The 44,382-nt window shown below is 69.2% G+C and carries 41 protein-coding genes and 7 pseudogenes; 33 read left to right on the top strand and 15 right to left on the bottom strand.

The features are described 5' to 3' along the window. Nucleotides 1–923 precede the first annotated feature (923 nt). Nucleotides 924–1,955, bottom strand: a complete 1,032-nt coding sequence (locus ACIBK6_RS39030) for an XRE family transcriptional regulator (RefSeq protein WP_399057724.1) — start codon at nt 1,953–1,955, stop codon at nt 924–926. 138 nt (nt 1,956–2,093) lie between these two features. Beyond that, nucleotides 2,094–2,306 (bottom strand): annotated as a pseudogene (locus ACIBK6_RS39025) (helix-turn-helix domain-containing protein); the annotation flags it as partial. A 205-nt stretch (nt 2,307–2,511) separates the two neighbouring features. Between ACIBK6_RS39025 and ACIBK6_RS39020 the strand changes: the two are divergent. From ACIBK6_RS39020 to ACIBK6_RS39005, 4 genes are all read left to right on the top strand, one after another. Further along, nucleotides 2,512–3,513, top strand: a complete 1,002-nt coding sequence (locus tag ACIBK6_RS39020; RefSeq protein WP_399057716.1) for a Gfo/Idh/MocA family protein — start codon at nt 2,512–2,514, stop codon at nt 3,511–3,513. Further along, nucleotides 3,510–4,769: a DegT/DnrJ/EryC1/StrS family aminotransferase gene (locus ACIBK6_RS39015; protein ID WP_399057714.1), complete on the top strand. Its 1,260-nt coding sequence runs from the start codon at nt 3,510–3,512 to the stop codon at nt 4,767–4,769. The genes ACIBK6_RS39020 and ACIBK6_RS39015 overlap by 4 nt, the downstream gene beginning before the upstream one ends. Next, entirely contained in the window at nt 4,766–5,227 is a 462-nt protein-coding gene (locus ACIBK6_RS39010) for an NUDIX hydrolase (protein WP_399057712.1), read from the top strand. Before ACIBK6_RS39015 ends, ACIBK6_RS39010 begins: the two co-directional genes overlap by 4 nt. A gap of 232 nt (nt 5,228–5,459) precedes the next feature. Continuing rightward, entirely contained in the window at nt 5,460–5,753 is a 294-nt protein-coding gene (locus ACIBK6_RS39005; RefSeq protein WP_399057710.1) for a hypothetical protein, read from the top strand. On the opposite strand, the gene ACIBK6_RS39000 is transcribed toward ACIBK6_RS39005, so the two are convergent. Next, entirely contained in the window at nt 5,725–6,027 is a 303-nt protein-coding gene (locus ACIBK6_RS39000; protein ID WP_399057708.1) for a hypothetical protein, read from the bottom strand. The two genes, ACIBK6_RS39005 and ACIBK6_RS39000, sit on opposite strands and share 29 nt — an antisense overlap. Before the next feature lie 193 nt (nt 6,028–6,220). On the opposite strand from ACIBK6_RS39000, the gene ssb reads away from it, so the two are divergent. Further along, entirely contained in the window at nt 6,221–6,691 is a 471-nt protein-coding gene (gene ssb / locus ACIBK6_RS38995; protein ID WP_399057706.1) for a single-stranded DNA-binding protein, read from the top strand. Between the two features lie 1,309 nt (nt 6,692–8,000). Here the strand turns inward: ssb and ACIBK6_RS38990 are convergent. Beyond that, nucleotides 8,001–8,535: pseudogene (locus ACIBK6_RS38990) on the bottom strand (hypothetical protein); the annotation flags it as partial. A gap of 29 nt (nt 8,536–8,564) precedes the next feature. Beyond that, nucleotides 8,565–9,656 carry an integrase core domain-containing protein gene (locus tag ACIBK6_RS38985; protein ID WP_399057704.1) on the bottom strand — a complete coding sequence of 364 codons (1,092 nt, stop codon included), beginning with the start codon at nt 9,654–9,656 and terminating at the stop codon, nt 8,565–8,567. Nucleotides 9,657–10,110: 454 nt separating this feature from the next. Between ACIBK6_RS38985 and ACIBK6_RS38980 the strand changes: the two genes are divergently transcribed. The 13 genes and pseudogenes from ACIBK6_RS38980 to ACIBK6_RS38920 all read left to right on the top strand — a co-directional run bounded on the left by ACIBK6_RS38980 (nt 10,111) and on the right by ACIBK6_RS38920 (nt 21,186). Next, on the top strand, nt 10,111–11,379 hold the full coding sequence (locus tag ACIBK6_RS38980; RefSeq protein ID WP_399057702.1) for a hypothetical protein: 1,269 nt from the start codon (nt 10,111–10,113) through the stop codon (nt 11,377–11,379). Between the two features lie 162 nt (nt 11,380–11,541). Continuing rightward, complete coding sequence (locus ACIBK6_RS38975) at nt 11,542–11,961, top strand: hypothetical protein (protein WP_399057700.1); 420 nt, start codon at nt 11,542–11,544, stop codon at nt 11,959–11,961. Then, nucleotides 11,937–13,034, top strand: a pseudogene (locus tag ACIBK6_RS38970) (integrase core domain-containing protein). Before ACIBK6_RS38975 ends, ACIBK6_RS38970 begins: the two are co-directional and overlap by 25 nt. A 315-nt stretch (nt 13,035–13,349) precedes the next feature. Continuing rightward, nucleotides 13,350–13,661, top strand: a pseudogene (locus ACIBK6_RS38965) (pyridoxal-phosphate dependent enzyme); the annotation flags it as partial. A gap of 44 nt (nt 13,662–13,705) precedes the next feature. Beyond that, the gene (locus ACIBK6_RS38960) at nt 13,706–14,044 is read left to right on the top strand and encodes a hypothetical protein (protein WP_399057698.1); all 339 of its coding nucleotides are present in this window, start codon (nt 13,706–13,708) and stop codon (nt 14,042–14,044) included. 9 nt (nt 14,045–14,053) lie between these two features. Beyond that, nucleotides 14,054–14,320: a LysE family translocator gene (locus ACIBK6_RS38955; protein WP_399057722.1), complete on the top strand. Its 267-nt coding sequence runs from the start codon at nt 14,054–14,056 to the stop codon at nt 14,318–14,320. Nucleotides 14,321–14,556: 236 nt separating this feature from the next. Beyond that, nucleotides 14,557–15,768 carry an ROK family protein gene (locus tag ACIBK6_RS38950; RefSeq protein WP_399057696.1) on the top strand — a complete coding sequence of 404 codons (1,212 nt, stop codon included), beginning with the start codon at nt 14,557–14,559 and terminating at the stop codon, nt 15,766–15,768. 54 nt (nt 15,769–15,822) lie between these two features. Continuing rightward, nucleotides 15,823–15,975 carry a hypothetical protein gene (locus ACIBK6_RS38945; protein WP_399057694.1) on the top strand — a complete coding sequence of 51 codons (153 nt, stop codon included), beginning with the start codon at nt 15,823–15,825 and terminating at the stop codon, nt 15,973–15,975. 243 nt (nt 15,976–16,218) lie between these two features. Next, a complete protein-coding gene (locus ACIBK6_RS38940; RefSeq protein WP_399057692.1) occupies nt 16,219–17,292 on the top strand; it encodes an ABC transporter substrate-binding protein in 1,074 nt (357 codons plus the stop codon). A 5-nt stretch (nt 17,293–17,297) separates the two neighbouring features. Further along, nucleotides 17,298–18,146 carry an ABC transporter permease gene (locus tag ACIBK6_RS38935; protein ID WP_399057690.1) on the top strand — a complete coding sequence of 283 codons (849 nt, stop codon included), beginning with the start codon at nt 17,298–17,300 and terminating at the stop codon, nt 18,144–18,146. Further along, the gene (locus ACIBK6_RS38930) at nt 18,122–18,928 is read left to right on the top strand and encodes an ABC transporter ATP-binding protein (RefSeq protein WP_399057688.1); all 807 of its coding nucleotides are present in this window, start codon (nt 18,122–18,124) and stop codon (nt 18,926–18,928) included. The genes ACIBK6_RS38935 and ACIBK6_RS38930 overlap by 25 nt, the downstream gene beginning before the upstream one ends. Nucleotides 18,929–18,960: 32 nt before the next feature. Continuing rightward, entirely contained in the window at nt 18,961–20,271 is a 1,311-nt protein-coding gene (locus ACIBK6_RS38925) for an LLM class flavin-dependent oxidoreductase (RefSeq protein WP_399057720.1), read from the top strand. A 12-nt stretch (nt 20,272–20,283) separates the two neighbouring features. Then, complete coding sequence (locus ACIBK6_RS38920; protein WP_399057686.1) at nt 20,284–21,186, top strand: TauD/TfdA dioxygenase family protein; 903 nt, start codon at nt 20,284–20,286, stop codon at nt 21,184–21,186. On the opposite strand, the gene ACIBK6_RS38915 is transcribed toward ACIBK6_RS38920, so the two are convergent. Together ACIBK6_RS38915 and ACIBK6_RS38910 are read right to left on the bottom strand one after the other, a co-directional pair. Beyond that, a complete protein-coding gene (locus ACIBK6_RS38915) occupies nt 21,156–21,620 on the bottom strand; it encodes an acyl-CoA thioesterase (protein WP_399057684.1) in 465 nt (154 codons plus the stop codon). The genes ACIBK6_RS38920 and ACIBK6_RS38915 overlap by 31 nt on opposite strands. A gap of 40 nt (nt 21,621–21,660) precedes the next feature. Next, on the bottom strand, nt 21,661–21,867 hold the full coding sequence (locus ACIBK6_RS38910) for an IS3 family transposase (RefSeq protein ID WP_399057682.1): 207 nt from the start codon (nt 21,865–21,867) through the stop codon (nt 21,661–21,663). 314 nt (nt 21,868–22,181) lie between these two features. On the opposite strand from ACIBK6_RS38910, the gene ACIBK6_RS38905 reads away from it, so the two are divergent. Then, entirely contained in the window at nt 22,182–22,352 is a 171-nt protein-coding gene (locus ACIBK6_RS38905) for a hypothetical protein (protein WP_399057718.1), read from the top strand. Between the two features lie 375 nt (nt 22,353–22,727). On the opposite strand, the pseudogene ACIBK6_RS38900 reads toward ACIBK6_RS38905, so the two are convergent. Then, a pseudogene (locus ACIBK6_RS38900) lies at nt 22,728–23,686 on the bottom strand (helix-turn-helix transcriptional regulator). Nucleotides 23,687–23,779: 93 nt separating this feature from the next. Here ACIBK6_RS38900 and ACIBK6_RS38895 point away from each other — a divergent pair. The 6 genes from ACIBK6_RS38895 (at nt 23,780) to ACIBK6_RS38870 (ending at nt 28,336) form a co-directional block, all read left to right on the top strand. Then, the gene (locus tag ACIBK6_RS38895; RefSeq protein ID WP_399057680.1) at nt 23,780–24,499 is read left to right on the top strand and encodes an NADPH-dependent F420 reductase; all 720 of its coding nucleotides are present in this window, start codon (nt 23,780–23,782) and stop codon (nt 24,497–24,499) included. Between the two features lie 31 nt (nt 24,500–24,530). Continuing rightward, nucleotides 24,531–24,935 (top strand): VOC family protein, encoded by a 405-nt coding sequence (locus ACIBK6_RS38890; protein ID WP_399057678.1) that lies wholly within the window; start codon nt 24,531–24,533, stop codon nt 24,933–24,935. Nucleotides 24,936–24,949: 14 nt separating this feature from the next. Continuing rightward, the gene (locus ACIBK6_RS38885; protein ID WP_399057676.1) at nt 24,950–26,128 is read left to right on the top strand and encodes a winged helix DNA-binding domain-containing protein; all 1,179 of its coding nucleotides are present in this window, start codon (nt 24,950–24,952) and stop codon (nt 26,126–26,128) included. 167 nt (nt 26,129–26,295) lie between these two features. After that, nucleotides 26,296–26,622, top strand: coding sequence for a TfoX/Sxy family protein (locus tag ACIBK6_RS38880; protein WP_399057674.1), 327 nt, complete (start codon nt 26,296–26,298; stop codon nt 26,620–26,622). Nucleotides 26,623–27,620: 998 nt separating this feature from the next. Then, nucleotides 27,621–27,926 carry a hypothetical protein gene (locus ACIBK6_RS38875; protein WP_399057672.1) on the top strand — a complete coding sequence of 102 codons (306 nt, stop codon included), beginning with the start codon at nt 27,621–27,623 and terminating at the stop codon, nt 27,924–27,926. Between the two features lie 107 nt (nt 27,927–28,033). Next, nucleotides 28,034–28,336, top strand: a complete 303-nt coding sequence (locus ACIBK6_RS38870) for a helicase associated domain-containing protein (RefSeq protein ID WP_399057670.1) — start codon at nt 28,034–28,036, stop codon at nt 28,334–28,336. Nucleotides 28,337–28,498: 162 nt separating this feature from the next. Here the strand turns inward: ACIBK6_RS38870 and ACIBK6_RS38865 are convergent. Together ACIBK6_RS38865 and ACIBK6_RS38860 are read right to left on the bottom strand one after the other, a co-directional pair. Next, a pseudogene (locus ACIBK6_RS38865) lies at nt 28,499–29,705 on the bottom strand (IS3 family transposase). A gap of 63 nt (nt 29,706–29,768) precedes the next feature. Further along, a complete protein-coding gene (locus ACIBK6_RS38860) occupies nt 29,769–29,900 on the bottom strand; it encodes a hypothetical protein (protein WP_399057668.1) in 132 nt (43 codons plus the stop codon). Between the two features lie 116 nt (nt 29,901–30,016). Here ACIBK6_RS38860 and ACIBK6_RS38855 point away from each other — a divergent pair, with 116 nt between their 5' ends. Then, a complete protein-coding gene (locus ACIBK6_RS38855; RefSeq protein ID WP_399057666.1) occupies nt 30,017–30,232 on the top strand; it encodes a hypothetical protein in 216 nt (71 codons plus the stop codon). A gap of 459 nt (nt 30,233–30,691) precedes the next feature. Here the strand turns inward: ACIBK6_RS38855 and ACIBK6_RS38850 are convergent, their stop codons facing one another. The 5 genes from ACIBK6_RS38850 to ACIBK6_RS38830 all read right to left on the bottom strand — a co-directional run bounded on the left by ACIBK6_RS38850 (nt 30,692) and on the right by ACIBK6_RS38830 (nt 36,342). After that, on the bottom strand, nt 30,692–31,753 hold the full coding sequence (locus ACIBK6_RS38850) for an alpha/beta hydrolase (RefSeq protein WP_399057665.1): 1,062 nt from the start codon (nt 31,751–31,753) through the stop codon (nt 30,692–30,694). Between the two features lie 296 nt (nt 31,754–32,049). After that, entirely contained in the window at nt 32,050–32,715 is a 666-nt protein-coding gene (locus ACIBK6_RS38845) for a hypothetical protein (protein WP_399057663.1), read from the bottom strand. Between the two features lie 110 nt (nt 32,716–32,825). Next, nucleotides 32,826–34,124, bottom strand: a complete 1,299-nt coding sequence (locus tag ACIBK6_RS38840) for an ABC transporter permease (protein WP_399057661.1) — start codon at nt 34,122–34,124, stop codon at nt 32,826–32,828. Continuing rightward, entirely contained in the window at nt 34,121–34,873 is a 753-nt protein-coding gene (locus ACIBK6_RS38835) for an ABC transporter ATP-binding protein (protein ID WP_399057659.1), read from the bottom strand. The genes ACIBK6_RS38840 and ACIBK6_RS38835 overlap by 4 nt, the downstream gene beginning before the upstream one ends. Then, entirely contained in the window at nt 34,870–36,342 is a 1,473-nt protein-coding gene (locus tag ACIBK6_RS38830) for a peptidoglycan-binding protein (RefSeq protein WP_399057657.1), read from the bottom strand. The genes ACIBK6_RS38835 and ACIBK6_RS38830 overlap by 4 nt, the downstream gene beginning before the upstream one ends. A 496-nt stretch (nt 36,343–36,838) precedes the next feature. Here ACIBK6_RS38830 and ACIBK6_RS38825 point away from each other — a divergent pair, with 496 nt between their 5' ends. The 7 genes and pseudogenes from ACIBK6_RS38825 to ACIBK6_RS38795 form a co-directional block, all read left to right on the top strand. Beyond that, on the top strand, nt 36,839–37,531 hold the full coding sequence (locus tag ACIBK6_RS38825; protein WP_399057655.1) for a response regulator transcription factor: 693 nt from the start codon (nt 36,839–36,841) through the stop codon (nt 37,529–37,531). After that, nucleotides 37,524–38,984, top strand: a complete 1,461-nt coding sequence (locus ACIBK6_RS38820; protein ID WP_399057653.1) for a sensor histidine kinase — start codon at nt 37,524–37,526, stop codon at nt 38,982–38,984. Before ACIBK6_RS38825 ends, ACIBK6_RS38820 begins: the two co-directional genes overlap by 8 nt. A gap of 484 nt (nt 38,985–39,468) precedes the next feature. Further along, entirely contained in the window at nt 39,469–39,666 is a 198-nt protein-coding gene (locus ACIBK6_RS38815; RefSeq protein ID WP_399057651.1) for a hypothetical protein, read from the top strand. 155 nt (nt 39,667–39,821) lie between these two features. After that, entirely contained in the window at nt 39,822–41,711 is a 1,890-nt protein-coding gene (locus ACIBK6_RS38810) for a TIR-like protein FxsC (protein WP_399057649.1), read from the top strand. 4 nt (nt 41,712–41,715) lie between these two features. Beyond that, nucleotides 41,716–42,999, top strand: coding sequence for a hypothetical protein (locus ACIBK6_RS38805; protein WP_399057647.1), 1,284 nt, complete (start codon nt 41,716–41,718; stop codon nt 42,997–42,999). Continuing rightward, nucleotides 42,996–44,024, top strand: a complete 1,029-nt coding sequence (locus tag ACIBK6_RS38800) for a hypothetical protein (protein ID WP_399057645.1) — start codon at nt 42,996–42,998, stop codon at nt 44,022–44,024. Before ACIBK6_RS38805 ends, ACIBK6_RS38800 begins: the two co-directional genes overlap by 4 nt. Nucleotides 44,025–44,252: 228 nt before the next feature. Next, nucleotides 44,253–44,382 (top strand): annotated as a pseudogene (locus ACIBK6_RS38795) (IS701 family transposase); the annotation flags it as partial.

The following is a 44,382-nucleotide window of genomic DNA, read 5'->3' as shown; positions in this document are numbered from 1 at the left end:
TCGCACAACTCCTCGTCATAGGCATCTCGATGCGCCTGTGCCGGAAACCTGGCGATCACCGGGTGCGCACGCCTGACCAACGCGTCGGCCGCGCGCAACGACACGCTGGAGGAGCTGGGGATCCGAGCTCGGTATCGACTGGATGTAGAGCGCGGTGACCCGGGCTCCGGACGGTCGTTGAACCAGGGCCAGGGTTGAAGTGCCCGAAGGGTCCCGGGGTCCAACGACACAGCCCCAGGACCCTCGCGCATTCGAGTACCGGACTGGACCGACACGCGCCGGCTTCCGGGAGTGCCAGAAATCCGGCACTCCCGGAGTTGTCCCCCAATCTGGCCACGTCAGCAGCGGCATCCGTACTGGAGACGTTCGGCGTCGTCGCAGGCACACCCCGCAGGCCGAGGACACCAGCGACCGCAGACGTGCTCCTCGGCAGTATCGGACGGGCACCGGCACACGCACTGCGGCTCGCAACGCCGCTGCGCTTCCTCAACCATCAGATCATTCATGACCTGGGCAACGAGTAACTTGGCAGGCGATCAAGGGCCCGGGCGGCCCGGGAAACAGGAACTGCCCGGCGTGCCGAACCGGCCCGTCCGACTCAGTGCCCGTGTCAGAACCTTCGGTAATACAGAATGGCCCCCACCAACGTGATGTCGGCAGGGGCCGTTCTGTACCGCGGATATTGATGACCCTCCGCGCGGCGTTGGGGTGGCACGGACAACGATCCCGGGATGGCTGCTTCGGCTCCTGCTCCGTACCGTACTGGTGACTTGGTCTCGCCATCGGCCCAACTCGGGACATTGTCACTCGCAGGGGTGCTGGTCTCTGGCATGTTAGGCACGTGATCCGACGAGCTTGACTCAGTCGGTGGATGCGGTGATGCAGACGGATCGGCCCCAGCGGGAGCGGCACCCGCAGCCCGGTTACGGGAGGGCGCCGGCGCGGGCGGCGAGGGCGCGGAGTTCGGGTGTGGTGCGGCCGGACAGCAGCAGTCCCGAGATAAGGGACCTCACTGCTGGGCGCGAGTGCGTCTCCTGGGGTGCCTGGTGTTCGGCGGCCAGGAGCGCGCGCACGCATTCGTCCCGGCGTCCGCGTTGGGCCAGGGCGGCTGCCACGTCGGTGTAGTACCGCGCCCGGCGTTCCACGCTGGGCAGGCTCTGCGGCGGCAGTGCACGGGCTGCGGCCAGGGCCGCGGAGGGGTCGCCGGTGGAGAACTCAGCGGAGATGCGGTGCAGTTGGACGGTTGCCGGACTGAATCCGCCGCCGTGATCACGCAGCGCGGTGGTGCCGCCGAAGCCGGCGGCGATGGCGGCGGCCTCGTCTGTCAGCTCCCGCATCCCCTCCCGGTCGCCGCCCCTTGCGGCACTGTACGCAGCTGACTGGATCAACAAGCCGCGTTCGGCGGCGCCGCTGCGGGATGCGCGGAGGCCGGGGGCGTCGGCGGCGTTGAGCGCGATCGACAGTGCTTGTTCCTCCCAGCCTGCGCGGCGGGCGAGCACGGCCAGGTTCCGGGCGGCTTCTGCCACGGCGAGGGGGTGCCCGGCCGCTTCGGCGACTTGCCGCGCGCGGTCGGCTGCCATCCAGCCGAGCTGCTGCTCGTCGAGCTTGACGAGCATGCGGGTCGCGAGCAGGTAGCTCTGCCCGAGCAGGTCGAGGCGATCTCCCTCGTCTCCGGTGCCGAGTGCGTGTCCGGCACGGATCAGGCGGGGCAGACGGACGGCGAGGTCGGCATAGTGGCAGGTGTGGAAGTCGGCGTGCACGCGGGCGAGTTCGACGGGCAACTGCTCGGGGGCCGGCAGTTCGTGGTCCTGGCCGATGCCGAGCATCGCGTCCCGCAGACGGCCGACGAGGAGCTGTCCCACCGGTACGTCCTGGGCCGCTGCTGCCACCGTTGCCGGGAGCGAGACGCCGGCTGTTGCCGCGGCCGAGAGAGCCAGGAACTTCCGTCGCCGCACTGGGTCGTCACCCTCCTCCCGCTGAGTTCGTCCTACCCTAGGCCCGGGAAGGCGGGGGTATGCGAGACCAGGGGCGACAGGGTATCCGTGTCGGGTCTGCGCGGGGGGCGAAGTCGGGGTGAGCCCGAACTCCTTGGGCGGAATGTCGAGCACATCAGCGAAGCGTCTGAGGACGTCGACGTCGGACAGCGGCGAGAGGCCCCGCTCGTACCGGGAGACCTGGGATGCGGAGTAACCGGTTCGGTCACCGAGGTCAGCGAGCGTCCAGCCCCGGGCTTGGCGCCTGCTGCGGATCAACTCGCCAGGTGTTCTGGGCCGTTCGCATCGGGCTTGCGCCGTGCTGACTGGCATCCACGCCCCCGTCGATAGCCGAGGTGGCCCCCGCCCACCGTAGACCGGGCCGCTGGGCAGCAACAGCAGTTTTGCACCAGATGCAAACGGCCTTGCAGCCCACGGCAGCGCCCCTGCCGCAGCAGGACCGGGTGCGGTGCTCTGGAGCATGCCAAGGCCCGCAGCAGGCGGGCCGACGTGCTTTCACCAAGGGGCGTGAACGCGAATGAGCGTACGCAAGAAAGCAGTTGTCATCGGGCTTGGCCACCAGGCCCTGGAGGACCACCTGCCGGGGCTGGCCGACTCCCAGTTCGCCCGCCTTGCCGCGGTCTGCGACATCGACCCCGGCAGGGTCGCCGCCCAGGCCCAGCAGCACAACGTGCCCGGCTTCACCGACATCCGCGCCCTGCTGGAGGACGTGCGCCCGGACTTCGCCATCGTGGCGGTTCCCCACCATGCCGGCCGTGAGGTCATCGAGACCTGCGCGGCGGCCGGGGTACACGTGATGAAGGAGAAGCCCTTCGCGACCGGCCCGGCCGAGGCCGCCGAGCTGGTGGCGCTGTGCGACAAGGCCGGCATCGAGCTGATGGTCACCGTCCAGCGCCGCTTCCACCCGGTCTACACCGCGGCGGTGCAACTGCTGGAGCAGATCGGACAGCCGTACCTGGTCGAGGGCCGCTACACCTTCCACTGCCCCGACCCGGCCGCCGGCTGGCGCGGCCGGGCATCCCTGGCCGGCGGCGGAGCCCTGATGGATATGGGCTACCACCTCATCGACCTGCTCATCTGGTACCTCGGCCTGCCCGACCGCGTCCTGGCCGACACCTCCACCGCCGCACATCCCGACGCCGACTACGACGCCGAGGACACCGCGCTGGTCCACCTCGCCTACGACTCCGGCCTGTACGGCTCCCTGCTCATCTCCCGCTCCGCCGGCCCGAAGACCGAACAGCTGACCGTGACCGGCCCCCGCGGCGCCGTCGTGATCGAGCGAGGACGGGTGCGGCGCCTCGCCCCGGACGGGCAGCTGATCGAGTCCCTGACCCGCGTACCGGCCTGGCCCTCCGCCGCGACCGCGCAGATCGACTGCTTCTGCCGCGTACTCGACGGCGAGCGGACCAATCCCTGCGGCCCCAGCACCCACGTGGCGCACGCCGCGTTCCTGGCCGCCGCCTACACCTCCCAGACCTCCCTCACGCCCGCCGATCCGAAGGAGTACCTGCTGTGACCGCCACCTCGCCCCTCGCCCTCCTCGGCGGCCCGCCCGTCATCGGCGCCCCTGGCCCCCACTTCTCCTGGCCCCCGATCGAGGACAGCGACGTATCGGCGGTCACCGGCCAACTGATGTCTGCGGTGTCCATCCCGGACCGCTCCGGCATCGTCGCCGAACTGGAGGACGCCTTGGCGTCCTTCCTCGGCGTCCGCCACGTCGTCACCACCTGCACGGGAACAGCCGCACTGCACTCGATGTACGCCGCCGCCGGCATCGGCCCGGGCGACGAGGTGATCGTGCCTGCACTGACGTTCCACGCCACGGCCACTCCCCTCTTCCATCTCGGAGCCCGCCCCGTGCTCGCCGATGTCGATGAGAACGGGCAGCTCGATCTCGACGACGCCGCGCGCCGCATCACGGCGAGGACGAAGGCCGTCGTCGCCGTCCACCTGTGGGGCCTGCCCGAGAACATGGACGCCCTGGCCGCCTTCAGCGCCCGGCACGACCTGATGCTGCTGGAGGACGGCTCCCACGCCCACGGCGCCACCTGGCGCGGCCAGCCGGTCGGCTCCTTCGGCCGCGCCGCGGCCTTCAGCTTGAACGGACCCAAGCCGCTGTCCGCCGGGGAGGGCGGATTCGTCGCCACCGACTACACCGAGCTGTACTACCGCGTGCTGCTGCACGGCCAGTACAACAAGCGATGCCGTCGCGAAATCCCCGCCGACCACGCCCTCGCCCCGTACGCGGTGACCGGCATGGGGCTCAAGCTGCGCATCCACCCCCTGGCTGCCGCGCTGGCACACGCCCAACTTCCCCGGCTGAAGGGCTATCTGGCCGGACGAGAAGCTGTTGCCGCCCGGATGCGGCGGGCTCTGCGCGACGTGCCGGGCATCGACGTGCCTCACCCGCCGTCCCATGCCCGTCCGGCCTGGTACGCACTGCCGCTGCGCTACCGCCCGGACCAGCTGGCCGGCCTGCCCGTCGAGCGATTCCTCGAAGCCGTCCACGCCGAGGGCGCCGGCGAGGTCGACCTGCCCGGCTCCACCCGCCCTCTCAGTGATCACCAGCTGTTCCGCACCCCCGGGGCCCTCCTGCCCGGCTACGCTGACCATCAAGGCCCCGCCGCCAACAGCTTCACCACCGCCCGGCGTGTGCACGGCAGCACGGTGAAACTTCCGGTGTGGCACCGCGACCAGGACCTCCACCTCGCCGAGGCGTACACCGCTGCCATCATCAAGGTCGCCGACCACCACAAGGAACTCGTGAAGTGAACACACCCGTCGACGCCGCCCTGCTGGGCGACCTCATCCACGCCGCCGACGCCGACGGCATCACCAAGCACGTCGTCGGCGCCGTCATCCCCAACACGGAAGGCAAGGTACTGCTGCTGCACCGCGCCGCCGACGACTACCTCGGCGGCCTGTGGGAGCTCCCTTCCGGCGGCGTCGACGCGGACGAGACCCTGACCGAGGCCCTGCACCGGGAAGTCGCCGAGGAAACCGGCCTCACGGTCACCGCGATCGGGACCTACCTGGGACACTTCGACTACCTCTCCAAGAGCGGCAAGAAGACCCGCCAGTTCAACTTCACCGCCCGGGCCGCCCACGAGAGCGACACGGTCAAGCTCACCGAACACGACGCCCACCTTTGGGCCGACCGCACGGAGCAAGAGCAGGTCTCCAGCGCCGTGCGGTCCGTCCTGGCGACCTGGCGAGAGGAAGCCGCGTGACAGGTCCGTCCGCCCGCACGAGTGCTCGCCGAACGCCCGGAACCCAGGCTCACCTCCCTCGACCCGCTCGCGACGAGGCATCGGTCCTCGGCTCCCTACTACCGGTTCGGGCCCGCGTCACCGGGCCGGACACCGGCATCGACCTCGATCTGGTGCAACGGCTCACCCGGCAGGCACTCGGAGACGCCAACAACAGGGTGGAGGAACGGGGCCCGAGGGGCGGCAGGCGGCCGTGACCAGGGCCTCGCTCCAAGCCAACCTGGCCAACGCGCTCGCGCGCAACACGCGCCTGTCAGCGCGTGTCCGGCAGTTGGAGGGCCGTCTTTCCGAAGCCCTCGGCGAGCGCGTCTGGTCCGAATCCGGCCTTGGCGCACCGGCTGACATCAATCACCTTCAGCAACGCATCGCCATGCTCGAACAGCACCTCGTGGACAAGCAACGCGAGTTGGATGACCGGACCGCGGAACTCGCCGCCGCCCGTGCTGCCAACCGGGAGCTCACACGGTCCCGCAATCAAGCCAGCTGAAGCTCAGCCCCTCAACGAAAGATCTGCAGTTGCTAAAGACTGAGTCGCCACCGCCGTTTTCGATGGCCGCGTTGACGCAGTCACTCGTCTTGCTGCTCTGATCCTCGGTTGGGTCCGGAAGCCCGAAGCACTTAGCAAGACAGGTGACGTCGCCCTTGGGGCAACCACAGTTGTTCGCCAGCAGCAGCTGATCGGCAGCTTGCGCTCCGCTGACTGATGCAGCAGAGACAACGCCCGCCAATACAAGGGCCGCAGCAATCGATCGGATACGCATGCGTACTCCTCCATCACTCACCCCACGAGAACATTCATCCGATGAACGACCCACCTCCCCGCCAGATACGGCCTGAGCCCGGCTGTCGCGTCCGTCGCGGGCCTGATGCCGCGAGGCGCCCGCGCAGGGCGGTGTCGGTGCCCGGCGGTACGGTGGACGCTTCACACAACAGGCGGTTGAAGGGGCGGACGGCATGGCGGGCGAGACCCTGGTAACGGTGGTGGGCAACCTGACCGCCGACCCCGAACTGCGGCACACCGCCACCGGAATGCCCGTCGCGGGCTTCACCATCGCCTCCACGCCCAAGGTGTTCAACCGCGAGCGCAACGAATTCATCGACGGGGAACCGTTGTTCCTGCGCTGCTCGCTGTGGCACCAGGCCGGCGAGAACGCGGCGGCGTCCCTGACCCAGGGGACCCGCGTGATCGTCACCGGGAAACTGCGGCAGCGCACCTTCGACGACAAGGAAGGCCAGCGCCACACCACCATCGAGATCGACGCCGAGGATGTCGCCGTCTCCCTGATGTACGCGAGGGCGAGCGTCACCAAGACCTGGCGGCCCGGCACCGGTCCTCAGGCCCGGCCCGCACCCGCCGCGGGGCCGGCCGTCCCAGACACCAGGCAGCCACCGCAGGCGGCACCGGCCGAGCCCCACCTGTTCTGAGCCGCCCACCGCACGGCCCCAGTCCAGATGGCCGGTTGCCCGGCGGCGCGGCAGGCTGGCTCCATGATGCGGTTCGGTATGTGGGCGAGCGGGGCAGCCCTCACACTGACGGGCCTGGGAGTCGCGGGCTACCTGATCGCCAAGGCGCTGCTGGAGCTCCTGGCGCCGGGATCGGACCCACCAACGCCCCGCCACCGCGGGCATCGCCGGAGGCCTCGCCGCCGGCATCGCCGGAAGCCTCGCCGGGGTCCTCACTGTGGGACTCCAGCGTGACACCACCCGCCAGCCCCGCACAGCCACGAGTCCTGCCACGAGATGGCGGGCCGAGATCAGTCTCTGCAAACCCCGTGCCATTCGGGTGCCATAGGCAACGCTGACGAGCGAGCCTCACCTCTTCACCTGCATCAGCTGAGGAATGATCACGAGTGACTCTCAGTCGTCGAGCGCCCGCCGCAGCAACTCCGCCGCGGGCCGCTCGTTGGGGCACTCCACCACCAGGACCTCGATCTCCATGTCTCCAGCATCGCCCGTCGCCCCGTACGCTCCGAAAGGGCCGAGCTGGCCAGGCAGGCGTGCTCCGAGCAGCCGGGCCGCCGCCCTTCGTCCGGTGGAAGCTGGGCATCATGGCACCACCGTACGATGCCCGCCGGGGCGGATGGCCGGTACGCTTCCCCGACTCAGTATCGGGCCCACACCTCCCCCGACGTGAAGTCCCGGCGCGGCAGACGCAGGCCAGTCGTGTGCCCGTGCGAATGCCGGGCGCACCCTGTCGGGGTCGAAGCGAGGGCTGCGGACGACGGACCCCTCCCCCACATTTGGTGGGAGAGGGGTTCGGATGCGTGCCGGTGACGTCACACGTCAGTGTGGTGTCAGGAGACGGTCACGTCGTCGTAGTACGTGTACGTCTCGTCACCCACGTAGTTGTCGTCCTTGCTGGTGAGCGTGAGGGTGTAGCTGTGGCCCGCGGTCAGGGAGCCGGAGGCGGTCTTCCAACCGGCGCCGTTGGTGCAGGTCTTGGGCAGGACCGTCGTGGTGGTGCCGGTCGTGTTGTCCTTCAGTGTGGCGGTGGCCCAGTCGTAGGTGACGGTGTCGGGGCAGGTCACGTCGTAGGCGAAGGAGACCTTGGAGCTGCCGGTCGGCGCGGTGAAGGTCTGGGCGATGGAGGAGGTGTTGGTCGGGCTGGAGGAGCCGACCAGGGCGCCGTAGCTGCCGGTGTGGGCGGCGGCGGTGCTGGCGGCGGCGGAGCCGGTGGGGGTCCAGCCGCTCAGGGTGCCCGCCTCGAAGGTGCCGTTGGTCAGCGCGCTGCCGCCGCCGGTGCTCCCACCGGTGGAGAAGGCCGTGGTGCCGTTAGGGGTGCCGAGTCCGGTCGGGCCGTCGTAGCCGGGGCCGGCGGTGCACAGGTAGCTCGGCGAGCAGGTGCCGTTGTTGCCCGTGGTGACGTCGTTGAGCGCGCTGGTGTGCGCGTACGGGTACTTCGACGGGTAGTCGCCGGTGCCGGGCGTGCCGGCCAGCGCGTAGACGCCGGCGATGATCGGCGCGGAGGCGCTGGTGCCGCCGTACACGTTCCAGCCGCTGGCCTGGTAGCTGTCGTACACCGCGACACCGGTGGCGGGGTCGGCGACGGCCGACACGTCGGAGATGGTGCGCTTCGAGCAGCCGCTGTCGGTCTGCCAGCTGGGCTTGGGGTCATAGGCCGAGCAGCCGGAGCCGGTGCCCTCGGTGCTGTTGGTGTGCCACACCGACTCGGACCAGCCGCGGGCGCTGGAGTCCCGCTTCAGGGCGGTGCCGCCGACCGAGGTGACGTACTGGGAGGCCGCCGGGTACTCGGCGCCGTACGCGGAGTCTGCGGGTGCCGATTAATCATCCGCCCTGCTCAGGCAGCATGTTGGTACTCGTGGAGGGTTCCGCCGAGTCGATCACGTCGGTGGATCTTCAGGTGCTTGATCTTTCCTGGCTCGGTGGTCGGTTCGGGCAGCGGGCGTCGCGGAGCCGCTTGGCCCAGGGCCCGGTGGGGGCGATGTCCGTTGTAGAAGGACTCGAACTCGCGCAGGGCGTGGAGCAGGTGGCGCTGGTCCCAGATGAGGGTGCGGTCCAGCAGTTCACGTCGGCAGGTCTGTATCCAGCGCTCCATGACGGAGTTCATCCGCGGCATCCGGACGCCGCTGGTGACGACCTCCAGCCCGGCGTCGGCCAACACGGCGTCGAAGGCCTGCGTGAACTTGCAGTCCCGGTCGCGGATCAAGAACTTGGCCTCGCTGCCCGTGTCCCGGAGATCCATGGCAAGGTTGCGTCCGAGCTGCACCACCCAGCCCGCGGTGGGGTGTGCGGTGGCTCCCAGGATCCGGATACGTCGAGTGGCGTGCTCGATGACGGCGAAGACATACAACCGCGCCCCGGTCAGAGTGCGGGTTTCGAAGAAGTCGCACGCGAGCAGCGCGTCCGCCTGGCTGCGCAGGAAGTCGGCCCAGGTGGTGTTCTGGCGTTCGGGGGCGGGTGGGATGCCTTGCTCCCGGAGGATCTCCCAGATGGTGGAGGCGGCGACCTTGATACCCAGCGCCGCGAGCTCGCCGTGGATGCGCCGGTACCCCCAGGAGCTGTTCTCGCGGGCCAGGCGAAGGACCAGGGTGCGGATCGATCGGACGGTGGGCGGACGTCCGCGTCGCCTCGGTATGCAGGTCGCGGCATGGCGCCGTTTGAGCAGATTGCGGTGCCAGCGCAAGATCGTGTCGGGGCGTACCAGCAGCAGGAGTTGGCGCAGCTTGCCCATCGGCAGGTGGTGGAGCAGGCCGGCGAGGACTGCGCGGTCGGTGGCGGTGAACGCGGGCTTGTCGACCTGGCGCTGCAGGACCAGCAACTGGTGCCGCAGCGCGAGGATCTCGATGTCTTTGTCCCGCTCGCTCATCGGCAGCAGGCGCAGGAGCGTGAAGGTGTTGGTCATGGCGAGGTAGGCCAGGCGCAGCAGCACGACAGATCATGATGCCGCCCGACCCCGGTCCACGTGAACCACACGGGTGCGAGCAGCGCGGTATCAGAGGGGCCTGTCATCGACGATCAAGCTCTTGAACTGGCCGGATGAATTATCGGCACCCGCAGTGTGCTGGTCGCTGCCGAGGTTGTCGGGTATCCGACGATCGTGGCTGGCTTGGTCCCCTAGCTCGCCGGTATGGCCAACTCGCCCTGCTGATCGCGGTGTTGACGCTCCTGGGGCATGGGCACGTCAGTGGCTGCTGTTACGCTCCAGGGCGCTGAGGATCACAGAGCCGTGCGAGACGACGGGGGCGAAGATGGTGTGGCGTGGGCACATGGTGACGCGGACCGCGGTCGGAACGATCCTGGCTGCGGGCTTGTTGTCCGCGTGCAGCGACTCCGGGGAGACGAGCGGGAAGCCAGGTCCGCAGGTGCCGTCGAAGCAGGCCGAGTTGGCGAAGATCGCGCTGCCGTCGCACTACGATTCCAGCCGTGGATGGGACGCGGTGCTGCCCTGGCTTCCTCCGAAGGTCCATTCGATCCCGGTCACCACAGTCAAGTCCGGTGGTGTGGGTCTGCTCCAGGCCGCCTCCGGGGGCTATTCGGTCCGTCTACATGACGCCGCCACCGGCGAGGTCCGCTGGTCGAGCAAGGCATGGACGCCGCCGACCGAGGTTCAGGGGGCCGAAGGCGACGGCGACAGCGTTGCCGAGATCCCGGACGTGACCACCACGTCAGCGGGCGGCCGCGAGTACGTCGTGGCCTGGGCGCACGGCATGCGCGGCAAGGACGAGCTACACAACGGCCGCGAGGTCGTGGACCTGGCGGTGTACCCCGCGGATAGCCAGGGCCAGGCGGTTGCTCCTGTGCGCGAGATCTCCGTACCGGTCAGTGCCCGGCCCGGGCAGATGCACGTGACCGGCGCCGATGGCTCTCTTCTCGTCTCGTGGGGCGGCGACGGCCTCTACGGCACCTCCGCTGCCGGGGTCGACGTTTCCTCGGGGAAGGTGACCTCTTTTGGCGACGCGGATGCTCTGCTCCCGCAGTGTGCCGCCACCATGGGGTGCTCCGGCAGCACGGCGGTGTCGGCGACCTCGAAGGGCCCGGTGGTCGCGATGGGCAGCGGGGGGTTCGGGGTGCCCGGCGGCTGGCTGAGTAGCAGCGTGCAGCCCGACGGCGTCCCCGCAAAGTCGGGGTTCCTGGGGGCCTTGAACGGGCGGGTGTACGGCGCGTCCGGCAGTGATCTCCTGGCATCGTGGCGGACCGTCACGTCTGGGGAGGGGCCTGTGGTATGGGCGGTGCACGATGTGGAGAACGGGCGGATCAAGGCGCAGATGGTGTGTGCCGCGAAGGAGTCGTCAGGTTCGTCCGGGAACGCCTACGCGGCGGTGTCCTCCCCTAATGGGCGCTATCTGGCGGCAGGGCCGGTTGCCTTTGATCTGGAGACGAAGAAGGGGGTGTGCCTGCAGGGCGACGGGAATCGTAAGACGGTCAATGTGGCATCGGTCAGCGATGCCGGGGTCGCCTACGGTGCTGTCGAGGCTGCGGATGGCACTGGCCAGTCCGGTCCCGTCGTCGCCGAGGTTGTCTTGAGCACGGGGAGTTCCTCTGTGCTCAAAGCGGGTACGGAGGTACCGATCGCGCATGCCGGTAGCAACGGTCTGATCGTCCGTCGTGATGCGGCCGGCCAGGTTCAGGTGTCGCTGCGCCCCATGCGGTAGGCCAGCGCGACGGCGCTGTGCGGCCGTCTACAGAGGACAGTGGCCCCGGACGTCGCTGTCGCTGCGGGGCCACTGCGTGTTCATGGCCCCCGATGAGGCTCCGGCTCCCCGTGCGTATCGTGGAGAACGCTTCGCAGGTGGCGGCTGGCCAAGCTGCTGCGGATGGACGAGCTGCCGGTGGTGCGGGTCCCGACGCTGGCCGAGGAGGCCGCCCGCGATCTCGTCCGCGGGCGCGATGACGTACGCCGGGACCTGGCCCGGGCCCGCAACCGGATCTCCAAGCTGCTCCTGCGGCAGGGCCGGGTCTGGCGCGGCGGCTCGGGCTGGACCTGCATCCACCACGAGTGGCTGCGCAAGCAGCGATTCGACGACGCGGACACCCAGTTCGCCTTCGACAACGGATACGAGGAGGTCCTGGCCCTGGAGACCATGCGCGACCGATTCGACCAGCGCATCACCGACGCTGTGGGTGCCGAGAAGTCCATCCATGCAGCTGAGAGGGCGAATCGCGCTGTCATGCCACCGACGATCGGCGCCGCCGGGCATGATGATCGATTATGCTGCTCCGCTTGGCTTATCTGACGATGACGAACGCCTTCGCCGCGCTGCGGCTGCTGCCGATGAGCGGTCGGGAGAAGGACGTGGAGATCCTGGCATTGCGGCACCAACTCGTCGTGCTGGAGCGCCAGCTCCGCGGGGCCCGCCCCCGCTTCACGCCGGAGGACCGCGCACTCCTTGCCGCCCTGCTCCACCACCTCCCTCAGCAGCCCCTGCGTCAGGTGCAGCTGCTGGTGAGACCGGACACCGTGCTGCGCTGGCACCGCGACCTCCTCCGCCGCCAGCACGCCATGCGGTCACGTCCGAAGCGCATGGGCCGGCCGAGAACAGTCCGGTCCATCAGGCTGCTCGTGCTCCGGCTGGCGCGCGAGAACCCGACTTGGGGGTATCGCCGGATCCATGGCGAGCTCGGCGTGCTCGGGATCAAGGTCGCGGCCTCGACCGTCTGGGAGATCCTGCGCGCCGCGGGGATCGACCCGGCGCCGCAGCGCACGGCCACGACATGGGCCACCTTCCTGCGCTCGCAGGCCGACGCCCTGCTGGCATGCGACTTCTTCGAGACCGCCGCCCTCACCGGCACCAGACTGCACGTGCTCACGGTAATCGAGCACGCCGGCCGCCAGATTCGGATCCTGGGCGCGACCGCACACCCCACCGCCGCCTGGGTCGCCCAGGCGGCACGAAATCTGGTCATGGATCTGGAGGATGACGGGTGCCGGGCCCGGTTCCTGATCCGTGATCGGGATGGGAAGTACCCGCAGCTCTTCGACGCGGTCCTCGCCGACTCCGGGATCCAGACCGTGCTCACCCGGCGTCAGGATGCCGCGGATGAACGCGGTGATGGAACGCTGGATAGCAACCTGCCGGCGTGAGGTACTCGACCGCACGCTGATCTGGAACCAACGCCATCTCCTCAACGCACTACGCGAGTTCGAAACCACTACAACACCCACCGCCCGCACCGCACCCTCGACCAAGGCTCACCCCTGCAAACCCGGCCCACACCGATCGACGATCCAGACCGGATCGCCCAACTGGACATACGCCGACGCGACCGACTCGGCGGAACCCTCCACGAGTACCGACATGCAGCTTGACCAGCGTGGACGTACTTTCCGGCACCCACAACCTCGACGGGGCGGCCGGTCTCGATGTCGATCAGCACGGTGCCGTAGACATGACCGCGCTCGAGAGCGAAGTCGTCCACCCTCAGCACCCGCGGGCTCCGCTCCGGCGGGCCAGCTGGCAGCGCCCACACTCGACGGAGCAGGGTATTCGGGCTCACCGGACAGTGCAGCATGCGGGCGAGACGGGCACCGGCCCAGCCGAGGAGACGGCCGATCGCCTCCAGTGCCGCCTGCTGGAGCTGGCTTCGGCGCGCGTAGCGGAAGGTCAGCCCCTCGACCTGCTCAGCGAAGGTACGGCGCGGGCAGTCCGCGACATCGCACACCGGCGACACCACGATGGCCGGGCTGAACTGCGGCACCCCGTCCAGCATCGCCTGGCCCTACCTGCGCAGCGGCCTGGACGCAGCCGTCGCCATCCCCGACTCCGACGCCGCCCGAGCGGCCGCCCGCCTCGCGGACCTCGGCCTCTCCTCCGGTCCGTGCGGGGCCGCGGCGCTCGCCGGCCTGCGTGCGGTGCTCACGGGCGTGGGCGCCGACGAGAGTCGTACGACGCTGGGGCTCGGCCCCTGCTCGGTGGTCGTGCTGCTGAGCACCTAGGGCACGGCCGCCAACCCGCACTCCACCGCCGGCCACGGAACGGCATGCTGACCCACTTCGTTGCCGCGCTCGGTGTCCTGGGCCCGCTCACCGTCGTACCCGGCCCGGACATGGCTGTGGTGACCCGGCGCGCCCTCGTGGCCGGGCCCGGGGACGCGCTGCGAACCGTGGGCGGGATAGCGCGCGGGCTGTTGGTCTGGGGGCGTCCTGGCCGTGGCCGGCTCACGGCCGCGCTGGCCGCCTCGCCCGCGGCGTACCTGGCGGTCAGGCTCCTGGACGCCGGGTACCTGGTATTCCTCGGCGCGCAGGCGCTGTGCCAGAACCACCCCACCGCAGCCGCCAAGGCGGAACCCGAGGCCCCCTCCAAGGTCGGGAGCCCGTGACGGACCGGCCTGGTCAGCAACGTTCTCAACCCGAAGATCGCCGCCTTCTGCACCGGTCTGCTCCCCGCCCTTGCCCCGCCTCAACTGCCCGCCGCCTGGGCCATGGCGCTCCTCGTCCTCCTACACATCGCCCTCACTGTCGTATGGCTGGGCAGCTGTGTGGCCCTGCTGTCCAAGGCCAGGCGCGTACTCGAAAAGCCGCAGACCCGCCGCGCGCTCGGGCGGACCACGGGCGTCGTGCTGATCGGGCTCGGGCTCGCGGTCGCCGCCGGCTGAAGCGCGTGAGCGTAAGTGAGGGGGCCCGTACCGTGGGCGGCATCTGGGCAGGCGCAGGCCGGTTTGCTAGTTTCGAGCCATGGTCGCCCAGGCTGAGAACTTTGCGTCGCGTCGCTATGTCGACCTGCGGCGCCAGGGCACGGCCACCTGTCGCCTCAGCTGAGGCGGCCGGAGCGAGTCCGGATCGCCGACCACCAGACGGCGCAGTGTCGGACCAGCTCCCCGAGGAAGTAACCATGTCCATTTCAACGGCACCCTCAGCGGCACGCCGGGCTGCGGACAGCGCGCGGCGCAGGACGAGCGCCAGCATTGTCCTACGGTCCGTCCTTGAGTACGGGCCGGTCGCCCGGAGCACCATCGCCCGGCTGACCGGCCTCTCCCCGGCGTCGGTGACCGACCACTGCGCCCAGTTGGGTGCGCTCGGCCTGATCCGGGAAGCCGCTGTGCCCCGGCAGTCGAAGGGGGCCGGGCGGCCTCACACACCGGTCGATCTGGACGCCTCCCGGTTCGTGGTCGGCGGGGTGCACGTGGCCGTGCCGTACACGACCGTCGCGCTGCTCGACCTGCGCGGGCGGGTGGTCGTCGAGCGGCGCCTCGGTCATGGCGAAGGCACCGAGCCGGGCCGGGTTCTCGCGAACGCCGCCGACGGGCTCGGCGCGCTCCTCGCGGACGCCCGCGACCGCACCCCGCTGGGCGTCGGGGTCGCCGCCGGGGGCTGGGTGGACCGGGACTCCGGCGCCATCGTCGAGCACGGGCTCCTCGGCTGGCGCGACGTGGCTGTCCGCGAGGTAATCGGCGCGCACACCGGACTGCCGGTCCAAGTGGACGGACACGCAAGGGCGTTGGTCAACGGGGAGCGGCTGTTCGGGCGGGTGAGGGGGAGCCGGAGCGTGCTGCACCTCTTCGTCGGCAATGTGGTGGACGCCGCGTTCGCCACCCACGACGAGGTGCATCACGGCCCCCGCTCGCAGGCCGGGGCGATCGCCCATCTGCCGCTGGAAGGCGGCACGGAGCCGTGCGACTGCGGCCGGACCGGGTGCCTCCAAGTCGAGTTGACTGAAGGGACGTTGTGCCGACGGGCGCGCGAGCGGGGTGTCATCAGCACGGCGAACCCGATGCATGTGGTGCGCGCCGCGGCTGATGGAAATCCGGTCGCGGTACGACTCCTCGTGGAGCGCGCCAGGATGGTCGGGCGGGCGGCCCGGCTGCTGCTCGACGTACTCAACCCGGAGACGGTCGTCATCACCGAGGCCGGGGTGATGTACCGGGACGACTGCCTCGGTGCGTTGCGCGAGGCGGTGGGAGAGGAGCGTGCGGCGCTGGTCGTGCCGAGCAGTTTCCCGGACTCTGTCCTTGCTGTGGCGGGCGGTTCCGTTGCTCTCGACGTGCTCTACCGCGATCCGCTGAGCGTGTCAGCGATAACGGGCGCGCCCGCGGGGCCGAATTAATTCAGAAACTCCGAATGTTGACAGGGGCCCTGCCGGGCCGCGAACATTCTGGGCATGAGCAGCGCGCAGGAATTCTCCCCGGTGATCCGGTCGCGGCAGGTCCGCCACCGGATCACCGGTGTCGCGCCGGCACTCTCGCGGCAGGTTCCGCTGACCAAGTGCCGTTTCATCGACCTGATGCGGATCGGCCGCACCCTTTGTTGCTGATGTGACGCGGCAGCCCTGACGGGCTGATGCGCCGATGAAGCGACACATTGTTGCGGCAATGTTGACGCGTTGGCGCACTCGCCGCCTCGCACCCCCTCACGCGTCTGCCACGCGCCTTTGGCCTGCGCCGATTTCCGTGCGTACTTCCCTTTTTCGGTTTTCCTGGCTTCGCGGTGCCCGGAATCCGGAGTGGCGCACGAATTCCACTCCCTTTGAGTTCCCTTGACTTCACGGAGTTCCTCCATGCCACCAGTGTCCCCAGCCGCGCCCGGTGTCGACCGGCGGCTGTTCCTGTCCTCCCTGCTCGGCGTCGCCGCGGCTGCCGGCCTCAGCGGTTGCGCGGGGGCCAGCGCCGCCGACTCCAGGGTCAAGGGGTCGGCATCCGCCCCGCTGGCCACGTCGGTCCCGGCCGGTACGAGTCTGAAGATCGCCTCGTACCAGGGCGTCCAGCAGCTCCAGTTCAAGCTGGCGGGTCTGGCCGACCTGCCGTTCACCGTGTCGGACTGGGTAAACACCGGCGCCGGTCCCGATGTCATCAACGCCTTCCGCGCCAAATCTCTGGACGTCGCCAATAATGCGGGCATCCCGCCCATCCAGGCGCACTTCCAGGGGTACGACGCGAAGATCGTCGCGATTGACATCACCCGCAAACCGAGTTACGTCTTCGCCACCAAGCCCGGCAGTGACATCAGCGACGTCCAGGGGTTCAAGGGGAAGAAGCTGGCCTTCTCGCAGGGGCAGGCGCAGGGCGTCGTCCTGCTACGAGCCCTGAAGCAGGCCGGGTTGAAAGATGACGACGTACACCTCGTGCCACTGACGAGCAATCAGTTCTTCACCGCGCTCCAGGCGGGCCAGGTCGACATCGCCCCGCTCGCCAACCAGCAGGCCCCGGCCTACCTCAAGCAGTACGGGCCCAAGGGAGCGCACACCATCCCGACCGACGTCGTGGACCTCCTCAACCTGCTCTGGGCTCCCACCTCCGTCCTCGCCGACCCGGCGAAGGCCGCCGCGGTCGCCGCGTACATCCCCCGCTGGGCCAAGGGCCAGGTGTGGGCGTACGAACACCCGGACGCCTGGAACGAGGAGTTCTACGTCAAGACCCAGAACCTCACCACCGCGCAGGCACAGTCGATCACCGCGCTCGCCAACAAGCCGCTGTTCCCACCCAGTTGGGACGAGGCGGTGAAGTGGGAGCAGGAGACCGCGGACCTGCTCGCCGAGGGCGGCTTCGTGAAGAGGTTCAAGGTCGACTCGCTCTTCGACCGGCGCTTCGAGGGCCTCGCGGCCAAGGACGTCCCGGCCGAGTACCAGAGGTGACGGCCATGACCACCACCGCGACGACACCCGTGGTGTCGACACCCGCCGAGCAAGCCCGCCCGGTACCTCGCACCCGGCGCCGCGCCCTCGCGCCGGGCAAGCGGCTGCCCGCCTCCCTGCTCATCGGTCCGGGGTTGATCCTCGCCCTGTGGGCAGCCGCGTCCGCCGCCGGGCAACTGGACCCGGCCGCGATCCCGGCCCCGTGGACAGTGCTGCGTACCGCCGGCCAACTGTGGAGCGACGGCACACTGTCCACCGATGTGCGCACCTCGCTCGAACGCGCCGGATACGGGTTCGCCCTCGGGCTGACCGCCGGTGTGGTCCTCGCGCTCGCGGCCGGACTCAGCCGGGTCGGCGAGGCGCTGATCGACGGAACGGTCCAGCTCAACCGGGCGATCCCGACCCTCGGTCTGATCCCGCTGTTCATCCTCTGGCTCGGCATCGGCGAGACCTTCAAGATCGCGATCATCGCCATCGTCGTCTACATCCCGATCTATCTGAACCTGCACGCCGCGCTGTCCGGCATCGACCATCGTTTTGTCGAACTCGCGGAAGTCCAGGGCCTGTCCAGAGTCCGCTTCATCCGGCAGATCGTCATTCCCGGCGCGCTGCCCGGCTTCTTCGTGGGCCTGCGGCTCGGCGTGACCGGTTCCTGGCTCTCCCTGGTGGTCCTGGAGCAGATCAACGCCACCAGTGGTCTCGGCTACCTGATGTTCCAGGCCCAGAACTACGGCCGCACGGACATCATCCTCGTCGGCCTGCTGATCTACGGCGTCTTCGGCCTGATCTCCGACAGCGCGGTCCGCTTCGTCGAACGGAGGGTGCTGTCGTGGCGACGCACGCTGAGCAACTGACCGCGATCGAGGCCCCGGCGGTCCGCCTCGCCGGACTGACCCGCTCCTTCGACGGCCGTACGGTCCTCGACGGCATCGACCTCGACATCCCGGCCGGGCAGTTCACGGCCCTGCTCGGGCACAGCGGCTCCGGCAAGAGCACGCTGCTTCGCGCCATCGCCGGGCTCGACCACCGGGTCACCGGCAGCGGCGAACTGGCCGCCCCGGAGCGGGTGTCCGTGGTCTTCCAGGACTCCCGGCTGCTGCCCTGGCGCCGCGTCCTCGACAACGTACTGCTGGGGACGGACGGCAAGGAGGCCGCCGAACGCGGGCGCGCCGCTCTCGCCGAGGTGGGGCTCGCGGGGCGCGAAAGGGCCTGGCCCAACGAGCTGTCCGGCGGCGAGGCACAGCGCGCCGCACTCGCCCGCTCCCTCGTCCCCGAGCCCGAACTCCTCCTCGCCGACGAGCCGTTCGGGGCCCTGGACGCGCTGACCCGGATCCGCATGCACGTACTCCTGCGCGAGCTGTGGCAGCGCCACCGGCCCTCCGTCCTGCTCGTCACGCACGACGTGGACGAGGCGATCGTCCTTGCCGACCGGGTCCTCGTGCTCGACCGGGGCCGCATCGGACTCGACCTGACCATCGAGCGCCCGCACCCGCGCTCGTACCGCGACCCGTTGCTCGGCGAGTACCGCGAACGCCTGCTCACCGCCCTCGGCGTAACAGCACACCACGAGCACGCACAGACCCAAGTGCACGCACAACACCGAGAGCACGCACAGCACCAGGAGGACCACCAGTGACCCGGCGCCAACTCCATCTCAACGCCTTCCTCATGAGCACCGGGCATCACGAGGCCTCCTGGCGGCTGCCCGAGAGCGACCCGTATGCGAGTGTCGACCTCGACCACTACCGCAACCTCGCCCGCATCGCCGAGCGCGGCACCTTCGACTCGCTCTTCCTCGCCGACGGCCCGGTCCTCTTCAGCAACGTCGGCCAACGCCCGGCCGGTGTACTCGAACCGCTCACCCTGCTCACCGCGCTGGCTGTGGCGACCGAGCACATCGGTCTCATCGCCACCGCCTCCACCTCGTACAATTCGCCCTACAACCTGGCCCGCCGCCTCGCCTCCCTCGACCACATCAGCGGCGGCCGGGCGGGCTGGAACATCGTCACCACCGCCGGTGCCGAGGCCGCCCGCAACTTCGGGCTCGACGACGAGCCGACCCATGTCACGCGGTACGAGCGCGCGGCGGAGTTCCTGGACGTGGCGCTCAAGCTCTGGGACAGCTGGGAGGACGACCTGGTAGTCGCGGACAAGGCGGAAGGGGTCTGGGGCGACGAGCGCAAGGTCCACCCACCGCGTCACAAGGGCACGTACTTCAGCGTCGAGGGCGCACTCAACGTCCCTCGCAGCCCGCAGGGTTACCCGCTCCTCGTGCAGGCAGGCTCCTCGCAGGACGGCAAGCACTTCGCGGCGCGGTACGCGGAGGCGGTGTTCACCGCGCAGCAGACGCTGGGCGACGCACAGGCCTTCTACGCCGACCTCAAGTCCCGGGCGCGTGGCACCGGCCGGGACCCCGGCCACCTCAAGATCCTGCCCGGCATCGTCCCGGTCATCGGCTCCACCGAGGCCGAGGCACGAGCACACGAGCAGGTCCTGGAGGACCACATCGTCCACGAACACGGCCTCCACCGGCTCGAACGCCTGCTGAACCTGGAGCCGGGCATCCTCGAACTCGACGCCCAACTGCCCGCCGATCTGCCGCCGGAGAGCGACATCGAGGGGGCCAAGAGCCGCTACACCCTCGTCGTGGAACTCGCCCGGCGCGAGCGGCTCACCGTCCGCGAACTCATCGGCCGCCTCGGCGGCGGACGCGGCCATCTCACCTTCGCCGGTACACCCGAGCAGGTGGCCGACGCCATCGAGAACTGGTTCAGCCTGCGCGCCGCCGACGGCTTCAACATCATGCCCGCCGTCCTGCCCTCCGGCCTCGGCCTCTTCGTCGACCATGTCGTGCCGATCCTGCGCGCCCGCGGCCTGTTCCGCACGGAGTACGGCCCGCGAGCGACCCTGCGGGACCGCTACGGCCTCCCGCGCCCCGCCAACCAGCACACCACCTCCCCGACCCTCACCCGCGTCTGAAAGGACCCCTTCATGTCCGACACAGAGATCCGCAAGGTCACCGCGCACATCGGCGCCCAGGTGTCCGGCGTCGACATCGCCAAGCCGCTCGACACGGAGACCGTCGCCGCCCTGCGCGCCGCCCTCAACGAACACAAGGCGCTGGTATTCGACGACGTCGACCTGGACGACGAGGGCCAGCAGGCCTTCGCCCGCCACTTCGGCGACCTCACCACCGCCCACCCCACGGTGCCCGCCGTCGACGACGCGCCCAACGTGCTGCCCGTGGACAGCGAGCGCGGCCGCGCCAACCACTGGCACACCGACGTCACCTTCGTCCTCAACCCGCCGCAGGCCAGCACCCTGCGCAGCATCACCGTCCCGCCGTACGGAGGCGAGACGCTGATCGCCAACTCGGCCTCTGCGTACCGGAGTTTGCCGGAACCGCTGCGACTGCTCGCCAACACGCTGTGGGCCGAGCACACCAACGACTACGACTACGCGGTGCCGGACGAGGAGGTCGACGAGGACAAGGCCGAGCAGCGCGCCCAGTTCACCTCCATCAACTTCCGGACCGCCCACCCGGTCGTCCGCGTCCACCCGCTGACCGGTGAACGCGGCCTGTTCATCGGCGGGTTCGCCCAACGGATCGTCGGCCTGTCGGTGGCGGAGTCCCGCAAGATCCTCGACCTGCTCCAGGCATACGTCACCAGGCCGGAGAACATCCTGCGGTGGCGCTGGTCCCCCAACCAGCTCGTCCTGTTCGACAACCGGATCACCCAGCACTACGCCATCGACAACTACAACGGCCTGCCGCGCCGCCTGCACCGCGTGACGGTCGCCGGTGACGTACCGGTCGGCATCGAGGGCAAGGAGAGCTACTCGATCGCGGGCGACGCCTCGCACTACACATCGGTCCACACGCCGCAGGAATGACCTACCGGTTGTTCCCACGGAAGGCTGGCCGGGGCGCCGGACCACCGGCGCCCCGTCCCACGCTCAGCTCGCGGCCGTCCGTTGCTCCACGCGCCTGGCGGTTGCAGGGCGTGCAGATGGCGCTGGTGGTCCTCGGCCGTGACCAGGCGCAGGTCCAATACGGGACGGGGGCTGCCGTTCTCGCCGATGGCGACGAACGTCAGGCGGGCGGTTGCCACTTCGGTGGTGGGGCCCGAGGCGTTCCACCGCTCGGCGGTCGCCCGTACCCCGACGTCCATCGAGGTGAGGCCCTCGTACTCCACGCACGCGTGCACACTCATCAGGTCGCCCGCGCGGACGGGCAGAAGGAACGTCATCCGATCCGCCGAGACGCTCACGGCTGGGCCGCCCGCGTGCCGTCCGGTGGGCGCCGCGGCGTCGTCGATGAGTTTCATGATGACGCCGCTGTCAATCCCCTCGCGCCGTGGAGATCTTTCAAGCGGCCAACTCCACGGTGGGGTCGGCCTGGTGGTCTCGTTCGTAGTCGATCGGGCTCCGGTATCCACACATGCTGGGTAGCCGGCGGGGGTTGCAGAAGCCGGTGATCCAGGTGTCGATCTTCAGCCGTGCCTCGGTGCGCGTGGTGAAGGTGCGCCGCTGGACGTACTCGAACTTGAGCACGCTGTTGAACGCCTCGCTCACGGCGATATCGAAACACGAGCCGACACGGCCCATGGACTGGGCCACGCCGAGCTCGCAGCCGTTGCCCTCGCCCTCAACACCAGGCCCCGCAAGACCCTCGGTTGGAGGACCCCCGCCGAAGCACTCAATGAGCAGCTACTGTTGATCCAACAAGCCGGTGTTGCGACGACCGGTTGAGTCCGGGCAGTACACGAGTCGGGCCTTCGCCGACGCCTGCCGCCTCGCCGGCGTCCGCCAGAGCATGAGCGCGATCGGCAGCAGCGCGGACAACGCCGCCCGCGGATTCCTTCAACGCGACCTTCAAAAGAGAGACGCTGAAAGGCCGGAAGGGCTGGTCGAACGAGCGCGAGGCCCGACTCGACGCCTTCCGCTGGCTCCACCGCTACAACACCCGACGCCGGCACTCTCGCCTCGGCCAGCGATCCCCGCTCGCCTACGAGAACACCTTCCACACAACATCAACTACCCTGACCCGAGCCGCATAGACGTGTTCAAACTCCGGGGTCAAGGCCCCCGAGGATGTCGCCCCAGCCATAGGACTTGAGCAGACCGGTGATCTTCGGCTCGGCGCCGGGCTGCAGTCATTCCCCGGGACTCACAGAGCTCCCCCGGACGTCTGGGGAGTCGACGTCACCGGGGAACTGGATGTGACGGTTGATCCACTCTTCGAAGATGGGGCGGGCGCGTTTCCCCGCCGTCGCGTGTACGCGCCCTCGTACCAGGCGACCGCGTGTCAGATGCGGGCGATGCGCAGCAGGCCCCGCACGCAATCCTTGCAGTAGTTCGCGAACTTGTGCGCGGTGGTGCAGTCCTGCGCGTGGTCGAGCTGCGGGCCTCTCTGCCCCTGGGTTCGGAGGGAGTCATCCGGTGGCGTGCAGGGCGCGGTGGGCGGTGGTGCGGAGGTGGTCGGTGGTCTCGGGGTCGGCGTCGAGGGTGTAGTCGCAGTCGAGGCCGGCGAGGGTCTGGGCGATGCGGGGCAGGTGGTCGTCGGAGGCGTCGAGGCGGCAGGTGTGCTCGTCGATGGGGGTCAGGCGGGTGGCGAGGCCCCGGGTGCGGGCGCGGACGTGGTCGGCGGGGGCGTGGATGGTGGCGATGGCGCGGTAGCGGGTGGGGGCGGCGGAGAGTCGCCTCGCGACGAAGGCGGCCGGGTCGCCGCCGGGTACAGGGCGGGGCGGGACGCGTCGGCCGGTGGGTGTGGTGTTGGTGGTGCGGTCGAGGCGGAACAGACGCCAGTCGTGCTTGTCGGTGTCGTGCGCGAGGAGGTACCACAGGCCGCCGGAGTCGACCAGGTGGCACGGCTCGACGCGGCGCCGGGTGGCGGCGCCCTGGCGGGTGGTGTAGTCGAAGGTGATGATCTCGTGGTCGCGGCAGGCGACGGCGAGGGTGGCCAGCAGGGCCGGGTCGGCGCGCGGCCCCCGTTCCTCCCACGTAATGCCGGCGAGTGAGGTCTGGAGGGCGGTGACCTGGCCGCGCAGGCGGCCGGGCAGGACCTGTTCGAGCTTGGCCAGGGCGCGCAGGGCCGTTTCCTCGATGCCGGTGAGGCCGCCGGCGGCGGTGCGCAGGGCGACGGCGATGGCGACCGCCTCCTCGTCGTCGAGGAGCCTCCGGCAGCGACCTGCCGCCCCTCGAGGCGGTAGCCGCCGGCGTGGCCGCGGGCGCTGTCGACGGGGTAGCCGAGTTCGCGCAGGCGGTCGATGTCGCGGCGTACGGTGCGCACGGTCACGCCGAGTCGTTCGGCGAGGTCCGCGCCGGACCATTCCCGCCGGGTCTGGAGCAGGGACAGCAGGCGCAGCATGCGGGCGGTCATGTCGCTCGTCATGAATTCCATGATGCCGGTGTCAAAGGACACAGGCTGTCCTGAAAGGCCTCTACGGTGGAGACGTCCACACGGAGCAAATCGGGAGGTTTCACCATGAAAACCGCTGTTCTCGGCACCGGCGGCGGCGCCCGCACCCACATCGCCAAGCTCGCCGAGCTGGGCCACGAAGTCCACGTCGGCACCCGCGACCCCAACGCCACCCTGGCCCGCACCGAGCCCGACATGATGGGCACCCCGCCCTTCAAGGACTTCCTCGCCGGGCACCCCGGCGTCGAGCTGCACTCCTTCGGCGACGCCGCGGCCGCCTCCGACGGCCTGGTGATCAACGGCATCGACGGCCACAACGCCGTGGCGGCCCTCTCCGCCATCGCCGACCAGCTCGCCGACAAGACACTCATCGACTACGCCGTCCCGTACATCTACCAGCACACCCCTGAGCACCCCTGGCCCACACCCTGGGGGATCATGCCGAAGCTGGACCCGTGCGACAGCGACAGTCTCGGCGAGCAGATCCAGCGCGCCCTGCCCCGCACCAAGGTCGTGAAGTCCTTCGTCACCCAGGAACAGACCACCGTCGTCGACCCCGAGAGCGTCGGCGGAGGCGACCACACCATGTTCCTCGCCGGCGAAGACCCGGACGCCAAGCAGCAGGCCACGGACCTCCTCAAGTCCTACGGCTGGACCGACATCCTCGACCTCGGCCCGCTCGTCTGCGCCCGCGGCATGGAGATGTACGCCCACCTGCACTCCGCCATCGGCTTCGGCCTGGGCCACCAGTTCGGCGGCCACTTCGGCATCAAAGTCGTCCGCTGACCCGCACCCGTACCACACGCAAGGAATCACCATGAGCAACGAGAACACCGGTACCACCGGCACCCTTGCCGGAAAGATCATGTGCCACGCCATATGGGCCCGCGACGGACGGCAGCTCGCCGACTTCTACGCCACCGCCCTCGGCACCCAGGTCTCCCAGACCTACCCCGGCGAAAACGGCGACGAGGCCGCCTGCGCCTTCTACGTCAACGGCGCGATGTACCTCTTCTACACATCCGAATCCTTCACGGCACCCCAGTGGCCCGAGGAAGAACTGCCCTTCCACATGGACTTCTCCTTCCCCGACGTGACGGCGGCCGAGAAGCGACTGCTGGAGCTGGGCGCCACCAAACCCGACCACCAGCCCGGCGGAGTGCACTGGACGGTCCTCCTCGACCCCTCCGGCCAGCCCTTCTGCATCCACGCCACCCGCTGACCCGCGCCCATCACATGACGATCCTTCCGCGTATCACCGCCGACCAGCGCCGCGCGCGCCTCATACGCCGCCACCTCCTCGCACCCGCCGCGCGGGAGAAGACGGCCGAGGCGGTCGCGGAGGCTCTCGTCGGCCTGCACGCCACCGACCCCGCCACCGTCTTCCTCGCCGCGGCCGCCCGCATGCACCGGCCCACCGTCGCCGCCATCGAACGGTCTCTGTACGACACCCCCGCCGACAGCCCGGTACTGGAGCGCATCCGGTGCATGCGCCGCACCATGTTCGTCGTCCCCGCCCGCCTGGCCCCGGCCGTACGCTCCGCGACCGTCCGCGACACCACCGGCCACCGCACCCACGCCGTGGCGGAGCTGCGCACGTCCCTCGACTGGGACGAGGGCCACTACCGGGCGGTGGAGCAGGCCACTCGGGACGCCCTCGCGGCACGCGGCCGGGCCACCGCCTCCCAGCTCGCCGCCGACATACCCGCCCTGCGCGAGCAGATCGTCACCTTCCCCGGCAAGTCCTACGAGTCCCGCCAGCGCGTCAGCACACAGATCCTCGGCGTGCTCGCCGCCGAAGGCCGCATACGCCGCGACCGCCCGGCCGGCTCATGGACCTCCGCCCAGTTCCACTGGGCACCCGCCCGGCCCCTGCCGCAGATACCCGCACCCGAGGCGAAGACGACACTCGCCCGCCACTACCTCAAGGCGTTCGGCCCCGTCACCGTCGACGACGTGAAGTGGTGGACCGGCTGGAACCTCACCGACACCCGCAAGGCACTGGCCGCCACCGGCGCCCAGGCCGTCGAACTCGACCACGCCACCGGCTACCTCCTGCCCGAAGACCTCGATCACGAGCCGGCCCCCGAACCCGCGGCCGCTCTCCTGCCCAGTCTCGACCCCACGCCCATGGGCTGGCGCCACCGCGACTGGTACCTCGACCCCGACCACACCAAGGCCCTCTTCGACCGCAACGGCAACATCGGCCCCACCATCTGGTGGCACGGCCGCATGATCGGCGCCTGGGCCCAGCACCCCGACGGCCACATCAACCACCACCTCCTCACCGACCCCGGCCACCAAGCCCGCACCGCCATCCAGGCGGAAATCGAGCGGCTGACCACCTTCCTCGACGGAACCAGGGTCACCCCCTGCTACCGCAACCCCCTCGAACGCAGCCTCGCCACCCGCTGAGCAGGCGGCTGTCACCCATCGCCCGCCACGTCACGCGAATGCTGCACGAGCACAACGCGCGGACAGCCTTGTCACAGGCTCAGTCCGTCCCGTCCAGCGGACCGGCGAACACCTTCAGGAACGGGGGCTGCCGGGCATGCGCCAGGGCGCGCGGTTAGCGTGAGGCCATGGCTTTCGACGAGGTGCTGGCGGAACGGATCAAAGAACGGCTGGACCCGGAGGGGGTGACCGCGAAGAAGATGTTCGGCGGGATCACCTTCCTCCTCCAGGGCAACGCGCTGGCCAATCTGTACGAGGAGGGCCTGATGGTGCGCGTCGGGCCGGACGGGATGGACGAGGCCCTGGCCCGCCCCGGCACCACGCGGTTGGTGTTCCGCGGCAAGGAGCAGAACGGCTGGGTGGTCCTCACGGAGGACACCCTCGACGACGAGGTCCTGGACGACTGGCTGAAGTGGGCCATGGAGATCACCGCAGAACTTCCACCCAAGAAATGACGCGGTCTGCCCGGCCGCCCGCGCGCCGAGGACCAGTGATCACTGAGGTGACCCCCGGAGTGCGGGGTCGCCTCACCCGAACCCGACCCCGAACTCGCAGACGGCCCCGGTGCAGCCCCCTGCTGCACCGCCCGCCACCCCGGAGCCGACCCCGGCGGAGACCTCGCTGCGCCGGACCGTTCAGGGCATGCTCATCGGCCTCCTGGTGCTGGCCGGGCTCTTCGCCTTCTACGTCCTGAACGAGCACCCCAAGGCGCTTCTCGCCCTCGGGGGGCGTCGGCGCGCTGTTCGGCGTCGGCGGCACGATCATCACCGCCGATGTTCTGGTCAACCGGCGGCGGCCGTGACCCCAGACCCAACACGGAGCGCTGTACGGCGATCTGACAGCCGAACAGACCGCGCCCCCGCCCAGAAAGACCCGGGCGGTGAACCAGAGGCGACCTCTCAGCCCGGCAGTCCGCCTCGCCACAGGAACAGCAGCCGTCACCCAAGGGCCCAAAACCCCGACAACCGGCCCCTACGCCATACAGGCGACGCTCAACCCTCACCGGAAAACGACAGCGGCCTTCACCGAAAAAACGACACCCACAACCCCGCCCACCCGGAAGACGCCACACACTCCCGGTGCAAACAACCGACGCCACCCACTGAAACTCACACGTCGCTCATCAGTCGAGATGCGCCGTCATGAGACGAACTCGGCGACGCCGCACGGGAGTTTCGTCGGCGCCCTGGGGCAGTGACGAAGAGCCTGGGTGCCGCGCGCTCGTGACGCGGCCACACGGGTGGTTCTGTGCGGAGCGCTTACGCCCGCGTCAGGCTTCATGATGCCTTGGCCGTACAGGGAACTTGGGCCGGCCGCAGGGCCGGCACCCCTGCTCGTTGGTCAGACGATCCGGCGCGCCGACAAACGGATCTCAGACACTTTCGCATTAACCTCTCGTCACCTTATGTCGTGGCGGATCGCGTACGCGTCCGCTTCAACGCTCGGAGAAGATATGCGCAAGCCCCGAAAGACCGCTGTCGTAGCCGTCCTCATCAGCGCCATCGGCTTCCTCGGCACCGGCACCGCCTACGCCCACGGAGACGAACACGAGCACGCCGGCAAAGAGACCAAGACGCTCGTCGTCAACCAGAGCAACACATGCAGCACGGTCGAAGACAACGCCGATGTACAGGGCCAGTCCGGGTACCAGAACGGCCTGGAGGGCAACCGGTCCAACAGCAAGGGCTCGCCCGGCACGCAGAACACCAACGTCGGCTCAAGCCAGGGCTGCGACAACACCGTCATCTTCGGCAAGTAGCTCACACGGGTCCCGGCTCCGGGGCGGCAGTGGGGAAGGCGGATCCGCAGCCGACATCGACGAAGTGCGGCTCGGACCGTACGAATCCGCCCTGAGCCCGGGACGCGATGCGGTGGACGTCTCACGGACCGCGCAGAACGGATTCACAGGCCCGTAAGGCCCCGTCGGCCGGCGGGGCGAAGGCAGGGACGGCGCGGGGCGCGGAGGCCTTCGCCCGGGGCCTGGCGGCGCTTACGCAGTACGTCCAGCGTGAGCAGCGGACCGTCATTCCGCGGCAGCACTCCGAACGGATCACCGTCGACGGCCACGAGCATGACGTACGGCTCGGGGCGTGGGTGTCGAACCAGAAGAGCCGCCGCGCCAAGCTCAACGGGGAGCAGCTCGCCGAACTCGGCATCGACTGGGCGTAGGGCATCCGAGATCCAGGCCGTCCGGAACTGATCGGCGATGAACTCGTTGAACCACTCGCCTCAACCCCCCGTAGAGGTGCACAGACTCGGGGCCCCGCAGCCGTAGCCGGGCCCTGAGTCGTCTCCGGACTGAGGCGTCCCCGGAGTGTGGACACGGGGGGTTCATGCTGCAAGCGTGAGTTTACGCTCTCTTCGGTGCCTTTGTTCGAACTCGGCTGGTGAGAGGTAGTCGAGAGCACTGTAGCGTCTGCGAGCGTTGTAGTAGGTGAGCCACTGGAAGATCTCCAGCCTCGCCTGACGCACCGTCGAGAACAGCCTCTGGTGCATCGTCTCCCTCTTGAGCCCCTGCCAGAACGACTCGGCGAGGGCATTGTCATAGCTCGAGCCGACCCGGCCCATGCTCCTGCGGACCCTAAAACCGTCGCAGACTGCGCGAACGCAGCCGACGTGTACTGCGAACCCCTGTCGGCATGGGAAATGACCCCGGCGACGTCGCCGCCGCGGGTCGCCACGGCCATCTTCAGGGCGTCGATGACCAGCTCGGCGCGCATGTGGGTGGCCATCGAGTAGCCGAGCACCCGGCGTGAACAGATGTCCAGGACGCAGGCAAGATACAGCCACGTCCCGCCGACCTGCACGTATGTGATGTCCCCGCACCACTTCTCATCCAACTTCCTCGCAGAGAAGTCGCGTTGGACGAGGTCCGGTGCCGGTGGCGCAAGCAGGTCGGGGACCGTGGTGCGCTTGCGCCGCCGCAGGTGACGGCCCTGCAGGCCGTGCCGACGCATGAGGCGTTCGACGCGTTTGCGGTTGACCACGTGCCCGAAGCCGCGCAACTCCGCGTGGATGCGGCGGACACCGTACGTCTCCTTGTGCTCGGTGTGGATTTCGCGGATCTCGCCGGCGAGCGCGTCGTCGGCGGCCCGACGTTCCGCGCGGGCCCCGGCTCCGGCCAGCCACCGGTAGAAGCCTGAGCGGGAGACCCGAAGGACCCGGCATATCCGCTGCACACCGAAGTCGGCGCGGTTGTCGGAGATGAAGTCCCAGCGGCAGGGCCTCACTTCACCTCCCGGGCGAAATAGGCAGCTGCCCGGCGCAGGATCTCCCGCTCGAGTTCCCATTCCTTCTCGGCCTTGCGCAGCCGCCCGATCTCGGCGCGCAGCCGGGCCCTCATCCCGGCCCTCCACGGCTCGTCGCCGCGGCTGCGGCCGGCCTGCTCGTCGGCCTGGCGCACCCAACTGCGCAGCGTCTCGCCGGTCACCCCGACATCCGCCGCGACCGCCGCATACGTCCGCTTCCCGCCCGCCGCGCGGTACAACGCCACCGCGTCACTCCTGAACTCCGCCGGATACGGAGACTTCCGTCCCACCAGGACACCTTCCCTTGGATCTGCAAGATCCATTGTCAGAGTGTCCACGCCATGGGGGTCGCCTCACCGCAGGGCCGGCGCACTGTGATGGGACAGGGGGGCTGCGGAGGCGGGGGTGGCGACGGCCGGGACGAGTCCGGCCAGGCACACCAGTACGAGGGTGGCGGCGCGGCGCCACACAGCGGAGATGATCACGCCTATCAAGTACCAGCAGCGGCAACCGCAGTGTGTGCAACGTGCTCCGAACGCGGCGTGCCGTTCAGCACCACGGATGTTCAAGCAGTGGACACTCGTAGACCATGAGAGACGACATGAGCGAGCCGGCTCGGGAGCGGCTGGTCGACGACGTGGAAGCTGGTCCTGGCGGCGCCATGACCGATGATGTCGGCGTCATCACGGGTGAACTGACCGTCGCCACCACCCCGCTCGGCGACGGACGAGCCCAGATCGAGATCCAGTACGCGCAAGCGGACGAGTGTGGTACACCCTCACCGGCAGTCCCGCTCCCGTCCCGCCCAGCGGGTTGAAGACTCTCCATCAGGACGTGCTGGAGCGTGTCCGTCGCGGTGGCGGCGCCGAGGTACACGGCAGCCCGCCTGACAGGCCAGAGCTCCCGGCGGCGGCTCAAGTAAGGAAGGCCACAGCGCCCGGGTGAGTCAGACGGATACCGCCCGCATGCAGGAGAAGACCCTGCCCAGCGCGTCACCCTGATGCCGGGGCGCGCCGCCGGAGAACGAGACCGAGGAGACCGGCAGAAGGAGCCACACCCAAAGCGGATGACGTATCACTGGTGAAGAATCCATGGTGCCCATCAAACGCTGAAAACGCTCACTCCCAAGACCGACGGGGTCAGTTGATGTGATTTAGGGCTGCGTGAGCCTCGGGGGTTGGGTGAGGTGTCCGTTATGCCGCCCTCCCGGACTGTCACGCCCTAACTGTTGGAAGTCCGAGCACCGCAATCGCACAGATGGCCCGTCGCGCGGGGATCACGCCGGCGTGGGGCCCTGCATGTGTGCGCTGATCCACTGGATCGCGCCACCGGTCTCCATGTTCGGCACATAGGTCTTGGCATTGTGGCCGCCCCCCTGGATAACGCTCAGTTTCGTGTGGATCGGGCCGCTGGTGTACTGCTTCACGAAGTCCTCGATCTTCGGCTTGTCCTGGGCGTCAGACCCGGAAGTGCCGACCTGGAGGGCGAGGTAGACATCCGGCTTCCCGGCCTGGATCAGCTTGGGGGCCAGTACCTTGGGGTTGTTCTCGGCCTTCTCCCGGTCGTGCCCCCTCCATAGCCGCGAGTCCGGCTCGATGTCCGGCCCGGAGGCGATGACGGCCTTGAACTGGTCCGGCTTTCGCAGCACCGACTTCAGGCCCGCGAAGCCTCCGGTGGAGGAACCCATGAACGCCCAGCCGTCGCGGGACTTGAAGGTGCGGAAGTTCTCCTTGAGTAGGGCGGGTACGTCGTCGGTGAGCCAGGTGCCCATCTTCGGCTGGCCGGGGATGTCACTGCCGTCCCAGTACAGGCCTGCCTTCGGGTCGTGCGGGTCCTTGTCGTGATCCTCAGGGTTGAGCACCGGCATGGCCAGGATGAACGGCAGGCTCTTGTCTTCCTTGGACCACTTGGCGATGCTCGCCTCCAGCTTGAGGTCGGTGCCCATCCAGTAATTGCCGGGGAATCCGGAGCCGCCCGGCAGCGCGATCAGCACCGGGAAGCCGCTGTTGGCGTACTTGGGGTCCTTGTACTGAGGCGGAACCCAGACCCACACCTTGCCCTTGAACCCGGACTTCTTGCCCTGGTACGTCGTGACGGCGATCTTGGAACCGTCCTCCGGGACCGTGCCCGAGATTTTGAAATCGGCCTCGGGACCAGTCGGCAGGGACACCTGGGAATTCTGCTTGTCCTTGTTTCCGTCGGCCTGGCCGTGGCCGCCGCCGGAGTTGCCGTGCTGCGCGAAGCTGATGGCGTCGCCCTTGTCCGAGAAGACCTCGAAGTGGTCGAGCACCGACCAGGCGGCTGTTCCGAGCACGACCAGGGGAATCAGGATCACCATCCAGCGCTTGGACTTGGATGCGTGACGGCGGCCTCGAGTTGGGCGCGTCTCTATTTGGGGGTCGGTCATCGCGTACGCTCCGGATGGTTTCGGGTGCCCTCACAAGGGCGTGACGGCGGCTCGCTCGGCAGGTGATGGACGGCGGAACGGGCTCTCGGCATCGCGTCGTCGGCCGATCCGTATCGCGTCACGGAGCCGCGGCGCGTTTGAAGGGGGTGCGGGAAGGGACAGCGTGGCGGCCCATGGGGCGGGGAGCGGTCCGGTCTCCCCGCCCATAGCGGCCGCCGGGGCCGGGTTCAGTCCTGGGGGATCCCGCACTTCTGCAGGATCTGCTTGCTCCGGGGGTCGAGGTTGCCTCCGAAGTACTTGCGTGTCCCGTCCTCGGTGAAGAGTTGCGGGGCGTCGTTGGTCGGCTCGTGCAGATCGCTCAGGCTTGCCTTGTTCAGGCACTGGTACTGCTTCTTGGCCGTGGCCAGCGTGGCGTCCTTGTCGCCGGCGTCGTCCGCATCCGGCCAGGGGACCTCCTTCTTGCACGGGTCATACACCTGCGCGAACCACTTCTTGGCGAGTGGGCTGCCCTCGATCACCCCGCCGGCCTTGAACACGACCGGGCCAAGGTCCTTCGCCGTGACCGAACCCTCGTCCTTGCCCACGCCCATCTCCGTGGCGATACCGGCCGCCTGCGCCTTCCGGGTCAGGCAGGTGTTGAACTGGGGCAGGTAGTTGTCCTGGGCCTTCTTGAGTTCGGGGCTGCCCGCCTTGTACTTCTTGTTGGCCGCCGCCGACGCGTCACCAACGCCCTTGTCCCCCTTCTGGACGGAGGCGACCTGGCCGGAGCCGGAGGCATGCGCGTCGTCTTTGCCGCCGCAGCCGGTCAGCACGACGGCCAGCGCGACGGACGAGATGAGAGCGGCACCAGCGAAATGTCGGCGGCGGCTCGCGGGGGTGAGGTGCGGCAGCATGAGGGAACTCCTGTTGTTGTGTCGTACGTCGTTGACGTAGGTCGTTGTCGTGTGGAGAAACAGCGGTCGAGGGGTCCGTCCCGCTGGGGCGCCGTGATCGGGCATCCTGGTCAGGCGTTGGCCAGAGCCTCGGTCGGGGTCAGTCGGGAAGCGCGTACGGCCGGATAGAGGCCGGCGACGGCGCCGGTCAGGACCGCGGAGCCGAGGCCGCCGAGGACGGCGGGCAGGGGCAGCACCGCGGGCCAGGACTGGGCGAGCGCCCACCCCGCGACGCCGGCGGTGCCGAGCAGTACTCCCGCGCCGCCGCCCAGGAGGCACAGCACCACGGATTCGGTGAGGAACTGGACGCGGATCTGGCCCCGTCCGGCGCCCAAGGCGCGGCGCAGTCCGATCTCGGTGCGGCGCTCCAGGACCGAGATGATCATGGTGTTGGCGACGCCCACCCCGCCGACCAGCAGGGCGACGCCGGCGAGTCCGAGGAAGAGCGAGGAGAACGCGGTCTCGGTCAGCTGTTTGGCTGCCAGGGCGTCGGAGGGCCGCGAGACGGTGACCGTCTCCGGCCGCTGCGGGTTGGCCGTGGCCCGGGCCACGGCGCGTACGTCGTCCAGCGCCGACTCGTTGGCCCGCAGGTAGACCGTGTCGGGGTGGCCGCTGAAGCCGAGCTGGTCCTTGGCCGCCTGCCAGCCGACGATGGCGGCCGAGTCCAGTTCGGGCAGCAGGGGCATCGAGCGCAGGATGCCGGTGACGGTGAACCATTTGTCGCCTATGAGCAGTTGAGGTCCGATGCCCTTGTGCGGTGCGAGGCTGGTGATGCCGAGGTTGTGCGCGGCGGTGGGGCCGAGGACCACGGACGGCAGCTTCCCGGCGCCCCGCTCGGGCAGACTGCCCGCCCAGGCGCTGGCCTCGAAGGTGTCCTTCAGGTCACCGCGTGCGGCGATGACGGAGACCCCCGAGGTGTCGCCCTGGTCCACCTTCTCGTTGCGGCGGACGGGGACGCTGGGCATGTTGCCGACCGCGGCGGCGGAGGAGACGGGGCCGATCCGCGCGACCATGGCGTCGGCCTGCTCGGGCAGCGGCGTGTGGCCGGTCTGCTCCGCGGTCACCTTCAGCATGTTGGTGCCGAGCCGGTCCATCTGCTGTGCCAGAGCCGCCTTGCTGGAGGCAGGGATGCCGACCACCACGATCATGGTGGCCACGCCGATGGAGATACCGAGCGCGGAGAGCACCGCCCGCATGGGGCGGACGCGCAGCCGCAGCACACCGAGAGCGAGGACATCGCGGGTGGCGAGCCGGGCCGGGCCGCGCTGCCGGCCTACCGAGGGGGCGGCGAAGGAGGCCGCGCTGCCGGGGCCCGCGGGCCGGCCAGCCGACTGCCGCAGCAGCCGGTGAAGGGAACGCAAGATCCTCACGCGGCGGCCACCTCCGCCGCCGGACCTCCGCTGTCGCGGCGGATACGGCCATCGAGGATCTCCACCTGCCGGGGCAGCGCGGCGGCCAGTTCCCGGTCGTGCGTGATGATCGCGATGGTGGTGCCCTGGGCGTGCAGCTCACGCATCAGCTCCATCACGGCTTCACCGGTACGGCTGTCCAAGGCGCCGGTCGGCTCGTCGGCGAGGACCAGCGCGGGCCGGGTGACCAGGGCGCGGGCGATGGCGACCCGCTGCTTCTGGCCGCCGGAGAGCTGATGCGGCAAGTGGTCCGCCCGGTCGGCGAGCCCCACCTGAGCCAGGGCCTCAAGGGCCATGGCCTTGCGGCGCCGGACGGGAACTCCCGCGTACAGCAGCCCGGTTGACACGTTGTCCGTGGCGGTCATGCCGTCGACGAGGTGGAACTGCTGGAAGACGAAACCGAGCGTGCGGCCGCGCAGGGCGGACAGCTCCCGGTCGGGGAGCGCGGCGACGTCCAGGCCGTGGATGCGGAGCTGCCCCTCGCTCGGCCGGTCGAGCATGCCCATGATGTGCAGCAGCGTCGACTTGCCCGAGCCCGACGGGCCGACGATGCCGAGCAGTTCGCCCCGTGCGATGGAGAGCGATACGCCGCGCAGGGCGTGCACACCTCCGGGGTAGCTCTTCCAGAAGGCGTCGAGTTCGAGGACGGGTGCCAGGACGCGGGCTTCGTCATGGAGGAGGGCGCTCTGAGGGTCGGCAGTGCGGTTCATGAGGTGCTCACCACTTTCATGCCCTCCTTCACTCCGGGACCCGAGACCTCCACCAGGCCCTTGGCGAACATGCCGGTCGTCACCTGCACCAACTGCGGTGCGCCGCCCTTGGCTTGGCCGGGCGGCGCCGGGAGCTGCAGGGCGTAGCCGCCCTCGCGCAGTGCCACCAGCGCCCCGACCGGCACGGTCAGCACGTTCTTGTGGACCTCGCTCGCGAAGTCGACGGACACCGGGGCGCCCGCCAGGTCTCCGGCCTCCGACGCCTTGTCGAACGCGACGGTGACCTGGACCTTCGCCTCTTGGCCGGGTCCGCCCTGGGCGCCCTTGCCGCCGCCGGAGCCGCCCTGATCGTCCGAGCCGGTGGCGACGGTGCCCACTTGGGTCACCTTGCCCTTGGCGGTGCTGCCGTCCGGCAGCGTGATGGTGACCTGGCTGCCTTTGTGCGCGATGCTCAGGTCGCTCACGGGGATCGGTACGGTCACGACCTTGTCGGTGCCGGTGAGGGTCATCAAATCCTCACCGGCGCTGTCACCGAGGTGCGCCTTGACCTCCCCGACGCGGGACGTGCCGGGCAGCACCTGCACGTCGCCGGGGGCCACGCGCCCGGTGGGCTTCCGCATGCCCAGGGCCTTCTGCCAGCGCTTGATCGCGACGACAGTGGCATCGGTGAGCCGGTCGTCGGGGCGACCGAAATCGCGGTACCCGAGGGCGTACAGGTTGTCCTCCAGGAGCCGCACGTCCGCGCCCTGCGTGCCGGGCCCGGCGACCTCGGAGTCCGTGGGACTTCCGGAGCCGCTCGCGCCGCTGCCCGGGCTGCCGGCGCTGCCCGCATCTCCGGAATCCGTCGAACTCCCCGAGCCCTTACCGCCGTTCGGGCGGCCCGAGCTTCCCGAGTCCTTCGCGTCCTTCGGGCTGCCCGAGCTATTCGGATCCTTCGCACCGTCCGAATCCTTCGAGCTCTCGGGCGTCGCGGCGGGGCCGGAGGGCTGGTCGGGCAGGGCCCCGAGTGTGCGGTAGAGGGGTATGGCGCCGATGAACACCGTCACCGGCCAGTCGTTGATGCGGGCCAGTTGCTTGCCCTGGGCCAGATTGTCGCCTGTCTTGGGAAGCCAGGTCACCGTGCCGGTGCCATGGCCCTTGACGGTCCCCGGGGTGGCGAAGCCGAGGGTTCCGGCCTCCGACTTCTGCTGGCTCAGGTCAGCGCGAGTGACCTCAGCAGTCCCTGCGGTGGTGGGCCCTGCGGCGGGCGCGCTGTCGGAGCCCGTACGCATCCACGTATACGCCGTACCGCCCGCCGTGACTGCCAATACGCCCACCACGGCCGCACCGATCAGCCACCGCTTGCGTGAATCTCGATGCGGCGCGCGGCTGCGGCCCATCGTGGCATCCTCACTCATCACCGACAACGCCTCCCGCTCGCCGTCGTCCCGCACAGCGGGGAGTGTCTCGGTCCGGTCATCCACACTCACGGGCCCTCCTCAGCCTCTGGCTGATTGCGTCATCACTGGCGTTTCCACCCATGACCACAGCCTGCGGGCGAGCACCCTAAGCGGATCCTAAAAACCTGAAGTGGGCTTCAGAAACCCAAGGCCGCCTTAAGGAACCGCCCTCGCATAGGGTTCACAACCGCCGCGAGAAGCCGAATCCGCGCCCCTGTCCCTTGACTTCGGCGTTTCGCTTGGGTGGGGACGGTCACTCGTGCCGTAGACGCGAAAGTGCCTTCTGGGCCGCGGCACCGGTGAGTTAAGGCGTGTCCGCGCAGTCACAGCCGGGCGAGTTGCAGCGTGACGGTGAAGGAAATCCGGTCGGGATCGACCCCGACCTGTTCGGCTGCGTGGACCTTCAGCGTGCACAGTGCCTGGTAGACGGTACGGAGGGCGTAGGTCCTTAAGAATCGTTAAGGTCACTTAAGAGCCCCTAACGCGGCTAAATAGCGATTGCCATGTTCGTGCCATGCTGGTGCATATGGATATCCTGGTCATCGAGGACGACCTGCAGATCGGCAACGCCCTCCGCGAGGGGCTACGCAGCGAGGGCTATACGGTCGAGCACGTCACCGACGGGCTCACAGGACTGCAGCTGGCACAGCAGCACCCGTACCAAGCCATCATCCTCGATGTCATGCTGCCCGGCGTCCACGGCTACCGGGTCTGTGCCGAACTACGCAAAAGCCGGGTGACCACCCCCATCCTCATGCTCACCGCCAAGGACGGCGAATACGACGAGGCCGAGGGACTCGACACCGGCGCCGACGACTACCTGACCAAGCCGTTTTCGTACGTCGTACTGCTGGCCCGGCTGCGCGCCCTGATCCGGCGCAGCGGCGAAGCCGAGACCGGGCGAGGCCTGATGCGGGCCGGAGACCTGTGGCTGGACACGACCACGTTCCGCTGTGGCCGGGGGGAGCAGGAGATCGCTCTGACCGCCCGCGAGTTGATGGTGCTCGCGTGTCTGGCACGCGGCCGCGGCCAGGTGGTCGCCAAGCAGGACATCTTGCACGAGGTCTGGGATCACGCCTACGCCGGCGGTACGGCGATCATCGAGGTCTACATCAGCCATCTGCGCCGCAAGATCGACGCCCCCTTTGGACGGCACAGCATCGAGACGGTCCACGGAGCCGGCTACCGCCTCGTTGACGATGGCCCCTCACATGATTAGCCGCCTGCCGGTCCAGACCCGCACCGCAGTGCTCGCCGGACTGGTCGCCCTCGTACTCTGCTCGGCCGGCGCCTGGTGGCTCCGAGATCACCTGTACGACGCCCAGTTCTCCAGCACCCTTGACAAGGCCCGGGTCCAGGCCCGCACTGTCGCCCATGACCTCGTCATCAAGTCCGGCACCTCGACCCACGTGCCCACCGATCTGGACTGGCCGTACGTCGTCGTCCGCCAAGACGGCGCCATCGGCAGCGGCGGAGGCGGCACCGACCAACTCGACATCCCACTGCGGGAGGTCCCCCCGGCCCCCGTCGACGCCACCAACGCCTGGACCGGCACAGTCACCGTCCACACCGGCGCGGCCGTGCCGGACCGCGCCGGAGATCCGCCCCCGGCGGCCTCCATTCGGCTGGCCCACCGCACGTTCACCGCGGTGGGCGCGGCGATCACCACCGGGCACAGCGACATGACCATCTTCGGCCGTGGCCCGGAGACCTTCACCGTGTACGTGCTGGCCCTCCCCGATGCCGCGCAAGCCGCCGCCGACCAACTCAACGGCCCCCTGCTGGCAGGAGTGCCGCTGATCGCCCTGCTGGTCGCCGTCACCGCCTACGCCTCGATCCGACACGCCCTGCGCCCGGTCGACGCGATCCGGGGCGAGCTCGCCGAGATCAGCGAGCATCACCTCGCCCGTCGGGTGCCCGTGCCGCAGGCCAAGGACGAGATCCAGAAGCTCGCCCTCACCACCAACGCGACCCTCGACCGCCTGGAGCGGTCCACCGAGCAGCAGCGCCGCTTCGTCGCCGACGCGGCCCACGAACTGCGCTCACCCCTGACCGCGCTCCAGACCCGTCTGGAGGTGTCGCTCGCCCACCCCGAACACACCGACTGGCCGCGGACCGCGAGCGAATCCCTCGCCGCCACGCGCCGGCTGCGCGCACTGACCGAGGACCTGCTCTTCCTCACCCGCCCCAACCACCAGCAGCCGACGCCCGCCCTGGTCGACCTCGCGGGCACGGCCCGCGAACTGGTCGACGAACTCCGCCTGCGTCACCCCTACGGCCCGTACTTCACCGCCCCCCTCCCCGCAGTGGCACCGGTCCGGGGCAACCCCCTCCAACTGCACCGCCTGCTGCGCAACCTCCTTGACAACGCAACCCGCCATGCCCGCACCACGGTGACCGTCACCATCGAACAGGTCGGCGAAACCACCTGGCTGCGAGTCTTCAACGACGGCTCACCCATCCCGCCCGAGGAACGCGACCGCATCTTCGAGCGCTTCACCCGCCTCGACGAGGCCCGCGACCGCGATGCCGGCGGCTCAGGTCTGGGCCTGGCCATCGCCCAAGACATCGCCACCCGCCACCACGGCACCCTTAAAGCCGTCGCCCCCGGCCCCGAAGGGGGCGCCACCTTCCTGCTGCGTCTGCCAACGGCTGACTCGGAGAGTGTCTAATCAACGGCCCTATCTCACATTCGGGATACTGTTGCCCTCCCCGCACTCTCACGCACGCATGACAGATTCTCGCCCTGCCGGGCAAGAGGCGGACGCTTTTCGTGAAACCTGGTGTGGGCGCTCGCAGGACGGCGTGGACGCCGCCACTGCCGGGTCCGGGGCCTGACGAGGACGCCCCGCGCCCTATTTGAGGCCGAGCTTGGCCAGTGCCGTCGTCCAGTCCGTCGCGATCGCGTTCTGCGCGGCCGCCAGCTGGACCTTGCCACGGCTCGACCCCCGCCGCAGACAAAAACAAATCCCACGCCGATCACTACATTCCGAGACGATCACTGGACTTGCACCTCATCGCCAGCTTCCGATGCCCCACAAAAGCCCAGCCCAGAACCACACCACACCACACCACAGCCCAAAATCCTGAAACGATCACTAGATCTCCAGCTCAGCACCCCACCCATCCAGTGATCACCAAGGGATTTGTCACAGGGTGACGCCTGGCCCGAGCGCACCACGAAGGGCTCCCCGCTCGGCCGACGCGGCCCAGAGATCCCTCGCCGCGTGCTCCAGGATCTCGACTCTCTTCCGGCCCCACCAGCATCTGCTCACGGCCAGCGACTACCGCGCCGAAATGGCCGACCGATTCACCGTCTGGAAGACCGTCACCGGCGCGGCCGCAACCGGCTGACGAGAGGACACCACCGGCACAATCACACCCTCAGCACGCCCCAACTCACCTGCCACACCAGCAACTTAACAAGTTCGTCAGGTGCCACGCGAGCTCGACCCTGGTAGCCGCGGGGTGTCCGCGAAGCACACGACCGCGAGCCCCGCTCGCCCAGCATGTCGGCACCTTCTCCGAGTGCAAGCGCGCACGGGGCTGTCTTGGGCGCGCTGGAATGGGCGTTGCTTCGTCGGAACGCGGCGGCCATTCCAATCGAGCGGCTTCCCTCCCTATGCTGGGCTCGCAGCTGGAAACTCACAGGGAACTCCGGGGGTCGTGTGCCAGCATCAGCGCAGCCGGGTCCGGCCGGCCAACCTCGGCCGTACTTCTTTCTGAGTTATGCGCACACGCCGAGATTCACGGCCGGCGGCCCGGACCCCGACATGTGGGTGGAGCGCTTCTTCAGGGATCTCTGCGACCATGTGATGGCCCTGACCAGCTGGCCGGCGGGCGTGCCCGCCGGGTTCATGGACCGCGAGATACGGTCCGGCGAGGGCTGGTCCGAACGGCTCGGCGAAGCCCTGGCATACTGCCGGGTGTTCGTGCCACTGTTCTCGCCGCGCTATTTCGCCAGCGAGAAGTGCGGCAAGGAATGGTACGCCTTCGAGCAGCGCACCATCCACCAACGAGCCGCCACCAACGAGCCCGCCGAGGCCATCGTCCCCGTGCGCTGGGTGCCCGTGCCACCCCAGGAACTCCCGGGCTCCGCCGCCCGGTTGCAGCTCGACCACGGGGCCTTCAAGGACGGCCACTACACCTACAGCCTGCACGAGCTGATGACACTCCGGGTATTCGCCGAGGAGTACGAGCGCGCGGTCTACGAACTCGCCAAGCGCATTGTGAGCGTCGCCAACGCCACCCGGGTGGCACCCGGCCGGCACATCGACTACCGGACGGCGCCCAGTGCCTTCGGCTCGCCCCACGAGGGCCCCCGCCCGATGCATGTCACGGTCGCCGCCCCGACCCTGCACGACCTCCCGGACGGACGGGACCGCTCGTACTACGGCGACAGCCCGCTCGACTGGAACCCCTATCACCCCGCCGCCGCACGGCCGTTGGCGCTGGTCGCCGAGGACATCGTGCGCTCGCTCAACTACCAGGCCACCGTCTCCTCCTTCGACGAGGAGGTGCTCCACCTCGACGGCGAGCAGCCGCCGAACCGGCCCGAGGTCCTTATCGTGGATCGCTGGGCGCTCGACGATCCGTTCCGGCGTGCCAGACTCGCCGCCTTCGAAGCCGAACACCGGCCCTGGGTGAGCCTCGTGGTCCCGTGGAACGGTGACGACCAGCAGAGCCGTGCCGCCGAGGAGGTGCTCACCGCGCAGCTGGAGGAGACCATGCCGTCCAAGATGCGGCAGGAAAGCGCCGCCAACTGGGCCGCTGTCAGGGGCGTTCCCAGCATGGAGGCGTTCGCGCAGCTCCTGCCCCAGGTGGTCGAGGCGGCCGCCCAGCAGTACCTGAGACACGCCGCGGTCTATCCGACGGCCGTACGCCCTGCCGCCTTCCGACAGCCCAACAGAAGACCAGCGGCAGGACCTGCTCGACCGACAGGAGGCAGCGCCAAACCCCCTGCAGCCGCGGCCCCGCTCCGCGCACGGAACATGGCGCTGCCCGCAGCGTCGGCATCTTCTCGCTGTCGGGCTCACGTGACGCTCTTGGACGACGACCCTTATGTCGGGACTCCAGTACGCCTGACAGTGGAGCTGGTGGCCGAGTCCGCGCATCCCTGGGCGCGCCGGGATGCGAGGCCCGTGCTGGACGTCGTGGCCGTGCCGCTGAGCGGTGCAGAGGTTGCACCGGCCACGGTGCTGTATGGCCCTGGGAACACCGCTTCCGCGCAGTTCCGCATTACGGCTGCGGAGCCCGGCAGGCACCGGATCCGTTTCACGTTTCTGCACCACGACACCGGCGTCGTCCTGCAGCAGGTGGAGACGGCCCTCGACATTGCAGGTCCCGGACCCGCCTCGGTGGGGAAGGGATGGGCGGGGCCGCACAGGGGGAGGTCCTGACCGGATGCCCCGCACACTGACCACCCGCGTCGTCCAGGACCCCAGCGACGGGTTCCGTTTCCTGCCGCATCTGGAGACGCAACCGCCCGATCTCCGCGTCAGCTTCGACGTTCTCGGCGGCGGCCGGATCCGGGCCCGTATGTCGGGCACGTCCGTTCCGGCACTCCAGGGCACCGAGCACAAGGTCGACTTGAGTTCACGGCCCGACGAGGTCAACGGTGCAGCGGCCCGGCTCTGCGCCCGCTGGAAGGAAAGGTTCGTTGACTTCCAGCCGGTCGACGACCGAGGCCGGGATCTGCGGGACCGACATCGCCCGTACGCAACAGCCGCCGACCTCAGCGCCGAACCAGCGGACCATCTGCGCCGCATAGTGGCCGATCTGGCCCGAGGTGGCGCATCCCTGCTCTTCGACACGCTGCTGCGCGGAGACGACGTACAGACCGAGACGTTCCGCTCCTACTTGCGTTCTGCCCTGTCCCGGGAAGGGCTACGGGTACGGTTCGACTCCGATCTGCACCTGCCCTGGCCGATGCTCTGCACGACCGGGGAATCCCCTGAGTTTGCAGCGGACTTGGACGCCCTGTTCGCCCGCTTCCTCGGCTACCGGCACCAGATCGAGCACACCGGCGCCGCATACGCGTGGATCGGTCGGCCCCGAACTCCACTGCTGCTGCCCGCCGTCAGCCTGAACCACGACCCCCGCGTGGGCCGCGCGACCCGGGCGGACGACGTTGCCAAAGCACTGGCTGAGGACACTAAGTGCACCATCCGTACAACGTACGATGAACTCGTCCGCGACTTCGGCGACCCGGATCTGGACGAGCAGTTGACGTACTTCTGGTGTCACGGCGAGTTCATCGGCAACGAGCCCGAACCCCCCGTCCTGGTGCTCAGACTCAAGGACGGCATCCCCTTCGACGGACATATCGTCCGTGAGCTGAGGGCAGCTCACCGGCACAGCCGTTTCCGACCGCTCGTGCTGCTCAACGCCTGTCATGCCGGAATCTCCGGGGCGAACGCGGACCGTGCGTTTCTCGGACGGATGCTCATCGACCACGGCGCAGAGGGCGTGCTCGGACCGCAGATCGCCATGCCACAGGCGTTCGCCGCCGAGTACGCCCTCGAGTTCGTCACGCGCTACCTGCGCGGCGAGGCGACCGCCGGCAGCATCGCGAACGAGCTGGCCCGGCACTTCGCCACCCGGTACCGCAATCCCCTGGGCTTCGCCTACGCCCTGCACAGCGGCATGGACTCCCGTCTCGACCGGGCGAGTGGCGGCGAAGCATGAACCACTCCGCCGTGGTCGAGACCGTCGACCTGGACGAGACCGGCTGGCTGCTCGACGCCGACTCCGGTGAGCCGGTGCCCGGACACCGGCTGCACCACTACTTCGCAGAGCGCCTGGCCCCGCCCGCCTGGGCGACAGACATCCTCGTCTACGTACACGGGTGGCAGACGTCCCCCACCGCCGCCCATCGCACCGCCACGCGGCTGTTGGCCCTGGCGCAGCGCAACCTGGCAGCGGCACCGGGACAGTATCCGACCCTGGCTGCCGAGGGCTTCAACCCGTGGTGCGTCGTGGTGCGCTGGCCGTCCTCCAGCCCGGTCACGCCTGCCGGCTACCGCCGGATCCGGGACCGGGCGCACGCAATGGGCGCCCGCGACGGAGACGGACACGCCGCGCACATCTTGGGCCGGCTCCTTGGCTATCTGAACTCCGAGCGCTCCGATCCCGGAGCAGCACCCGTTCTGGCCAACCGCGACGGACAATACCTTCACCTCATCGGACACTCCTTCGGCTGCCGTTTCCTGTGCGAGGCCGTGCAGTGGGCGGCCGACGCCCGGCTCGACGACACACTCGGCTGGAGTACGACCGTCCACCCAACCTCCCGCCCGTTCACCGCGGACAGCATGTTGCTGTTCCAAATGGCCGCACGGCGCGACGCGTTCCTGTCGCTCTTTCCGTACGTCCTGCCGAGCGAGGCGCACGACGGCGCTCCGCTCAGGGGACCCGTTGTAGCCACCTACTCCCGTCACGACCGTGCGACGGGGTTCTGGCATCTGAGAACCGAGCGGCAGCCCGGCATCGGGCATTCCGGGATCGGCCCTGCACCCGCGCCCATGTTCACCACGCGTCTGCTGCCGCTTGACGAGCGGTATCCACTTGCCGCACTCGACCACCGCTTCGTCAACGTCGATGCCTCCGACGTATACGTCCGAGGCCGTCGCCTTAACCCAGCAGGCGCCCACTCCGACCACGTGCGCGCGGAGTCCGCTCACCTGCTCCTCACCCTCGCGGACTATTCGCGCTGACACTCAGGGACGAGGCGCGGAAGAAACTCTGCGCCTGCCGAATATCTCATCCGGCCAGGTCAGGCGGCATGTCGGTACTCGTGGATTACTCCGCCGAGCCGGTCGTGTCTGTCCAGGCGGGCGATTCGTCCGGGATCGGTGATCGATTCGGGCACCGCGCGTAGTAGGACTCCGTTAGGTCTTCCTATTAGTCTTCCTATTAGTCCTGATCGCGAGCATGTTGGGAGTGTGGACGCACATGAAGTGAACCGTGTCCGGGCGACGTTGGCGTTGTACGTGGCTGATGTGTTCGCCTCGGTGCCGCGCAAGGACCAGCGGGCCAAAGGCGACTGCTATCTGCGGGGCCTGATGCTGGACG

Origin of the sequence: Streptomyces sp. NPDC050485 (assembly GCF_044458185.1) — a bacterium.
GTDB lineage: Bacteria > Actinomycetota > Actinomycetes > Streptomycetales > Streptomycetaceae > Streptomyces.
This window is presented reverse-complemented; position numbering and strand designations above follow the sequence as displayed.

Bases quoted from the DNA above. Each gene is read 5' to 3' on its own strand.
- ACIBK6_RS38845 (WP_399057663.1), bottom strand. From the start codon at position 32,715: ATGCTGCCGCACCTCACCCCCGCGAGCCGCCGCCGACATTTCGCTGGT.
- ACIBK6_RS38975 (WP_399057700.1), top strand. From the start codon at position 11,542: ATGGACGAGCTGCCGGTGGTGCGGGTCCCGACGCTGGCCGAGGAGGCC.
- ACIBK6_RS38935 (WP_399057690.1), top strand. From the start codon at position 17,298: ATGACCACCACCGCGACGACACCCGTGGTGTCGACACCCGCCGAGCAA.
- ACIBK6_RS38925 (WP_399057720.1), top strand. From the start codon at position 18,961: ATGAGCACCGGGCATCACGAGGCCTCCTGGCGGCTGCCCGAGAGCGAC.
- ACIBK6_RS38945 (WP_399057694.1), top strand. From the start codon at position 15,823: ATGAGCAGCGCGCAGGAATTCTCCCCGGTGATCCGGTCGCGGCAGGTC.
- ACIBK6_RS38800 (WP_399057645.1), top strand. From the start codon at position 42,996: ATGAACCACTCCGCCGTGGTCGAGACCGTCGACCTGGACGAGACCGGC.
- ACIBK6_RS38920 (WP_399057686.1), top strand. From the start codon at position 20,284: ATGTCCGACACAGAGATCCGCAAGGTCACCGCGCACATCGGCGCCCAG.
- ACIBK6_RS38880 (WP_399057674.1), top strand. From the start codon at position 26,296: ATGGCTTTCGACGAGGTGCTGGCGGAACGGATCAAAGAACGGCTGGAC.
- ACIBK6_RS38890 (WP_399057678.1), top strand. From the start codon at position 24,531: ATGAGCAACGAGAACACCGGTACCACCGGCACCCTTGCCGGAAAGATC.
- ACIBK6_RS38810 (WP_399057649.1), top strand. From the start codon at position 39,822: ATGTCGGCACCTTCTCCGAGTGCAAGCGCGCACGGGGCTGTCTTGGGC.
- ACIBK6_RS38805 (WP_399057647.1), top strand. From the start codon at position 41,716: ATGCCCCGCACACTGACCACCCGCGTCGTCCAGGACCCCAGCGACGGG.
- ACIBK6_RS38940 (WP_399057692.1), top strand. From the start codon at position 16,219: ATGCCACCAGTGTCCCCAGCCGCGCCCGGTGTCGACCGGCGGCTGTTC.
- ACIBK6_RS38825 (WP_399057655.1), top strand. From the start codon at position 36,839: ATGGATATCCTGGTCATCGAGGACGACCTGCAGATCGGCAACGCCCTC.
- ACIBK6_RS38855 (WP_399057666.1), top strand. From the start codon at position 30,017: ATGAGCGAGCCGGCTCGGGAGCGGCTGGTCGACGACGTGGAAGCTGGT.
- ssb (WP_399057706.1), top strand. From the start codon at position 6,221: ATGGCGGGCGAGACCCTGGTAACGGTGGTGGGCAACCTGACCGCCGAC.
- ACIBK6_RS39000 (WP_399057708.1), bottom strand. From the start codon at position 6,027: ATGCGTATCCGATCGATTGCTGCGGCCCTTGTATTGGCGGGCGTTGTC.
- ACIBK6_RS38960 (WP_399057698.1), top strand. From the start codon at position 13,706: ATGCTGACCCACTTCGTTGCCGCGCTCGGTGTCCTGGGCCCGCTCACC.
- ACIBK6_RS38895 (WP_399057680.1), top strand. From the start codon at position 23,780: ATGAAAACCGCTGTTCTCGGCACCGGCGGCGGCGCCCGCACCCACATC.
- ACIBK6_RS39020 (WP_399057716.1), top strand. From the start codon at position 2,512: ATGAGCGTACGCAAGAAAGCAGTTGTCATCGGGCTTGGCCACCAGGCC.
- ACIBK6_RS38835 (WP_399057659.1), bottom strand. From the start codon at position 34,873: ATGAACCGCACTGCCGACCCTCAGAGCGCCCTCCTCCATGACGAAGCC.
- ACIBK6_RS38875 (WP_399057672.1), top strand. From the start codon at position 27,621: ATGCGCAAGCCCCGAAAGACCGCTGTCGTAGCCGTCCTCATCAGCGCC.
- ACIBK6_RS38950 (WP_399057696.1), top strand. From the start codon at position 14,557: ATGTCCATTTCAACGGCACCCTCAGCGGCACGCCGGGCTGCGGACAGC.
- ACIBK6_RS38820 (WP_399057653.1), top strand. From the start codon at position 37,524: ATGATTAGCCGCCTGCCGGTCCAGACCCGCACCGCAGTGCTCGCCGGA.
- ACIBK6_RS38915 (WP_399057684.1), bottom strand. From the start codon at position 21,620: ATGAAACTCATCGACGACGCCGCGGCGCCCACCGGACGGCACGCGGGC.
- ACIBK6_RS38850 (WP_399057665.1), bottom strand. From the start codon at position 31,753: ATGGTGATCCTGATTCCCCTGGTCGTGCTCGGAACAGCCGCCTGGTCG.
- ACIBK6_RS38885 (WP_399057676.1), top strand. From the start codon at position 24,950: ATGACGATCCTTCCGCGTATCACCGCCGACCAGCGCCGCGCGCGCCTC.
- ACIBK6_RS38870 (WP_399057670.1), top strand. From the start codon at position 28,034: ATGCGGTGGACGTCTCACGGACCGCGCAGAACGGATTCACAGGCCCGT.